47 protein-coding genes and 1 pseudogene (1 of these 48 only partly in view) are annotated in these 56,178 nt (G+C 73.0%); 26 read left to right on the top strand and 22 right to left on the bottom strand.

Translation table 11 applies throughout. The annotated features are described in order from the left end of the window. Positions 1-102 precede the first annotated feature (102 nt). From ACWCP2_RS15580 to rfbA, 4 genes are all read right to left on the bottom strand, one after another. Complete coding sequence (locus tag ACWCP2_RS15580; protein WP_450909102.1) at positions 103-1,386, bottom strand: acyltransferase family protein; 1,284 nt, start codon at positions 1,384-1,386, stop codon at positions 103-105. A 73-nt stretch (positions 1,387-1,459) separates the two neighbouring features. Further along, a complete protein-coding gene (locus ACWCP2_RS15585) occupies positions 1,460-2,416 on the bottom strand; it encodes an NAD-dependent epimerase/dehydratase family protein (RefSeq protein ID WP_450909103.1) in 957 nt (318 codons plus the stop codon). A gap of 58 nt (positions 2,417-2,474) precedes the next feature. Next, positions 2,475-3,371 (bottom strand): glycosyltransferase family 2 protein, encoded by an 897-nt coding sequence (locus ACWCP2_RS15590; RefSeq protein WP_450909104.1) that lies wholly within the window; start codon positions 3,369-3,371, stop codon positions 2,475-2,477. A 100-nt stretch (positions 3,372-3,471) separates the two neighbouring features. After that, positions 3,472-4,347: a glucose-1-phosphate thymidylyltransferase RfbA gene (gene rfbA, locus ACWCP2_RS15595; protein ID WP_450909105.1), complete on the bottom strand. Its 876-nt coding sequence runs from the start codon at positions 4,345-4,347 to the stop codon at positions 3,472-3,474. Between the two features lie 128 nt (positions 4,348-4,475). Between rfbA and rfbB the strand changes: the two genes are divergently transcribed. The 6 genes from rfbB (at position 4,476) to ACWCP2_RS15625 (ending at position 11,968) form a co-directional block, all read left to right on the top strand. Then, entirely contained in the window at positions 4,476-5,453 is a 978-nt protein-coding gene (rfbB, locus tag ACWCP2_RS15600) for a dTDP-glucose 4,6-dehydratase (RefSeq protein WP_450909106.1), read from the top strand. After that, on the top strand, positions 5,450-6,835 hold the full coding sequence (locus ACWCP2_RS15605; protein WP_450909107.1) for a lipopolysaccharide biosynthesis protein: 1,386 nt from the start codon (positions 5,450-5,452) through the stop codon (positions 6,833-6,835). Before rfbB ends, ACWCP2_RS15605 begins: the two co-directional genes overlap by 4 nt. Positions 6,836-6,955: 120 nt before the next feature. Then, the gene (locus ACWCP2_RS15610; RefSeq protein WP_450909108.1) at positions 6,956-8,698 is read left to right on the top strand and encodes an ABC transporter permease; all 1,743 of its coding nucleotides are present in this window, start codon (positions 6,956-6,958) and stop codon (positions 8,696-8,698) included. 72 nt (positions 8,699-8,770) lie between these two features. Further along, positions 8,771-10,090 carry an ABC transporter ATP-binding protein gene (locus ACWCP2_RS15615; RefSeq protein WP_450909109.1) on the top strand — a complete coding sequence of 440 codons (1,320 nt, stop codon included), beginning with the start codon at positions 8,771-8,773 and terminating at the stop codon, positions 10,088-10,090. A gap of 17 nt (positions 10,091-10,107) precedes the next feature. Then, positions 10,108-10,326, top strand: a complete 219-nt coding sequence (locus ACWCP2_RS15620; protein ID WP_266878693.1) for a hypothetical protein — start codon at positions 10,108-10,110, stop codon at positions 10,324-10,326. A gap of 139 nt (positions 10,327-10,465) precedes the next feature. Beyond that, positions 10,466-11,968, top strand: a complete 1,503-nt coding sequence (locus tag ACWCP2_RS15625; protein ID WP_450909218.1) for an SPFH domain-containing protein — start codon at positions 10,466-10,468, stop codon at positions 11,966-11,968. 33 nt (positions 11,969-12,001) lie between these two features. On the opposite strand, the gene ACWCP2_RS15630 is transcribed toward ACWCP2_RS15625, so the two are convergent. Next, a complete protein-coding gene (locus ACWCP2_RS15630; RefSeq protein ID WP_450909110.1) occupies positions 12,002-13,048 on the bottom strand; it encodes a WD40 repeat domain-containing protein in 1,047 nt (348 codons plus the stop codon). Positions 13,049-13,124: 76 nt separating this feature from the next. On the opposite strand from ACWCP2_RS15630, the gene ACWCP2_RS15635 reads away from it, so the two are divergent. Beyond that, positions 13,125-13,817: a GDSL-type esterase/lipase family protein gene (locus ACWCP2_RS15635; protein WP_450909219.1), complete on the top strand. Its 693-nt coding sequence runs from the start codon at positions 13,125-13,127 to the stop codon at positions 13,815-13,817. 115 nt (positions 13,818-13,932) lie between these two features. Next, positions 13,933-14,922, top strand: a complete 990-nt coding sequence (locus tag ACWCP2_RS15640; protein ID WP_450909111.1) for an aldo/keto reductase — start codon at positions 13,933-13,935, stop codon at positions 14,920-14,922. 133 nt (positions 14,923-15,055) lie between these two features. Here the strand turns inward: ACWCP2_RS15640 and thpR are convergent, their stop codons facing one another. The 3 genes from thpR to ACWCP2_RS15655 form a co-directional block, all read right to left on the bottom strand. Then, positions 15,056-15,661 carry an RNA 2',3'-cyclic phosphodiesterase gene (thpR, locus tag ACWCP2_RS15645; protein ID WP_450909112.1) on the bottom strand — a complete coding sequence of 202 codons (606 nt, stop codon included), beginning with the start codon at positions 15,659-15,661 and terminating at the stop codon, positions 15,056-15,058. A 66-nt stretch (positions 15,662-15,727) separates the two neighbouring features. Further along, positions 15,728-17,083 carry an MFS transporter gene (locus ACWCP2_RS15650; protein WP_450909113.1) on the bottom strand — a complete coding sequence of 452 codons (1,356 nt, stop codon included), beginning with the start codon at positions 17,081-17,083 and terminating at the stop codon, positions 15,728-15,730. Positions 17,084-17,107: 24 nt separating this feature from the next. Further along, entirely contained in the window at positions 17,108-17,545 is a 438-nt protein-coding gene (locus tag ACWCP2_RS15655; RefSeq protein WP_328299437.1) for a MarR family winged helix-turn-helix transcriptional regulator, read from the bottom strand. Positions 17,546-17,664: 119 nt separating this feature from the next. Here ACWCP2_RS15655 and ACWCP2_RS15660 point away from each other — a divergent pair, with 119 nt between their 5' ends. Continuing rightward, positions 17,665-17,847 carry a hypothetical protein gene (locus ACWCP2_RS15660; RefSeq protein ID WP_030156886.1) on the top strand — a complete coding sequence of 61 codons (183 nt, stop codon included), beginning with the start codon at positions 17,665-17,667 and terminating at the stop codon, positions 17,845-17,847. Here the strand turns inward: ACWCP2_RS15660 and ACWCP2_RS15665 are convergent. Further along, complete coding sequence (locus tag ACWCP2_RS15665; protein WP_450909114.1) at positions 17,840-19,246, bottom strand: NCS2 family permease; 1,407 nt, start codon at positions 19,244-19,246, stop codon at positions 17,840-17,842. The genes ACWCP2_RS15660 and ACWCP2_RS15665 overlap by 8 nt on opposite strands. Positions 19,247-19,382: 136 nt before the next feature. Here ACWCP2_RS15665 and ACWCP2_RS15670 point away from each other — a divergent pair, with 136 nt between their 5' ends. Continuing rightward, entirely contained in the window at positions 19,383-19,682 is a 300-nt protein-coding gene (locus tag ACWCP2_RS15670) for a DUF2530 domain-containing protein (RefSeq protein ID WP_450909115.1), read from the top strand. 235 nt (positions 19,683-19,917) lie between these two features. Next, the gene (locus tag ACWCP2_RS15675; RefSeq protein ID WP_450909116.1) at positions 19,918-22,395 is read left to right on the top strand and encodes a cation-translocating P-type ATPase; all 2,478 of its coding nucleotides are present in this window, start codon (positions 19,918-19,920) and stop codon (positions 22,393-22,395) included. Between the two features lie 77 nt (positions 22,396-22,472). Here the strand turns inward: ACWCP2_RS15675 and ACWCP2_RS15680 are convergent, their stop codons facing one another. Continuing rightward, positions 22,473-23,663: an MFS transporter gene (locus ACWCP2_RS15680; protein WP_450909117.1), complete on the bottom strand. Its 1,191-nt coding sequence runs from the start codon at positions 23,661-23,663 to the stop codon at positions 22,473-22,475. Positions 23,664-23,751: 88 nt separating this feature from the next. On the opposite strand from ACWCP2_RS15680, the gene ACWCP2_RS15685 reads away from it, so the two are divergent. After that, positions 23,752-24,735: a DUF5937 family protein gene (locus ACWCP2_RS15685; protein ID WP_450909118.1), complete on the top strand. Its 984-nt coding sequence runs from the start codon at positions 23,752-23,754 to the stop codon at positions 24,733-24,735. Between the two features lie 3 nt (positions 24,736-24,738). Here the strand turns inward: ACWCP2_RS15685 and ACWCP2_RS15690 are convergent, their stop codons facing one another. Together ACWCP2_RS15690 and ACWCP2_RS15695 are read right to left on the bottom strand one after the other, a co-directional pair. Continuing rightward, positions 24,739-25,527: a hypothetical protein gene (locus ACWCP2_RS15690; protein WP_450909119.1), complete on the bottom strand. Its 789-nt coding sequence runs from the start codon at positions 25,525-25,527 to the stop codon at positions 24,739-24,741. Between the two features lie 65 nt (positions 25,528-25,592). Further along, entirely contained in the window at positions 25,593-28,856 is a 3,264-nt protein-coding gene (locus tag ACWCP2_RS15695) for a sacsin N-terminal ATP-binding-like domain-containing protein (protein WP_450909120.1), read from the bottom strand. Positions 28,857-28,977: 121 nt separating this feature from the next. Between ACWCP2_RS15695 and ACWCP2_RS15700 the strand changes: the two genes are divergently transcribed. After that, complete coding sequence (locus tag ACWCP2_RS15700) at positions 28,978-29,562, top strand: TerD family protein (protein WP_450909121.1); 585 nt, start codon at positions 28,978-28,980, stop codon at positions 29,560-29,562. A 41-nt stretch (positions 29,563-29,603) separates the two neighbouring features. Here ACWCP2_RS15700 and ACWCP2_RS15705 read toward each other — a convergent pair whose 3' ends face one another. The 3 genes from ACWCP2_RS15705 to serC form a co-directional block, all read right to left on the bottom strand. After that, positions 29,604-30,239: a class F sortase gene (locus ACWCP2_RS15705; RefSeq protein ID WP_450909122.1), complete on the bottom strand. Its 636-nt coding sequence runs from the start codon at positions 30,237-30,239 to the stop codon at positions 29,604-29,606. Beyond that, positions 30,232-31,287 (bottom strand): hypothetical protein, encoded by a 1,056-nt coding sequence (locus ACWCP2_RS15710; RefSeq protein WP_450909123.1) that lies wholly within the window; start codon positions 31,285-31,287, stop codon positions 30,232-30,234. Before ACWCP2_RS15710 ends, ACWCP2_RS15705 begins: the two co-directional genes overlap by 8 nt. A gap of 353 nt (positions 31,288-31,640) precedes the next feature. Further along, positions 31,641-32,759: a phosphoserine transaminase gene (gene serC / locus ACWCP2_RS15715; RefSeq protein ID WP_450909124.1), complete on the bottom strand. Its 1,119-nt coding sequence runs from the start codon at positions 32,757-32,759 to the stop codon at positions 31,641-31,643. Between the two features lie 95 nt (positions 32,760-32,854). Between serC and ACWCP2_RS15720 the strand changes: the two genes are divergently transcribed. Further along, on the top strand, positions 32,855-35,890 hold the full coding sequence (locus ACWCP2_RS15720) for an FAD-linked oxidase C-terminal domain-containing protein (protein WP_450909125.1): 3,036 nt from the start codon (positions 32,855-32,857) through the stop codon (positions 35,888-35,890). 47 nt (positions 35,891-35,937) lie between these two features. Continuing rightward, positions 35,938-36,936: an EamA family transporter gene (locus ACWCP2_RS15725; protein ID WP_450909126.1), complete on the top strand. Its 999-nt coding sequence runs from the start codon at positions 35,938-35,940 to the stop codon at positions 36,934-36,936. Here the strand turns inward: ACWCP2_RS15725 and ACWCP2_RS15730 are convergent. From ACWCP2_RS15730 to ACWCP2_RS15745, 4 genes are all read right to left on the bottom strand, one after another. Continuing rightward, complete coding sequence (locus ACWCP2_RS15730) at positions 36,924-37,667, bottom strand: hypothetical protein (protein WP_450909127.1); 744 nt, start codon at positions 37,665-37,667, stop codon at positions 36,924-36,926. The two genes, ACWCP2_RS15725 and ACWCP2_RS15730, sit on opposite strands and share 13 nt — an antisense overlap. 101 nt (positions 37,668-37,768) lie before the next feature. Beyond that, positions 37,769-38,677, bottom strand: a complete 909-nt coding sequence (locus tag ACWCP2_RS15735; protein WP_450909128.1) for a hypothetical protein — start codon at positions 38,675-38,677, stop codon at positions 37,769-37,771. Positions 38,678-38,816: 139 nt separating this feature from the next. Further along, positions 38,817-39,038, bottom strand: a complete 222-nt coding sequence (locus tag ACWCP2_RS15740; RefSeq protein WP_450909129.1) for a hypothetical protein — start codon at positions 39,036-39,038, stop codon at positions 38,817-38,819. 39 nt (positions 39,039-39,077) lie between these two features. Then, on the bottom strand, positions 39,078-40,223 hold the full coding sequence (locus ACWCP2_RS15745; RefSeq protein ID WP_450909130.1) for a helix-turn-helix transcriptional regulator: 1,146 nt from the start codon (positions 40,221-40,223) through the stop codon (positions 39,078-39,080). 98 nt (positions 40,224-40,321) lie between these two features. Here ACWCP2_RS15745 and ACWCP2_RS15750 point away from each other — a divergent pair, with 98 nt between their 5' ends. Next, positions 40,322-40,786 carry a hypothetical protein gene (locus ACWCP2_RS15750; RefSeq protein WP_450909131.1) on the top strand — a complete coding sequence of 155 codons (465 nt, stop codon included), beginning with the start codon at positions 40,322-40,324 and terminating at the stop codon, positions 40,784-40,786. Between the two features lie 57 nt (positions 40,787-40,843). Here ACWCP2_RS15750 and ACWCP2_RS15755 read toward each other — a convergent pair. Beyond that, positions 40,844-41,602 (bottom strand): annotated as a pseudogene (locus ACWCP2_RS15755) (HAD family hydrolase). Between the two features lie 234 nt (positions 41,603-41,836). On the opposite strand from ACWCP2_RS15755, the gene ACWCP2_RS15760 reads away from it, so the two are divergent. The 7 genes from ACWCP2_RS15760 (at position 41,837) to ACWCP2_RS15790 (ending at position 51,409) form a co-directional block, all read left to right on the top strand. After that, a complete protein-coding gene (locus tag ACWCP2_RS15760) occupies positions 41,837-42,652 on the top strand; it encodes a TIGR03084 family metal-binding protein (RefSeq protein ID WP_450909132.1) in 816 nt (271 codons plus the stop codon). Continuing rightward, a complete protein-coding gene (locus ACWCP2_RS15765) occupies positions 42,649-44,763 on the top strand; it encodes an acyclic terpene utilization AtuA family protein (protein WP_450909133.1) in 2,115 nt (704 codons plus the stop codon). The genes ACWCP2_RS15760 and ACWCP2_RS15765 overlap by 4 nt, the downstream gene beginning before the upstream one ends. After that, positions 44,760-46,358, top strand: coding sequence for an acyl-CoA carboxylase subunit beta (locus tag ACWCP2_RS15770; RefSeq protein ID WP_450909134.1), 1,599 nt, complete (start codon positions 44,760-44,762; stop codon positions 46,356-46,358). The genes ACWCP2_RS15765 and ACWCP2_RS15770 overlap by 4 nt, the downstream gene beginning before the upstream one ends. Before the next feature lie 8 nt (positions 46,359-46,366). Continuing rightward, the gene (locus ACWCP2_RS15775) at positions 46,367-48,346 is read left to right on the top strand and encodes an acetyl/propionyl/methylcrotonyl-CoA carboxylase subunit alpha (RefSeq protein ID WP_450909135.1); all 1,980 of its coding nucleotides are present in this window, start codon (positions 46,367-46,369) and stop codon (positions 48,344-48,346) included. Further along, positions 48,343-49,518, top strand: coding sequence for an acyl-CoA dehydrogenase family protein (locus tag ACWCP2_RS15780; protein WP_450909136.1), 1,176 nt, complete (start codon positions 48,343-48,345; stop codon positions 49,516-49,518). The genes ACWCP2_RS15775 and ACWCP2_RS15780 overlap by 4 nt, the downstream gene beginning before the upstream one ends. Before the next feature lie 545 nt (positions 49,519-50,063). Then, complete coding sequence (locus ACWCP2_RS15785; protein WP_450909137.1) at positions 50,064-50,819, top strand: enoyl-CoA hydratase family protein; 756 nt, start codon at positions 50,064-50,066, stop codon at positions 50,817-50,819. Next, positions 50,807-51,409, top strand: coding sequence for a TetR/AcrR family transcriptional regulator (locus ACWCP2_RS15790; RefSeq protein WP_450909138.1), 603 nt, complete (start codon positions 50,807-50,809; stop codon positions 51,407-51,409). The genes ACWCP2_RS15785 and ACWCP2_RS15790 overlap by 13 nt, the downstream gene beginning before the upstream one ends. 106 nt (positions 51,410-51,515) lie before the next feature. Here ACWCP2_RS15790 and ACWCP2_RS15795 read toward each other — a convergent pair whose 3' ends face one another. After that, positions 51,516-52,631, bottom strand: coding sequence for a citrate synthase 2 (locus ACWCP2_RS15795; protein WP_450909139.1), 1,116 nt, complete (start codon positions 52,629-52,631; stop codon positions 51,516-51,518). Between the two features lie 237 nt (positions 52,632-52,868). On the opposite strand from ACWCP2_RS15795, the gene pdxH reads away from it, so the two are divergent. The 3 genes from pdxH to ACWCP2_RS15810 all read left to right on the top strand — a co-directional run bounded on the left by pdxH (position 52,869) and on the right by ACWCP2_RS15810 (position 55,956). Then, on the top strand, positions 52,869-53,492 hold the full coding sequence (gene pdxH / locus ACWCP2_RS15800) for a pyridoxamine 5'-phosphate oxidase (protein WP_450909140.1): 624 nt from the start codon (positions 52,869-52,871) through the stop codon (positions 53,490-53,492). A gap of 400 nt (positions 53,493-53,892) precedes the next feature. Beyond that, positions 53,893-54,528, top strand: a complete 636-nt coding sequence (locus tag ACWCP2_RS15805; RefSeq protein ID WP_450909141.1) for a PH domain-containing protein — start codon at positions 53,893-53,895, stop codon at positions 54,526-54,528. A 102-nt stretch (positions 54,529-54,630) separates the two neighbouring features. Next, positions 54,631-55,956, top strand: a complete 1,326-nt coding sequence (locus ACWCP2_RS15810) for a PAS domain-containing protein (protein ID WP_450909142.1) — start codon at positions 54,631-54,633, stop codon at positions 55,954-55,956. An 87-nt stretch (positions 55,957-56,043) separates the two neighbouring features. Here the strand turns inward: ACWCP2_RS15810 and ACWCP2_RS15815 are convergent, their stop codons facing one another. Beyond that, on the bottom strand, positions 56,044-56,178 hold the final stretch of the coding sequence (locus tag ACWCP2_RS15815) for an SIS domain-containing protein (protein ID WP_450909143.1). It continues 621 nt past the right edge of the window; 135 of the gene's 756 nt are visible here — the last part of the coding sequence; its start codon lies beyond the right edge, outside the window; it ends in the stop codon at positions 56,044-56,046.

The following is a 56,178-nucleotide window of genomic DNA, read 5'->3' on the forward strand; positions in this document are numbered from 1 at the left end:
GGACATGCCGCAGAGCATCGAGGAGTACTGGCCGTACTACCACCGGATGCTGGCCCTTTCGAGGGGCCCGGCCGCCGCCGTTCGCGTTCCGCTGTCGCCGCCTCAGCCGGCGGTGGTCGCCGGGGACGGCTCCGGTTCCCCGACGGCGGGCTGCGGCTGCTGCGCCTGCTGCGGCCGGCGGTCCTGCGGCTGCGCCGCATCGGTCCCGCGCTGCTGGAGCCTGCGGACGAACCACGGCGTCCAGTTCTTCAGCTTCATGGCCGGCGACTCGATCAGGTGCCAGGAGAGCGCCGCGAGCACCAGCGTGCCGGCCATGGCCAGCAGCAGGAAGACCGGCTTGCCGTACTTGGCGTAGCCCAGCAGGGCCAGCGCCTGCTCCACGGTGAAGCCGTAGATGTAGATGCCGTACGAGTAGTCCCGCTTGCGCCCGATCTTCTGGAACGGCCGCGGCAGCCGGACCGCGAGCCACAGCAGCAGGTACGCGAACGCCGGGTAGCCGAAGACGAAGACCCCGCCGAAGGCCAGCGTGCCGCCGAGCACCGCGGCGCACAGCAGCGCCAGGCCGTCGTGGACCGGCACCCGGTCGCGGTACAGCTGGAACGTGGCGCCGATCAGGAACACGAAGCACAGGTGGATGATGAAGTGCACCGACATGGCGCCCAGCAGCGGCACCTCCACGGCGGCGCTCATGTTGCCGGGGATGCCGCGCAGCGAGGGGGCGGCGATCCAGTCCCGCAGGATCAGGATGCCGAGCAGGACGGCCGACAGCGGGACGAGCTTGCGGGCCCGGGTGAGGACGCCGGAGGCGGCCAGCACGCCGACCATCACGTAGCAGAGGATCTCGTACTTCAGGGACCACAGGGCGCCGTTGACGCCGGGGTCGAAGTTGGTGCCGCGGGCCTTTCCTTCGGCCAGCACGCCGGCTATGTCCCAGTGGGTGCTGATCGAGGTGTTCCAGGTGCCCTTGAGGTAACTGAGCGGGCCCTGGGGGTGGTTCCAGTACCCGTCGACCGAGCCGTGGAGGTAGGAGTACAGGAAGGGGACGATGATCAGCGAGGAGACCAGGAGCGAGCCCCACAGGCCGGGCAGGATGCGCAGGGCGCGGTGCCAGGCGTAGCGGCCGGAGGTGCTCCGGGCGCCACTGCCCGTGATCATGAACCCGGACAGGACGAAGAAGCCGATGACGGCCATCTTGCCGACGTCGGTCTGCGCCCCGCTGTACTTCCACAGCGGGTCCAGGGGGCCCCACCCGAGCGGCCACACGTGGGAGAGCACGACCGACGAGGCGAGCAGCAGGCGCAGGACGCCGAAGCTGTTGGCCCGCGGTGAGTACAGCTCACCGAGGGTTCCGCGCCTGCCGGGCAGGACGGGTGCGCTGCGAGACATAGGGGAGTCAGACTTCCTTGGAGGGGGTCCGCCGGGGGGCTCGGCGGTGGGCCTGGGGGACCGGCGGTCCGGCTCAGACGCCGACCGGCGGGCGCACGGCGGTCCACAGCTCGGCGACGGCGTCGCGCAGGCTCCGGACGGGCTTCCAGCCCAGCGCCCGCTCGGTGGCGGAGATGTCGAGCTGCTGCCACTCGGTCTCCGGGCCGGTGCCGGCCGGGGCGGGCACCTCCACGATCCGCGTCGGTACGCGGCTCTCCTCGATCAGGAGCTCGACCACCTCGCGGGCCGACGTCGCCCGGCCGAGCCCGAGGTTGAGGACCGGCGGGCAGGCGCGCTCCGGGGCCAGGGCGAGGACGACGGCGTCGACCCCGTCCTGGAGGTGGAGGAACTCGCGCTGCGCGGTGAGGGGCATCAGCGACAGCTCCGCGCCGTCGCCGGCCTGGCCCTCGGCCAGCTTGCCCGCCATGACGCCGAGGAGGCTGTGCGCGGGCTGGCCGGCGCCGATGACGTTGCCCAGGCGCAGCACGATGGCGTCCAGGCCGTCCTCGCGGACGGCCTCGGTGATCAGTTCGGTGGCCCGGAGCTTGAGCTGCCCGTAGAGCGTCGAGGGGCGCGCGGGGGAGTCCTCGGCGTAGCTCGTGCCGACCGGGAAGAGGCCGTACTCGTGCACGGATCCGATCTGCACCAGCCGCGGGGGCTTCGCCATGCCGCGCAGGGCCTCCAGCAGGCGTTCGGCCATGCCGAGGTTGGCGGGGACCATCTGTTCGTCCGTCAGGCCCCAGCTGCCGCCCGCCGCGTTGACGACGACGTCGATGCGGTGCGCCGTCAGGAGCTCCGCCAACTCGGCCGGCGGGTCGAGGGTGAGGTCGAAGGCGGCGAACGCTCCCGGCAGCGTGAGCGCCGGCTCCTTGCGGGCGACGGCGAGCAGCCCGTGGCCGCGCTCGTCGAGCGTGGCGCACAGGGCCCGGCCTATGAAGCCGGTGGCGCCGAGGACGGCCACACGGGGGAGGGGCTGGCTGGTGTGGGACATGGGCGTGGGCTCCGGACGGTGGGGAGGGGGGTGGTGGCCGTGGGGGCGGGGTGCGCCGTCAGCGGTGGTCAGAGCCGGCGACGTGCCGCAGCAGGGTGCGGGCGCCGTCGCTCTGCTTGTTCTTCAGCGCGCCGGGGAGCATCGTCAGTGCGTGGATGCGGGAGGACAGGTGGAGCCGGGAGGCCTTGGCGGCCTTCGTCCAGCCGTTCTTGTCGAGGCGGTCGGCGACGTCCATGAAGAAGCGGTTGGCTTCCTCGAAGCGCTTTCCGGTGAAGGCCTGCTGGGAGGAGATGCTGACGGCGTGGCGGCGGTACTGGAAGCACAGGGTGTCCGACAGGAACATCTGCTCGCCGGCCTGCAGCAGGTCGATGACCAGGGCGAGGTCCTGGGTGACCTCCAGGTTGTCGCGGAAGCCGGCGGTGCGGACGGCCTCGGTGCGCCAGCAGATGGAGGGGAAGAACAGCCAGTTGCCGCGCAGCAGGCTCGTGGCGAGCGTCTCGCCGCCCATCAGCGCCTCACCGGTGAACCGGGGCTTGTACAGGCGGCGCTTGGACTGGTCGGCGAGCCCCTCGGTGGGCTTGCCCGCGCCGTCGATGACCTCGACGCCCGGCTGGACCATGCCGATGCCCGGGTGCTGGGCGATCGCGGCCCGGACGGTGGCCACGTATCCGGGCAGCATGATGTCGTCGGTGCCCATCATCACGAAGTGCTCTTCGCGGACCAGCCCCAGGCACTTGCGGTAGTTGCCGGTGACGCCGAGGTTCTGCTCGTTGCGCTGGTAGGAGACGCGCGGGTCGTCGAGCTCCGCGAACCAGCCGGGGACGGACGGCTCCTTGCCGTCGTCGACCACCGTGAGCCGCCAGCCGGGGTCGGTCTGGGCCAGCACGCTGCGCACGGCGGCCTGCATCAGGGCCACGTCGCCGTAGTAGGGCAGCATGATGTCGAGAGTGGTCATGAGGAGTGCACCGGGGCCTTCGGAAGGGACGGAACGGGAGGGGTTCGCCGGTCGATCGCCCGGTCCGGGCCGAGCGGCTGGGTGGAGGGCTCGCGGAACGTCACGCGCAGCTCTTCTCGTCGAGCAGGGCCAGCAGGTAGGCGCCGTAGCCGCTCTTCAGCAGGGGGTGGGCCAGCTCGCGCAGCCCGTCGTCGGAGAGGAAACCGGCCCGCCAGGCGGCCTCCTCGACGCAGCCGATCTTGAAGCCCTGGCGCTCCTCGATGACGCGTACGAACTCCGAGGCCTGGACCATGGAGACGAAGGTCCCGGTGTCCAGCCACGCCGTGCCGCGGTCCAGGACGGTGACCTCCAGGTCGCCCTTCCTGAGGTAGGCCTCGTTGACGGCGGTTATCTCCAGCTCGCCGCGGGCGCTGGGCTCGATGGTGCGGGCGATCTCGACGACCCGGTTGTCGTAGAAGTACAGGCCGGGGACCGCGTACCGGGACTTCGGCTTCTCGGGCTTCTCCTCGATGGAGATGGCCCGGCCGTCCTCGTCGAACTCGACGACGCCGTAGGCCGTCGGGTCGGCGACCGGGTAGGCGAAGACGACGCCGCCCTTGGGGTCGGTGCGCTCGGCCAGGCGCGTGCCGAGGCCGCTGCCGTGGAAGATGTTGTCGCCGAGGATCAGGGCGACCGGCTCGTCGCCGATGAACTCGGCCCCGAGCGTGAACGCCTGGGCGATGCCGTCGGGGCGCTCCTGGACCGCGTAGTGCAGATCGAGGCCGAACTGTGATCCGTCGCCGAGGAGGCGCCGGAACTGGTCCTGGTCCTCGGGTGTCGTGACGATGAGGATCTCGCGGATACCCGCCATGACCAGCGTGGAGAGCGGGTAGTAGACCATCGGCTTGTCGAAGACGGGGAGCAGTTGCTTCGACACGGCTCGGGTCAGGGGCCAGAGCCGGGAGCCGGTGCCGCCTGCAAGGAGGATTCCACGCATGCGTGCCACCATACGTTGCGGCCCTTCGGGGGTGATAGACGACGAGGTCCGGCGGCCCGCCGGGGACCCGGGCGGGGATCCGCGGAGAATGCCGTCCCTCCTCTGTGGGCCAGTAGAGTGAAAGCACTATGCGCATTCTCGTGACCGGTGGCGCCGGTTTCATCGGCTCGCAGTTCGTCCGCTCCGTCCTCTCGGCAGATCCTGCCGCCAGGATCACGGTCTTCGACAAGCTGACGTACTCGGGCGTCGAGGAGAACCTCGCACCCGTGGCGGGGCACGCCGGCTACGCGTTCGTCCGCGGTGACATCTGCGACGTCGAGGCCGTCGACCAGGTCATGGCCGGACACGACGCGGTGGTGCACTTCGCCGCGGAGTCCCACGTGGACCGTTCCATCGCCGGGGCCGGCCCCTTCGTGATGACCAACGTCGTCGGTACGCAGGTGCTGCTGGACGCCGCCCGCAAGCACGGCGTCGGCCGCTTCGTCCACGTCTCCACCGACGAGGTGTACGGCTCGATCAGCGAGGGCTCCTGGACCGAGGAGTGGCCGCTCGCGCCGAACTCCCCGTACTCCGCCTCCAAGGCGGGCTCGGACCTGCTGGCGCTGGCCTACCACCGCACCCACGGCATGGACGTCGTGGTGACGCGCTGCTCCAACAACTACGGGCCGTACCAGTTCCCCGAGAAGGTCATCCCGCTCTTCACCACCAACCTGATCGACGGCAAGAAGGTCCCGCTGTACGGCACGGGCGGCAACATCCGCGACTGGCTGCACGTCGCGGACCACTGCCGCGGCATCGAGCTGGCCCTGCACAAGGGCCGCGCCGGCCAGGTCTACAACATCGGCGGCGGCGTCGAGCTCACCAACAAGGAGCTCACCGGCCTGCTGCTGGACGCCGCGGGCGCCGGCTGGGACATGGTCGAGCCGGTCGAGGACCGCAAGGGCCACGACCTGCGCTACTCCCTCGACATCAGCAAGATCAGCGAGGAGCTCGGCTACGCCCCGCAGGTCGGCTTCGAAGAGGGCCTGGCGTCGACGATCACCTGGTACCGCGAGAACCGCGCCTGGTGGGAGCCGCTCAAGGTGAAGGCCGCCCAGCAGTCGTGAACGCCCCGGACGCGGCGGGCGCGGCGGAGCCGGAGGAGTCCGTGGTGACCGCGAAGCGGTCGCCGCTCGCCAGGATCGCGGGCGCGCTGCCCCCCGGCACCCTGCTGGTGATCACCGGCACGGTCGTGCTGGGCGCCGCCTCGTACATCCACCTGATGGCGGCGGGCCACAGCCTCGACACCGACGGCATGGCCGCGCTCTCGGTGCTGTGGACGATCCTCATGTCGGTGGGCATCGGCCTCTTCTTCCCCGTGGAGCAGGAGCTCACCCGGATCGTCGCCGCGCACCGCGTCGCCGGTACGGGCGTCTCCGGGATCCTGCGCCAGATCGCCGGGCTCACCCTCGGCATGATCGTCCTGCTGGGGGCCGGGCTCGCCTGGGCGGCCCCGCTCCTCGCCGACACCTTCTTCTACGGGCACACCGAGATGGTCGGCGCCCTCGGCCTGGCCTTCGCCGCGATGGCCCTCAGCAACATCTGCCGCGGGGTGCTGGCCGGCCTCGGCCGGTTCGGCCCGTTCGGCTGGCAGCTGGGCATCGACGGCGGCCTGCGCATCGGCCTCGCCGTGGGCTTCGCCCTCGCCGGGGTCCGCTCCCCGCTGGCCTTCGCGCTGATCCTCACGGCCGCCCCGCTCATCGCCGCCCTGGTCACCTCGGTGCCCGTCTTCCGGGGGCTCGCCGCGGGGCCGTCCGACCGCTGGTCGGGGCTGATCGGCGGCCTCGGCCCGCTCGTCCTGTCCACCCTGCTGTCCCAGGTCGTCGTCAACGCCGCCGTGGTCAGCACCAAGCTCCTCGCGCCCGAGGACGGCGCGCTCGTCGCGGGTCTGCTGAACGCGATCGTGCTGGCCCGGGTGCCGCTCTTCGTCTTCGGCTCGCTCCAGGCCTCGCTGCTGTCCGGGCTGTCCACCGCGGCCGCCGCCGGGGACCGCGCCGGCTTCTCCCGGCTGCTCGGGCGGACCTCCCTCGTCGTGATCGTGCTCGGTCTGGCCGGGGGCCTCCCGGCCACCCTGCTCGGACCCTGGCTCATCGAGGTGCTCTTCAAGTCCGAGGCCGGGCTCGGCCACGCCGTGTTCTTCTGGATCTCCGCCGGCACCCTCTGCTACATGCTGGCCATGGTGCTCGGGCAGGCCCTCCTGGTCCTGCACAAGCACCGCCTGCAACTGCTCGGCTGGGCCGTGGCCACCCTGGTCCTGGTCGGTGCGACCCTGCTCCCCGGCGAGGTCTCCACACGGGTGTGCGTCGCCTACACCCTGGCCTCCTTCGCCGCCGTCCTCGGCATGGCGGCGGCCGTGTGGGCGACCTTCCTGCGCCGGCCCCAGGCCGCCGCGCCCGCGGTGGCCGCGCCGGGCGAAGCCGCGGCACCGGCCCTGGCCGACCGGTCCTGACCGGAGCCTGCCCCTTCTCCGCCGGTCCCGGCCCGGTCCCCTCCCGCCGGAGGCGGCCGGGCCGCCCCGGTTGGGTGACCTGGGGTGTGGGCGCCCGCACGGCGTGATCCGCTGGACGGGATGAAGACCTCCGTGCGCCCCGAGACCCACACCGGCCAGGCGGCCCCCACCCGCACCCGCCTGTCCTGGGTGGACTTCGCGGTGGCGGCCGCCTTCCTCGTGCTCGGGTACGCGATCCTCCAGGTCGGCAAGGGCACCACGGTCAACTTCGACCCCGCCGACGTCCCCGATGTGAACACGGACCCCGCGAAGCTCCCGTACTACGCGGCCCGCAGCGTCCTGCGCATGTTCATCGCGCTGATCGCCTCCGTCGTCTTCACCTTCGGCTACGCCTACGCCGCCGCCCGCAGCCGCCGCCTGGAACGGGTGCTGATCCCGGCCCTGGACATCCTGCAGTCCGTTCCCGTGCTCGGCTTCCTCTCGGTCCTCGTCACCTTCTTCGTCGCGCTCTTCCCCGGCTCGCTCCTCGGCCTGGAATGCGCCGTCATCTTCGCGATCTTCACCTCCCAGGCCTGGAACATGACCTTCGGGTTCTACGCCACGCTGACCTCGCTGCCCCGCGAACTCGACGAGGTCTCCCGCTCCTTCGGCTTCACCCGCTGGATGCGCTTCTGGCGCGTGGAGGTCCCCGCCGGGGTCATCGACCTGGTGTGGAACGGCATGATGAGCTTCGCCGGCGGCTGGTTCATGCTCGTGGCCTCCGAGGCCGTCTCCGTCTCCGGCCAGGAGTACGCCGTCCCCGGGCTCGGCTCGTACGCGGGCACCGCGATCGGCGAGGGCGACCTCGGGAAGGTCGGCTGGGTCATCCTCGCGATGACCGTCACCATCGTCACCGTCAACTTCCTCTTCTGGCGGCCCCTGACGGCCTGGGCGGAGAAGTACAAGAACGAGCAGTCGGAGTCCACCGACGTCCAGCGCAGCTACGTACTGGACTTCCTGCGCCGCTCCCACTGGCCGCGCCTGCTCGGCCGGGCCACCGCCCCCGCCCGCGAGGCCACCGGCCGGGCCGCCCGCGTACTGGGCCGCGACGACAGGGCGCTGTCCGTGGACCCGGCCCGCCGCCGCACCGGCGACGTGGTCTTCGCCGTCGTCGCCGGAGCCGTCATCCTGTGGGGCCTGTACGACCTGGTGCGCTACCTCCAGCGCGAGACCGGCCTCGGGGTCTTCGGGGAGCCGCTGCTGCTCGGGCTGATCACCTTCGTCCGGGTCATCGTGCTCGTCGCCGCCGCCACCGTCGTCTGGGTGCCCGTCGGCGTGTGGATCGGCTCCTCGCCCCGGCTCACGAAGATCGCCCAGCCAGTGGTGCAGGTCCTGGCCAGCTTCCCCGCGAACCTGCTCTTCCCGGTGGCCGTCTGGTTCTTCCTGCGGACCGGGCTGAACATCAACATCGGCTGCGTCCTGCTGATGGCCCTCGGCGCGCAGTGGTACATCCTCTTCAACGCCATCGCCGGAGCCATGGCCATCCCCTCCGACCTCAAGGAGGCCATGGACGACCTCGGCGTCCGCGGGCTCCAGCGCTGGAAGCGCCTGATCGTCCCCGCCGTGTTCCCCTCGTACGTCACCGGCGGCATCACCGCCTCGGGCGGCGCCTGGAACGCCTCCATCGTCGGCGAGGTCGTCACCTTCGCCGGGACGACCCTGTCCGCGACGGGCCTGGGCGCGTACATCTTCCACGCCACCGAGGACGGTGACTTCCCCAAGCTGATCGCCGGGATCGCCGTCATGAGCCTGTACGTCGTCGGGCTCAACCGGCTGTTCTGGCGGCCCCTGTACCGGCTCGCGGAACGCCGCTACTCCCTCTGAGACCGCACCGCCCGCCCCCGCCCGAGATCCGAGCCGTCCGAGCCGTCCGAGCCGTCCGAGGAGCCCGCAGCGATGACCGCGCCCACGACCGCGACCACGATCCTCCAGGCCGCCGCCCTCACCAAGTCCTACGCCGGAGCCGACGGGGAACTGCCCGTGCTCGGCGGCATCGACCTGGAGATCCGCGAGGGCGAGATCGTCGCCCTCCTCGGGAAGTCCGGCAGCGGCAAGTCCACCCTGCTGCGCTGCCTCGCCGGACTGATCCCCGCCAGCTCCGGCTCGGTCACCTACCGGGGCGAGGAACTGCGCGGGGCGAACCCGGGCACGGCGATGGTGTTCCAGACCTTCGCGCTGCTGCCCTGGCTGACGGTGCAGCAGAACGTGGAACTGGGCCTGGAAGCCAAGGGCATGGACCGCGAGGCCCGGGCCCGGCAGGCGGTGGAGGCCATCGACCTGATCGGCCTCGACGGCTTCGAATCGGCCTACCCGAAGGAGCTCAGCGGCGGGATGCGCCAGCGCGTCGGCTTCGCCCGGGCCCTGGTCGTGGAACCGGACGTGCTGATGATGGACGAGCCGTTCTCCGCCCTGGACGTGCTCACCGCCGAGAACCTGCGCGGCGAGCTGATGGAGCTGTGGGCCTCCGACCGCTTCCCCGCGAAGGCGGTCGTCCTGGTCACGCACAACATCGAGGAGGCCGTGCTGATGGCCGACCGGGTGGTGGTGCTGGGCTCGCGGCCCTACGGGACCATCAAGGAGACCTTCGCGGTGGACCTGGCCCGCCCCCGGGACCGGGCCGGAGCCGAGTTCGAGCGGATCGTGGACGCCGTGTACGCGGTGATGACCGGCCGCGCCGCCAAGACCCCGGCCGCGGCCCCGCCCGCCAAGCGCACCCCGGCCAACACCCCGCTCCCGGCGGCCAGCGTCGACGGGATGGCGGGCCTCGCCGAGATCGTGCTCCAGCGGGGCACCGGCGACGGCACCGTCGACCTCGCCGACCTCGCCGAGGAACTGGGCCTGGAGGTGGACGACGTACTGCCCCAGGTGGACGGGCTGGAACTGCTGGGCCTGGCCGAGGTACGGGGCCTGCACCTGGTGCTGACCGCGCGCGGCACCGCCTTCGCGGGGGCCGACGTACAGGAGTCCAAGGAACTGTTCGCCGAGGGGGCCATGGAGGTCCCGCTGGTGCACCTGATCCACACCACCCTGCGCAGCTCGCGGGGCGGCACGCAGCGCGCCGGCTTCTTCCGCGACCTGCTCTCGCACCACTACACGAGCGAGCAGGTGGAACAGCAGCTGGAGACGGCCACGGACTGGGGCCGCTACGGGGAGCTGTTCGGCTACCTCGCGGACGGCGAGGAATACCGTCTCGACGAGGAGCCGGGACGGGGATAGCCCCGTACGCTCGCTCCATGGGGGAATCGGACATGGTGGGGCTGGACGGCCGGGTCACCGGAACGGTGGGGCCCGGGCTGGTCGGGGAGGTCATCGTGCGGATCCGGGGCGGAGCCGAGCACTTCCTCGCCCACCCGGCCCCGGGGACGGGCCGGCTGGCGGTCGGGACGGTGGTCACGGTGGTCGAGTACCTGCCGCCGCGGACGGTCTACGTGATGGCCGCGTACGGGGACTGAGCAGGGGCACCCCCTCCCGGGGGCTCTCTCGTATCAAGATGGCGACAAGATTCGGCCGCCGTCTTCACGCCGCCCTGACGCGGGCGCACACTCGCCTTCTTCGGTGGCGAACGCCACCGCGTACGAGGGGGAGTTGCCGATGTCTGTCGGCGTACTGGCAGGGATTGTCGTGGGCGCGATCGCGGCCGCGATCGGCCTGTTCAAGCTCATGTGGCGGGTGGCCGAGCCCAACGAGGCACTGGTCATCTCCGGCTCCGCGCACAAGACCGAGGGCATCGCGGAAGGCATGGGCTTCCGGATCGTCACCGGGCGGGGAACGATGGTGCTGCCCGGCGTACAGGCCGTGCGCAAGCTGTCGCTGGACCTCAACGAGACCCAGCTGAACGTGGACTGCGTGACCCACCAGGGCATTCCGCTGCGGGTCAAGGGCGTGGTCATCTTCAAGATCGGCGACGACTTCGTGTCCATCGCCAACGCGGCCCGCCGCTTCCTGGACCAGCAGAAGATGATGCCGGAGCGGGTGCACATCGTCTTCGCCGGTCATCTGCGGTCCATCGTGGGCGGGCTGACGGTCGAGGACATGATCCGCGACCGGGAGAAGCTGACCGGGCAGACCCGGGCGGCGTGCGGTACGGAGATGGAGAAGCTCGGACTGATCGTCGACTCCCTCCAGATCCACGAGATCGAGGACCCGACGGGCTACATCAAGAACCTGGCGATGCCGCACGCGGCGGCCGTCCAGCGGGACGCGCGGATCGCCCAGGCGGACGCCAACCTGCGGGCCACCGAGGCCGAACAGGCCGCCTTCGCGCGGATGTCGGAGGCCACCCGGGACAGCGAGATCCTCCAGGCGGGCTACCAGGCCGAGCGGGACAAGGCGGCCGCCACGGCCCGCCAGGCGGGCCCGCTGTCGGAGGCGGCGGCCCGGCAGGAGGTCGTGGTCCAGGAGACCCGCGTCGCGGAGCTGGAGGCGCACCGGCGCGAGCAGCAGCTCCAGGCGGACGTGCGCAAGCCCGCGGACGCGGCGGCGTACGAGACCCGGACCCGGGCCGAGGCGGACCGCGACGCGCGCATCTCGGCGGCGCAGGCCAAGGCGAAGGAGACGGAGCTGGCGGCCGCGGCCGAGGCGACCCGGGTGACGACGGCGGCCGCGGCCGACGCGAAGGCCACGGAGGCACGCGGCATGGCGGCGGCGACCGCCACCCGCGCGACCGGCGAGGCGGAAGCGGCGGCGACCCAGGCCAAGGGCCTCGCGCAGGCGGCTTCGGCCAAGGCGAACGGCCTGGCCGAGGCGGAGGCCGCCCAGGCCAAGGGCCTCGCGGAGGCGGCGTCCATCCAGGCGCGGGCCGCCGCGCTGGCGGAGAACCAGGAGGCTGTGGTCGCGCAGCAGCTCGCCGAGAACTGGCCGGCGATCGTGGAGGCGGGCGCGGGCGCCTTCGGCAACGTGGAGCACATGATCCTGCTCAACGGGGCGGAGGGCATGTCGGAGATGTTCGCGAAGGCCCTGACGATGGGCGGCACGGGCCTCGGCCTGGCCCGCCAGCTCCTCTCCACGATGTCCCAGCCGACGCCTCCGGAGCCGACCCCGGTCAACGGCTCCTCCCCGTCGCAGTCCCACCAGATCCCGATCCAGGGGGCGTAGCAACAGGAGCCGCGCGGCGCCGGACCCGGAGGGTCAGGCCTTGGGGCGGCGCCGCAGGAGCCGCTTCGCGGCCAGGGTGACGGCCATGGCCACGAGCAGAACGAGCGCGCCCTTCGTGAAGCTCCCGGACGCGGGGGCGGCGGGCGCCCCCGGGGACGGAGCCGGCGCGGCCGGGCCGGACGCCGAAGGCGAGGGCTTCGCGGCCGGCGCCGCCACCGGGACGGCGACGACCCGGCTGCCCACCCCCTCCGCGCCGAACATCAGCGCCGACCCGTCCACCGTGTAGGTCACGGACTCCGCCTGACCCTGCCACGGCGCGGCCACCGCCTCCCCGTCCCCGACGGCCCGCCCGTCCTTCCACGGGTACGTCTTCGCCCACAAGTACCCCCGCAGCGCGAGTTGCCGGCCGTCGGGGGAGAATGCCCCGTCCGTGACCCACGGGACGTCCCCGATCCGCCGGAAGGTGTTCGTGCCGGAGGCGGACAGGGACGCGGGGCCCTCGTAGAGCCCGCCGGTCTTCTCGTCCTTGCTGGCGATGTACACCCGCCCCGTCACCGGATGCACCATCAGCGCCTCGGCGTTCCGCGGCCCGTCGGCGTACTTCACGGTGAACTGCTCGGCCTTGACCGTGGCGTCCGCGAGCGTCTTCGGCTCCGGGAAGCGGTAGATCCACACGTGGTCCCAGGTGCCGCCCCGGTTGTCCCCGATGTCGCCGACGTACAGCCGCCCGTCCGGGCCGAGCGAGATCGCCTCGACGTCACGGGGGCTGCCGATGCCCGTCAGGGTGATCCGGGCGACCGTCTTCCCGGTCGCGGAGTCCACGGCGTACACGTACGGGCCGTCGTCGCTGTCGTTGTGCGTCCAGTAGACGCCGGGGTGGATCCGGCTGGCCGCGAGCCCGCTCGACTCCTTGATCCGCGGGTCGGTGATCGTGAACCCGGACGCGGGCCCGGACGCGGGCCCGGACGCGGGCCCGGACGCGGGCCCGGACGCGGCGGCGGCCACCGAGGGCATCAGCACGAGGGCAGCAGCAGCAGCAGCGGCGGCGGCAGCGGTCAGGGGCAGCAGGTGCGGGCGCATGCCCCTACCCTGCCAGCCCGCCCCGCGTGTCCGGCATCACAGGAGCCGCGACCCCGTGATCCGCGAAGATGACCGGATGCGTTTCATGTTCGTCGGGGATTCCATGACCGTCGGATGCGCCGGCGACTACACCTGGCGCTACCGGATGTGGCAGCACCTCGACACCACCTTCGGCGGCCCGTTCGAGATCGTCGGGCCCCGCAGCGGGCTCTACGACGCCCTCGCGGACGCGCCGGCCAGCGATGCCTACGCCGACCCGGGGTTCCCCCTGGAGACCCGCCGTCACCTGGCCGGCTGGGGCGAGGGCTGGCAGCACATGGCCCCGCTCATCGGGCCGGCCGCCGGCGCCGCAGGGGCCGACGTGCTGCTGGTCTCCCTCGGCCTGATCGACCTGGGCTTCTACACCGCGGCCGAGGGCACCGCCGCCAACGTCCGCCGGTTCGTCGAAGGGGCCCGCGCCGCCCGGCCCGGCATACGGATGGTCCTGCTGCCCGTCATACCCAACATCAGGGCCCGGGACGACGCGCCCTTCGCGCGGCAGGTCGAGCTGTTCAACGAGCTCCTCGCCAAGGCCGTCGCCGACCTGTCGAGCCCCGCCTCGCCGATCCTGCTGGCCGCGCGCCCGGAGGCGTACGACATCGACCGCGACACCTACGACGGCACGCACCCCAACGCCTCCGGCGAGCACCGCCTGGCCGGGGAGTTCGCGGCGGTCCTCCACCAGGCCTGGGGCCTGGGCGGCCCGTACCGGCCGCGGCGGGACACGTAGCGCGGGAGACGCAGTGCGGGAGACGCAGCGCGGGAGACGCAGCGCGGGACACGTAACACGCGCTTCACGGGCGGGTCTTGCTTCGAGCGCACTCCAGGCAGTTGGCTAGGGGCCCATGGAGTACACGCAGCTCGGACGCACCGGTCTCAAGGTCAGCCGTCTCGTTCTCGGCACCATGAACTTCGGCCCCCAGACGGGCGAGCCGGAGAGCCACGCCCTCATGGACACGGCCCTCGACGCCGGCATCAACTACTTCGACACGGCCAACGTCTACGGGTGGGGCGAGAACAAGGGCCGCACCGAGGAGATCATCGGTACCTGGTTCGGCCAGGGCGGCGGCCGCCGCGAGAAGACGGTCCTCGCCACCAAGGTCTACGGGAGCATGGCCGCCGAGGGCGACCCGTGGCCCAACTACGACCGCCTGTCGGCGCTGAACATCCGGCGGGCCGTCGAGGCCAGTCTCAAGCGCCTGAACACCGACCACATCGACATCTACCAGTTCCACCACGTGGACCGGCGGACGCCCTTCGAGGAGATCTGGCAGGCCGTCGAGGTCCTGATCCAGCAGGGCAAGATCCTGTACGCGGGCTCCTCGAACTTCCCCGGCTGGAAGATCGCCCAGGCCAACGAGGCCGCGGCGCGCCAGGGGCGGCTCGGCCTGGTCAGCGAGCAGTGCCTCTACAACCTCGCCGAGCGGCGGGCGGAGCTGGAGATCATCCCGGCGGCCGAGGCGTACGGGCTCGGCGTCATCCCGTGGTCCCCGCTGCACGGCGGGCTGCTGGGCGGGGCCATCCGCAAGGCCTCGGAGTCGGGGCGCACCGCCACCGGCCGCTCGGCGGACGCGCTCGCGAACAGTTCCGTACGGGCGCAGGTGCAGGCGTACGAGGACCTGCTGGACAAGCACGGACTGGAGCCCGGCGAGGTCGCCCTGGCCTGGCTGCTGACGCGTCCCGGTGTCACGGGCCCCATCGTCGGCCCGCGTACGCCGGAGCAGCTCGCGTCCGCGCTGCGGGCGGTGGAGCTGAAGCTGTCGCAGGAGGTGCTGGACGGGCTGGACGAGGTCTTCCCGGGGCCGGGGCCGGCTCCGGAGGCGTTCGCCTGGTAGGCGCGGGCCTGGGGGCGGGCGTCGCGGCCCGGGCCTACTGGCCCACCGCGGCGGCCACCGCCACCACGACGAACATCAGAACGAGCACACCGGCCATGACGCGGTTTCTGGTCTTGGGATCCACCCGTCGAGCCTAACGCGACCGGGCCCGCCCTTCGTACGGAGGGGCGGGCTCTCCCAGTTCCCAGGAGCCGACGACCTCGTAGCGGGGCCGCTCCCCGGGGACCCCGGAGCCGGGCAGGTCGCTGCGGACCAGGCTGAGCTCGCGGACCTGCCAGCCGGTGCCCTCGAAGGAGGCCAGGGCCGCGGAGTACGGGCGGACGTCGTGCCGCTCGTCGCGGAGCCGGCCGAGGGTGAGGTGGGGGGTGTAGCGGTGGTGCTGCTCCATGGGCACCCCGGAGCGCCGGGCGGCGGCGTCGGCGCGCTCGGCGAGCATCCGCAGGGAGTCGAGGTCCCCGGCGGCGCCCGCCCACAGGGAGCGGTGGCCGAAGTGGCCGGAGCCGTGGATCCGCAGCGGGAAGGGCGCGCTGCGGGCGGCGGCGCGGGCCAGGCGGGCGTGCAGCTCGGGGAGGACCTCGTCGTGGACCTCGCCCATGAAGGCGAGCGTGATGTGCCAGCCCGCTTCCGCGGTCCAGCGCAGGTGGTCGTCGCGCAGGTGCTCGTCGCGCAGGCCGCGCACGGCCCCGGCCAGTTCCGAGAGGGCCGCCTCGGGCGGGATGACGGCTGCGAACAGTCTCATGGTGCCGAGCCTAGCCAGGTGGGCAGCCGTGCGGCGCGGGGGCCGGGGGCCGGCCCCCGCGCGGCACTACGCCGCCGTGGCCAGCTGGCGGCGGCGGTCCGAGGGGACGAAGTTCACGCCGTGCCGGCTCACGCTGAGGCGGAGGTTGCCGACCCGGGAGAGGACGACGGCGATGACCAGCGCCGCGGCCAGCGACACCGCTCCGCCCGCGGCCATGCCGATCCGCGCGCCGTAGGTGTCCGTGACCCAGCCGACCAGCGGGGCCCCGATCGGGGTGCCGCCGGTGAAGACCATCATGAACAGGGCCATCACCCGGCCCCGCATCTCGGGGTCGGTGGCCATCTGCACGCTGGAGTTGGCGGTGACGTTCACCGTCAGGCCGAAGACCCCGATCGGGACGAGCAGCGCCGCGAAGAGCCAGAAGCTCGGTGCGAAGGCCGTCACCAGGAGCAGGACGGAGAAGAGCACCGCCGCCGCGACCAGCAGCCGCAGGCGGGACAGACCCCGCCGGGCCGCCAGCAGCGCGCCCGCGAGGGAGCCCGCCGCGATCAGCGTGTTGAACAGTCCGTACGTGCCCGCGTCGCCGTGGAAGACCTTGCTGACGAAGGCCGACAGCCAGATCGGGAAGTTGAAGCCGAAGGTGCCGATGAAGCCGACGAGCACGATCGGCCAGATCAGCTCGGGCCGCCCGGCGACGTAGCGCAGGCCTTCCCGGAGCTGTCCCTTGGCGCGGGGCTGGACCTCGACCTGGTGCAGTTCGCGGGTCCGCATGAGCATCAGGGCCGCGATGGGAGCCGCGAAGGACAGGCCGTTGAGCAGGAAGGCCCAGCCGGAGCCGACGGCGGTGATGAGGACACCCGCGATGGCGGGGCCGACCAGGCGCGCGGACTGGAAGTTGGCCGAATTCAGGCTGACCGCGTTGGCCACCTGGTCCTTGCCGACCATCTCGGAGACGAAGGTCTGGCGGGCCGGGTTGTCCACGACGGTGACCAGGCCGAGCAGGAAGGCGGCGAGGTAGACGTGCCAGACGTTGACGTGACCGGCGAGGGTGAGGACACCGAGGGCGAGGCCGGTGAGGCCCATCGCCGCCTGGGTGAACAGCAGCAGGGGCCGCTTGGGGAGCCGGTCGGCGAGTACGCCGCCGTAGAGGCCGAACAGCATCATCGGCAGGAACTGCAAGGCGATGGTGATGCCGACCGCGGAGGCGGAGCCGGTCAGGGAGAGGACCAGCCAGTCCTGGGCGATGCGCTGCATCCAGGTGCCGGTGTTCGAGACGACCTGGCCGGTGGCGAAGAGCCGGTAGTTGCGGATCTTCAGCGAGCTGAACATGGAGTTCTTGCCCGACGGCGCGGTCCCGGCGGCGCCGCGCGTAGTGGTGGATGTGTGGCCGGGGGCGGAGTCTGCTCCGGGTCCCGTACTCAAAAGGTTCGCCTCCTGGCGTCGTTCCTATAGGTGCGCGAGCTTGTCCAGGACGGGCGCCGCTTCGCGCAGCTTCGCCCATTCGTCCTCGGTCAGCCCGGCCGCGAGCCCGGCGAGGAAGGCGTTGCGCTTGCGGCGGCTCTCTTCGAGCATCGCTTCGGCCTCCTCCGTCTGGCGGACCACCTTCTGGCGGCGGTCGTCGGGGTGCGGTTCCAGCGTGACCAGTCCCTTGGCTTCCAGCAACGCGACGATGCGCGTCATGGACGGCGGCTGCACGTGCTCGCGCCGCGCCAGCTCACCGGGGGTGGCCTGGCCGCAGCGGGCGAGGGTGCCGAGCACCGACATCTCGGTCGGGCTCAGCGATTCGTCGACGCGCTGGTGCTTGAGGCGCCGGCCCAGCCGCATGACGGCGGAGCGGAGGTCGTTCACGGCGGCTGCGTCGTCACCATGGGAAAGGTCATGCATGTATTTAGAGTAACTCATTACTCTACCTAAGGAACACCACGTGACTGGTGTCACTCGTAAGGGTGAGTCGGCTCCGGAAAGTGACACGCGTCCCTGCCCTGTGCCCCGACTCTTTCGGCATGGGGACACATGTGCTGAGCATGCGCATAGACGGGGAGCTCCTCGACAGGCTCCGGACTCATGCCGCCAAACGAGGAATGAGCGTCCAGGACTATGTGGTCCGGACGCTCATTCGTGACGATTTCGACGAACGCTTCAAGGCGGCCGTCGACGAGACGGAGAAGTTCTACGGCCTTACGTGAGGCCGAGGGCCGGCATCGCGTAGTAGAAGACGAAGACCGCGGACACGACGTACATCGCCACCGGGACCTCGCGGCCCCGGCCGGTCGCCAGCCGCAGCACGGAGAAGGCCACGAAGCCGATGCCGATGCCGTTGGTGATCGAGTACGTGAACGGCATCATCACCATGGCCAGGAAGGCCGGGACGGCGATGGTGAAGTCGTTCCAGTCGATGTCCCTGACCGAGCCGGCCATGATCAGGAAGCCGACCGCGACGAGAGCGGGCGTGGCCGCCTGCGAGGGGACCATCGTGGCGAGCGGCGTGAGGAACAGCGATACGGCGAACAGGCCGCCGGTCACGATGTTCGCGAGGCCGGTCCTGGCGCCCTCGCCGACACCCGCCGTGGACTCCACGAAGCAGGTGGTGGCCGAGGAGGAGGAGGCGCCGCCCGCGGCGACGGCCATGCCGTCGACGAACAGCACCCGGTTGATGCCGGGGAAGGAACCGTCCGGCTTCGTCAGCTTCGCCTCGTCGCCGACGCCGAGGATGGTGCCCATCGCGTCGAAGAAGCAGGACAGCAGCACGGTGAAGACGAACAGGATGCCCGTCAGCATCCCGACCTTGCCGAAGCCGCCGAACAGGCTGACCTGACCGATCAGGCCGAAGTCGGGCGCGGCCACCGGGTTGCCCGGCCACTCCGGGACCGTCAGGCCCCAGGCGGCGTCCGGGAGCTTGGTGATCAGCTGGACCACCAGGCCGGCGACGGTCATGGCCACGATGGAGATCAGGATCGCGCCGGGGGTCTTGCGGATGATCAGCGTCAGCGTCAGCAGCACGCCGACCACGAAGATCAGGACGGGCCAGCCGTGCAGGTGGCCGTTGCTGCCGAGCTGGATCGGGACCGTGGTGTGCGCGAGGTCCGGCATGCGCGTGACGAAGCCGGAGTCGACCAGGCCGATCAGCAGGATGAACAGGCCGATGCCGATCGCGATGCCCTTGCGCAGGCCGAGCGGGACGGCGTTCATGACCCGCTCGCGCAGGCCGGTGGCGACCAGCAGCATCACCACGAAGCCGGCCAGGACCACCATGCCCATGGCGTCGGGCCAGCTCATGCGCGGGGCGAGCTGGAGCGCGACGACGGTGTTGACGCCGAGGCCGGCCGCGAGCGCGATCGGGACGTTGCCGATCACGCCCATCAGGAGGGTGGTGAAGGCCGCGGTCAGCACGGTGGCGGTGACCAGCTGGCCGCCGTCGAGCTGGTGGCCGTACATGTCCTTCGCGCTGCCCAGGATGATCGGGTTCAGCACGATGATGTAGGCCATCGCGAAGAAGGTGGCGAAGCCGCCGCGGACCTCGCGGCCGATGGTCGAGCCGCGCTCGGAGATCTTGAAGTAGCGGTCCACGGGGGCCGTCGTGCTCATGGGGGTCCTGGTCCTCAGTGGTGGTTTCATACGACGAAAACGGGCCAAGCCCAAACCGTTTCAGTATGAACACATGAACGAAGGGCCGTCTATCTCCGCGCGTAGACCCTGCGCCGACCGGCCTAGACTGGTCCCCATGGCGAAATGGACTGCGACGCACGAGGCCCCCGAGCCCCTGGAGGGCCCGATCGTCGGCACCGTGACCGGCGGCACGATCATCTGGTTCGCCCTTTTCCTCTTTCAGCTCCCCTTCTACGGGTGGTTCGCCGACCGGGGCATGCTGTGGTGGGTCTGGACCTGCGCGACCGGCGGGGTCCTCGGCCTGATCGGCCTCTGGTACGTCCGCGGCCGCGACGCCGCCCTGAAGCGGCACGCGCTCGAGCTGGCCGCCCGGAGCGAAGCCGACCCGTCGGGCCCGGCGCCCCGGGCGGGCTAGCGCCCGGCATTGCCTGCACTGCTCGGGCCGGCGCCCCTGCCCGAGCCGGTCCCCGCGGTCGTGCGGGTCCGCTGTGGCCGGGCGCGCAGTTCCCCGCGCCCCTGATCGGCTGCTTCGCAGCCGCCGGGCTCGCCGGTCCGGAGGGGGTACCCGAGGAGGATCCGGCTCATCCGTAAGTCGGATCTTCGTACTTTTCGGCGGGTGGGTGGGGGAATCGCCCCTTAACGTCGGAACCATGACGGAGCGGGCGCAGATCGAATCAGAGGGACCGGAGCCGACCGGTGGCGGCGGCGCGGCGGCCGCCGGGACCGCCATCGACGCGGGATCCGAGCTCGATCCCGTCCACCCGGTCCGGCCACCCGCACCCCGGTTCAAGCCGGCCGGCCTCAGCACCGCCGAAGTCGCCGAGCGCGTCGCCCGCGGAGCCGTCAACGACGTCCCCGTCCGCAGCAGCCGCTCCACGTCCGAGATCGTCCGCGCCAACGTCTTCACCCGCTTCAACGCCATCATCGGCGTCCTCTGGGTGATCATGTTCTTCGTCGCGCCGATCCAGGACAGCCTCTTCGGCTTCGTGATCATCGCGAACACCGGCATCGGCATCATCCAGGAGATGCGCGCCAAGAAGACCCTCGACGGCCTCGCCGTCATCGGCGAGGCCAAACCCAGCGTCCGCCGCGACGGCCGCACCGCCGAGATCTCCACCTCCGAGATCGTCCTCGACGACGTCATCGAGCTGGGCCCCGGCGACAAGGTCGTCGTCGACGGGCTCGTCGGCGAGGCCGACGGCCTGGAGATCGACGAATCCCTCCTCACCGGCGAGGCCGACCCGGTCCTGAAGAAGCCCGGCGACCCGGTCATGTCCGGCTCGTTCGTCGTCGCCGGCGGAGGCGCCTTCACCGCCACCAAGGTCGGCCGCGAGGCCTACGCCGCCCAGCTCGCCGAAGAGGCCTCCCGGTTCACGCTCGTCCACTCCGAGCTGCGCTCCGGCATCTCCACCATCCTCAAGTACGTCACCTGGATGATGGTCCCGACCTCCATCGGCCTGATCATCAGCCAGCTGATCGTCAAGGACAACAACCTCAAGGACGCCATCGCCCGCACCGTCGGCGGCATCGTCCCGATGATCCCCGAGGGCCTGGTCCTCCTCACCTCCGTCGCCTTCGCCATCGGCGTCATCCGGCTCGGCCGCAAACAGTGCCTGGTGCAGGAGCTGCCCGCCATCGAGGGGCTCGCCCGCGTCGACGTGGTCTGCCTCGACAAGACGGGCACCCTCACCGAGGGCGGCATGGACGTCACCGAGTGCCGCCCGCTCGGCGGCGCGGACGCCTCGTACGTCAAGAAGGTGCTCGGCGCGCTCGGCGAGAGCGACCCGCGCCCCAACGCCAGCCTCCAGGCGATCATCGACGCCTACCCCGACAGCGCCGAGTGGCGCTGCACCGAATCGCTGCCCTTCTCCTCCGCCCGCAAGTACAGCGGCGCCAGCTTCAGCGAGGGCGACGGCGAGAACAACACCTGGCTGCTCGGCGCCCCCGACGTGCTGCTCCCGGCCGGGGACCCGGCCCTGGAGGAGATCAACGAGCTCAACGAGCAGGGCCTGCGGGTCCTCCTGCTGGGCCGGGCCGCCCGCGAACTCGACGACCCCGCCGTGGCCACCGGGGTCAGGCCCACCGCCCTGGTCGTCCTGGAGCAGCGGCTGCGCCCCGACGCCGCCGACACCCTGCGCTACTTCGACGACCAGGACGTCAAGGCCAAGGTCATCTCCGGGGACAACGCCGTCTCGGTCGGCGCGGTCGCCGGCAAGCTGGGCCTGCCCGCCGCCGAGAACACCGTCGACGCGCGCACCCTGCCCTCCGACCAGGCGGAGATGGCCGAGGTCCTCGACAAGAACGCCGTCTTCGGGCGGGTCACCCCGCAGCAGAAGCGCGACATGGTCGCCGCCCTCCAGTCCCGGGGCCACACGGTCGCGATGACCGGCGACGGGGTCAACGACGTGCTCGCGCTCAAGGACGCCGACATCGGCGTCTCGATGGGCTCCGGCTCCGAGGCCACCCGGGCCGTCGCGCAGATCGTGCTCCTCAACAACAGCTTCTCCACCCTGCCCTCGGTGGTCGCCGAGGGCCGCCGGGTCATCGGCAACATCACCCGGGTCGCCACCCTCTTCCTCACGAAGACGGTCTACTCGGTGCTGCTGGCCGTCCTGGTGGTCTGCTCCCAGGTGGAGTACCCGTTCCTGCCGCGCCACCTGACGCTGCTGTCCACGCTGACCATCGGCATCCCCGCCTTCTTCCTGGCCCTCGCGCCCAACAAGGAGCGGGCCAAGCCGCACTTCGTGAAACGCGTGATGCGGTACGCGATCCCGGGCGGGGTCATCGCCGCCGTTGCCTGCTTCGTCACGTACGTGATCGCCCGCCACCACTACTCCGGCCCCGACGCCCTCAAGGCCGAGACCAGCGCCGCGACGCTCGCGCTGTTCCTGACCTCGATGTGGGTGCTGGCGATCATCGCCCGCCCGTACACGTGGTGGCGGGTCGGCCTGGTCGGCGCGATGGGGCTGGCGTTCCTGATCGTGCTCGTCGTGCCCTGGCTGCAGGAGTTCTTCCAGCTCAAGCTGGAGGGCGCGGTGATGCCGTGGACCGCCGTCGGCATCGCGGCCGTCGCGTCCGTCCTGATCGAGTTCACCTTCCGGTGGGTGGACCGCAGGTTCCCGGCGTAGGGGCCACCCCCGCGGTTCACTACGGCTTGCGGCGGCTGCTCGGTGATCACCCGGTGTGGGTCGAGCCCCTTTGACCCTCATGCCGCCAGGTCGAGGTCCTGCTCCCGCCGGGCCGCGATGCGCGTGCGCAGGCCCAGGATCGCCGCCGCGGCGAGCAGGCCCGCTGCGAGGGATCCCCACCACAGGGCCGCCGGGCCCACTCCGGTGTACAGGGCGACGCCCAGGGTGAGGGCGGAGAAGCGGGCCACGCCCCAGGTCCAGCTGAAGGCGCCCTGGTAGCGGCCCCGGGCATCGGCCGGAGCCAGGTCGGCCACCACCGAGGCCGCGATGCCGGCCACCGCCACCTCGCCGAGCGACCAGACGACCACCGAGACCACGTACCCGGTGACGGAGTCCGCGATCCCGGTCAGCGCCACCCCGGCGGCGATCAGGGCGCCGCCCGCCGCCTGCACCGGCAGCTGCGGCAGTCCCGCCAGACGGGCCGTCGCGAACGGCTGCAAGGCCACCACCAGCACGGCGTTAACCGCCGCGAGGGCCCCGTACACCGCCGGCGAGAGGCCGCTGTCGCGGACGGCCAGCGGCAGCGCCACCTCGGTCAGCGAGTACACGAACAGCTGGATGCCGAGCAGCGGGAGCAGCAGGAGCATCAGCCGGTCGCGCAGGACGACCCCGTAGCCCAGCCCCGAGGCCTCGGCGGGGGCGGTGCGGGCCGGCTCGCGCAGCCGGGTCGCGACCACGGTCGCGTAGACGAGGGCGGAACCGGCGTCGACGGCGAAGAGCAGCCAGTACCCGTGCGCGGCGAGGAACCCGCCGAGGACGCCGGCGACGGCCGTCCCGATGTTCACGCCCCAGCCGAACAGTGCGTACGCCCGCTGACGCCAGCCGGTGTCCACCGAGTCGGCCAGCAGTGCGTACGCGGCGGGCCCGACGGTGGCTCCGGCGGTGCTGAGGAGCAGCGCGGAGGCGGCCATCGTCCACAGCCCGGGGGCCAGGAACAGGGCGCCCTGGGCGACGGCGGAGCCGATGAGCCCGATCAGCATGGTCGGGCGGCGGCCGATCCGGTCGGCGAGCAGTCCGCCGAGGGCCGGGCCGAGCAGGTGGCCGGCGCCCAGCGCGCCGAGCACGAAGGAGATGTCGGAGCCGGTGATCCCCCGGTCGGCGAGGAGGAAGACCAGGAACGGGGTGACGAGGTAGCCGAGCCGGTTGACGACCGTACCGGCGAACAGGGTCCAGACGAGGGGCGGGAGACCGCGGAAGGAGGAGGGCATGACAGGAGCCTGCGGGGGGACGGCCGCGGTTCCCATTGATTAAGGTGGGGCCGAATCCAACGGGCGGAGCGGCGGGGGTACGCAGGCCATGGAATACGAACTCAACTTCTCGGCGGCCGACTTGGCGCAGACCCGCTTCGCGGTGTCCCCGATGTGGGAGGTCGTCACCAGCTTCCGGCTGCTGAACGCGGAGAGCGATCCGCCGCTGCACCGCCGCTGGGCCGCCCAGGTCCGGCCCCGGCTGGTGAGCGCGGGCCTGGACCGGGGCTGGCTCGCCGCCCTGATCCCGGGCGGCGGCTACCTCGCGGACTTCCTCAACCCGACCCCGGCCGGCCCCTTCCCGGAACTCACCGCCGAGCTGGCGGCCATCCGCGCGAGCAGCCCGGAGAACGTGCGCGCCGACCTGGACACGATCGCGGGCAAGCACCGCCCGGCGACCCGCCTGAGACTGCTCCACGAGGACCCCGAAGCCGTACTGGAGAAGGTCACCGACGAGATCCAGACCTACTGGGAACTCGCCCTCGCGCCCTACTGGCCCCGGATCCGCCAGCTCCTGGAAGCCGACGTGTTCCACCGGGCCCGCCAGGTCGCCGAACACGGCTCGGCGCACGTCCTCAACGAGCTCCACTCCACCGTCAGCTGGGACGCCGGCACCCTGCGCATGGTCCGCCGGGCCTGCGCGCTGACCCGCGCCCAGACCGGCCCCGGCCTGCTGCTGGTGCCCTCCGCCTTCGCCTGGCCCCGGGTCCTGACCCGCTCGGTGGCCCCCGAGCCGCTCCAACTGGCCTACCCGGCCCGGGGGATCGGCACCCTCTGGGAGCCCCGCGCCAGCAAGGCCACCGACGCCGTGGCCGCCGTACTGGGCCGCTCCCGGACCCTGCTGCTCGCCGAGCTCGACACCCCGGCCTCCACCACCCAACTGGCCCGGCACAGCGGCCTGTCCGCCGCCGCGGTCTCCCAGCACCTGACGGCGCTGCGCGACGCCGGCCTGGTCACCGGCCACCGCGCCGGCCGCTCGGTGCTGTACGCCCGGACGGCCATCGCGGACGCGCTGCTCACACCGGTGGGGTGAGCGTCACCAGAAGATCTCGTAGGTCAGGACCGCGCCGAGGGCCAGCACCGCGCCCGCGCAGAGGCAGGCGGCGGTGTACTTCAGCACCACCGGGAGGAGGGGGCCCGGGACGGCCGTGCGGTAGGGGCGCAGGGGGTCGTGGACCACGTGGAGGGTCGGCGTCTTGTGCTTGCGGGTGTGGTGCCTGTACGTCACACCGTCCATCGCGGTGAACTCGTACCAGGGGCCAGGGCGCCCCAGCGGGTCGATGGCGCGGACGGCCTGCACCGTGATGCCCCGCCGGGCCAGGGCCACCCGCGCGGACGTGTGGTGGCCCACGACGGCGAGGGCGGTCAGGCCGAGGAGGATCGGGATCCCGTTGAGGGCGACGGCGATCGCGACGGACGCTCCGTGGGTGGCACCGGCCCAGATCGTGTAGCCGGCGTAGGCGAGCACGACGGCGAGCGGCCGGACCAGGGACCTCCGCATGCTCAGGACCGGCTCCCCGCCGGGTATGGACCCGGTGGTGACCAGCGCGCTGCCGGCCGGGTCCCGGTCCCGCGGAAGGGCCCGGGTGAGGGCGGCGGCGAAGGCCGCGGCGGCGGTCGGGTTGCCGCCGTGCACCCGGTGGGCGGCGCCGTCGGTCAGGACGACCTCGACGACCGACTCGCCCCCCGCGCGGGCCTCTTGTACGGCCGCGAGGGGGATGAGGGTGTACCGCGGCCCCTGCTGGATCCGCAGATGGCCGGCTTCGAGGGTGGCCGTCGTGCCGCGCCCGGCACCGCGACCGATCAGGACATGGGAAGAGGACATGCCCGCATGATCCCCGAGGCGGCCGAATGGTTGTACGGGCGCCTCGGGAAGGGGGAGAAGGCGGCCTAGTCGAACCAGCGGTCCCGGGCCAGTTCCGCCGTTCGCGACGGGTCCTCCAGCAGGGCCGCCACTTCGAAGCGGCGCGGCCACTGGCCCGCCGCCCAGGCCAGGGCCGCCGCGACGCCCTCCAGTGTGGAGGCGTGCAGGGTGCCGTCCGGGGTGCGGCGCCAGTCGAGCTCGGTGCCGCCCGCCAGGAGTTCCTCGTGCTCCACGTAGCTCTTCGGGGTGGCCGGGCCCAGGAGCTGGTGCACCGATTCGGGGACCTCGTGCTCCTCGCCCTCGGTGGTGACCTCCGCCGGGACCGTCTCCGACAGGCGCCGGACCTGGAACAGCTCCGCCAGGTCGGCGGCCCGGGACGGGGCCACGGGGAGGAGCGGGAGGCCGGCCGTCAGGGGGAGCAGGTCCGGGGCGTCCGCGATCAGCGCCTCGGCCGCGTCGACCACGATCACCTCGCCGTCCACGACCGCGCGCAGCTCGTCGGGCAGGGTGACCTGCTCGGGGTCCAGGTCCGCCAGCGCCCCGTACAGGCCGTGCAGTTGGCGTCCGCCGACCTCCCGGTCCGGGTCGGCGAGGCGGCCGAGCAGCTCCGCGGCGCCGCCCGGCTCCTCCAGCAGGGCCGTCACGGTGGTGCGTACGCCCAGGGCCCGCAGGACCTGCTCGTCCTCGAAGCCGGTGGCGTCCGCCGGGGTGTAGAGCCCCGCCAGCAGCGGGTCGCCGCCCGCCGAGCGCAGGCCGGCCGGGCGGCGGCCGTCCAGGACCGGGTGGTCGCGCAGCCACCAGGCGGTGTACGAGCGCACGGACCGGGTGGTGCCGTCCGGGAGCAGGACCCGCACGGGCTGGGTCAGGGCGTCCCGGAAGGGCGGCTGCGCCAGCATGGCCAGGGCCCGGGGCCAGCAGTCGTCGTCGACCAGGTCGAGGTCCCGTACGGCGACCAGCTCGGTGGCGACCGGCGGCACGGGGGTGTCGGGGAGCTGGTCGAGGAGGTCCTCGCACCACACGTCGACGGCGTCGAGCAGACCCGCGTCGTCGGGCTCGGCGAAGTCCCCGTCGCGGGGCTCCAGTTCGTCGGGGTCCAGGACCACGTCGGTGGCGCGGACCAGCTGGAAGGCGGCGAGGACGCCCACGGCGGTGAGGGTCCGCTCGTCCCAGCGCTCCACCAGCTCGGCGTCCACGTACGGGATCTCGTCCTCGCGGACCACGGAGGCCAGCGCGGAGCCGGGCAGCAGGAGTTCGCCGGCCGGGGTCGGCTCGCCGTCCTCGTCGGGCAGGGCGAGCGCTCCGAGCCAGGGCTCGTCGCCGGGGGAGAGCTCGGCGTCGCGGACCAGGCCGAGGACGATGTCGGCGAGTTCCTCGGGGTCGAGGGCGTCCTCGTCCCAGATCTCCCCGGAGTCCAGGGAGGCCGCGACGGCCGCCCGCACCTGCGGGGTCGTCAGGACGGCGCGCGGGCTCGCCGGGAGCGCGCCGAGCTTCTCCAGCAGCGGGTGCACCGCGTCGGGGTGGGCCACCTTGAGCCCGAGCCGGGCCAGGCTCTCGGGGCTGCCCGACCGCGGGGCGTCCGCGCCGGGCAGCAGCAGGTGCCGGGGCCCGATGGCGGTGCGGCCGTCGGCCAGCGGCACGGGGAGACCGGAGAGCCGGTCGGGGTCGACCCCGGCGAGGCTGTCGTAGAGCCGGTACCACCACGCGGGGGTCCGCTCGATGCCCGCGATCCGCTCGATGGCCTCGCCCAGCGGCAGCCGGCCCACGCCCAGGGTGCGCAGTTCGGGGCGGCGCTCCAGCCCGGCCGGGAGCAGGGTCGGCAGCACCTCCGCGAGGACCCGTACGGTATCGGCGCCCGCGCCCTCCACCACCTCGGCCTCGAAGGGGCGCAGGGCGGCCCGCTCCCGCGGCTCGCCCGCCGCGGGCTCGCTCTCCGCCGACTCGCCCTCGGCCGACTCGCCGCCCGCAGGCTGCTCGGGCGGTGCGGCGGGCGCGAGGAAGGCCGTACGGGGCAGGCGCGTCAGGATGGCCCCGCGCAGGGACCCGTCGAGCTCGCCCTTGCCGAGCGGCCCGGGTACGAGGTCCACGAGTGCGGTGCTCACCGGGTCCCAGGAGCCCAGCAGTTCGGCGTACGCGTCGGCCGCGCGCTCCACGAGGAACTCGGTCAGCGGCCCCGGCGCGGGGTGCCGGCGGGTGGTGTCCAGCGGCAGGGTCGCGATGAGCAGCGCGGGGATGCCGAGCGGTTCGTCGGTCGGGGTCGGCGCGTGCACCACGGGGGCCGTCGCGGGGCGGACGGGGGCGCCTTCGGCGTCGACGGGCACGGACCAGGACACCGCCCAGACGGGCCGCAGCCGTTCCTCGACGGGCCGGTCGGCGAGCAGTGCCTTCTCGATGGGGCCGGAGTGACGCACGGTGCGCCAGCGTTTGCTGTCCGAGGCGGAGTCGGCGATGACGGTGTACGGGCCCTCGGCGCGGCGGGTCAGCGTCCGCACGCCCCCGGCCGGTGTGTCGATGACGACCTCGGCGAGTCCGGGCAGGGTCAGCAGCAGGGCGTCGTCCACGGCGGCCAGCAGCCGCCCGGCCAGTTCCTCGGCGGCGGCGTCGCGCAGCGGGAGGACCACCACGGTGTCGTAGCCCTCGGGCGCGGTGCCCTCGGCCGGCAACGGGAGCCGCAGCAGCGGGACGTGGCCGTCGCGGCGGCGCAGTTCCTCGCCGAGTCCGGAGCTGCCGACGGCGGCCCCCCGGGCCAGTTCCCGGGCCTCGGCCAGGGACCAGCGCACGCCGCCGTGCCGGCCGAGGACGGCGGGCTCGTCGGAGACGGCCAGGACGGCGGCGAAGCCGACGCCGAAGCGGCCGACGCTGCCGGAGGAGTCGTCGCGCTTGGCGGAGGCACGCAGGGTGGACAGCGATTCCACGCCGGTGGCGTCCAGCGGGGAGCCGGTGTTGGAGACGGCGAGCAGCGCGTGCCCGTCGGGCTGGTCGGTGCCCGCGTGCAGGGTGAGCCGCAGCCGGCCGGGAACCCCGGCGCGGGCGGCGGCGTCGGCGGCGTTCTGCGCGAGCTCGACGACGAGCCGGTCGCGGTAGCCGCCGAGCGCCAGGTCCTCCTCGGCGTTGGCGTCCTCGCGGAAGCGGGCCGGGCCCGCGCCCCAGGCGTCGAGCACCCCGCGTCGCAGCCGGGCCGTGCCGAAGGGGTCCACGCCGTCCTGGGCCGCCGTCACTCGCACGCTCACGCTGCTGCCTCCAAGCTGTACTGCGGTGTACGGCGCCGTACCGCGTACCGCGCCGTACGGCATCCGCGGAACACCGGATGCCGAGGCCCTGAAGGTATCGCGTACGCCGAGCGGCTCCGCAAACGAACCGGTGTCAGGCAGACTGCATGAGTCGGTATCGCACAGCTATTTGTGAGGATTGCGCATGATCACGCTCACCAAGGAAGACGGCCCCGCGGACCTGGGCGGCGTAACCCACCTGTCCATCGGAGTCTCGTGGGACCCCACCGTGGGCAGCAGCGGCGGCCTGCTGGGCAAGCTCAAGCGGAAGGTCGGCACCGACCTGGACCTCATCGCCATCGCGATGCAGGGTGCGGACCCGGTCCGCCTCGCGGGTCTCGACTCCCTGGACCCCATGGGCAACGGCTCGCTGCTGCACAGCGGCGACAACCAGACCGGCCACGGCGACGGCGACGACGAGACGGTGACCGTGGAGTTCGCCCGGATACCGGGCAACGTCACGTCCATCGTCTTCGTCGCCGCCGCGTACAAGAAGGGCAGTTCCTTCCAGAGCGCCCGCAACATCAGCTTCAAGGTGTACGACGCCACGGGCGGCAGCAGCCAGCAGGTCGCCGACATCTGGCCGAGCCTGCTCGGCACGGACAACGGCTGCGCCGTGGCGAAGGCGATCCGGGACGGGGCCGGCTGGAAGCTCCAGGTCATCAACCAGACCGGGAAGATCAAGCCGGGCGACGAGCAGGCCCTGATGCGCTTCGCCGTCGCCAAGTAGACCCCGGTAGGGGCCGGGCAGGGGCCGGGGCCGGGCCGGGGCTATTCCTTGCCGACGAGGTGGGCGAACACCACGACGTTGGCGTCCCAGTGGCGGTCCTTGGTGAGGTTGCCGCCGCAGGTGATGACGCGGAGTTCGGCCTTGCCGTGGGTGTCCCCGTAGACCTTGTCGGTGGGGAAACGGTCCTTCTTGAAGGTGTCGACCTCGTCCACGGCGAAGACGGCGGTGGTGCCGTCGTCGCGGTGGACCTCGATCTTCTCGTCCTTCTTCAGCTTCTTGAGGTTGTAGAAGACGGCCTCGGGCGCCTGGGGGGTGTCCATGTGCCCGACGATCGCGGCCGCGCCCTTCTCCCCGGGGGTCGGGCCCTGCTTGTACCAGGCCGCGTCCTTGGGCTTGGCGAAGTCGGGCTCCTGCATGACGCCCTGGGCGTCGAGCCCGACGGTGTCCAGCGGGGCGTCGACCTTGATGTCCGGGATCACGATGCGGTCCGGGACGGAGGCGTTCAGCACCGAGGCGGTCTTGGCGTCGGCCGGGTTGTTCTTGGCCGTGCCGTCACCGCCGGAGGCGCAGGAAGTGATCAGGAAGGCCGTGAGGCCGGCGGCGCCCGCCAAGGCGGCCACGCGCAGGGCGCGGCCGCTCCGGCGGGGGGCGTGTTCAGTGGTGGACTGCTCAGCCATTGTCTGCCGCGTCCGAGGGGACCCAGCCGAGCGGGGCCTGGCCGGTGTTCACGGAACCCTTGGGGGTCTTGTGGTGGCTCGGGTCGAGCGGGGCCGGCTTCGGGTTGACCGGGCCGGTGGCGTCGGTGGAGAACTTGACGGTGTCGAACTTCTTGCCGCCCGCGAAGGCGTCGACGCCGTAGTAGCCGGACTTGACGTTCTTGGCGACGACCGCGGTGCCGGTCCAGACGCCCTTGCCGTCGTTCTTCAGGTTGACCTGGCCGCCGAAGGCGTCGGACTTGATGAAGGCGCTCTTCTCGTTCGGCGAGGTCTTGATGGTGACCTGGATCTTCTCGCCCGGCTTGCCGTGGTCCTGGGACAGGCTCAGCGTCGAAGCGCCCGGCGTCGGGGCGGGCTTGCCGTCCTTGACCGTGATCTGGGCGGTGGCCTGGAGCTTCTCGCCCTTGGGGCCGGTGCCGGTGAGGGAGATGCCGTAGGTGCCGTCGGCGACCTTGGCGATCGTGGCGGTGGCGCCGCGCCCGTCGGTCATCTTGACGTTGTTCAGGGCCTCGGAGGAGATCGACAGGTTCGTCGAGCCGTCGGGAACCTCCATCGACATCCGGACGGAGTCGCCCGGCTTGCCGGAGGAGGACGAGACCTTCAGGGCCACCGGGGCGGTCTTGCCGTCCTTGACCGTGATCTGGGCGGTGGCCTGGAGCTTCTCGCCCTTGGGGCCGGTGCCGGTGAGGGAGATGCCGTAGGTGCCGTCGGCGACCTTGGCGATCGTGGCGGTGGCGCCGCGCCCGTCGGTCATCTTGACGTTGTTCAGGGCCTCGGAGGAGATCGACAGGTTCGTCGAGCCGTCGGGAACCTCCATCGACATCCGGACGGAGTCGCCCGGCTTGCCGGAGGAGGACGAGAGCTTCAGGGCCACCGGGGCGGTCTTGGCGTCGGCGCTCGCGCTGCCGTGCGCGGCCGGGGTGGCGTCGGCCGCGAACGCGGCGGTCGGGACGGCCAGGGCCATAGACGAGGCGAGGGCGATCGCCGAGAAGGTAAGTGCCTTGCGCATGGGGTTCCTCCTGAACGGGCCGGGGTTCGTTCCCGGCACACCAGACATGAGGGACATCCTGGGGCGGTTGGTTGCGCCCCTCCGAGGGGCCGGGAGGGCCCCCTGCCGAAGGTCCCGCGGCATAAAGCCGCAGGCGGAGGTGGTGGTGGGGATCTTCCGTTTACGGGCTCTTTGCCCCGATTTTTGGGACCAAGGTCCCGGGATTCCGGGCCGTGCGCGGCACTGCGTCCTTCAGGGCCCGTTCAGGACCGCCTCAGGGTCTGTTCAGTACCTTTCCGTACCTTCCGGCGGCGGCCCGGACAGCGCGAAGCCCCCGGTGACGGGATGTCACCGGGGGCTGCGGAGCGTGTGGGTCAGAGGGCTTCGATCACGAAGTCCACGCACGCGGTGAGCGCCTGCACGTCCGCCGGGTCGATCGACGGGAACATCGCGACACGGAGCTGGTTGCGGCCGAGCTTGCGGTAGGGCTCGGTGTCCACGATGCCGTTGGCGCGCAGCACCTTGGCGACCGCCGCCGCGTCGATGTCGTCCGCGAAGTCGATCGTGCCGATGACGGCCGAGCGCTTGGCGGAGTCCGCGACGAACGGGCTGGCGTACTTCGACGCCTCGGCCCAGCCGTACAGGTGGGCCGCGCTGGCCGACGTACGGCCGGTCGTGAACTCCAGACCGCCCTGGCTGTTCATCCACTCCAGCTGCTGGTCCAGCAGGAAGAGGGTGGAGAGCGCCGGGGTGTTGTACGTCTGGTTCTTCAGCGAGTTGTCGATCGCGGTCGGCAGCGAGAAGAACTCCGGGATGTGCCGGCCGGAGGCGTGCACGCGGGCCGCGCGCTCCAGGGCCGCCGGCGAGAACGCCGCCAGCCACAGGCCGCCGTCGGAGGCGAAGGACTTCTGCGGGGCGAAGTAGTAGACGTCGGTCTCGGTGATGTCCACCGGCAGACCGCCGGCGCCCGAGGTCGCGTCCACCAGCACGAGGGAGCCCTCGTCGGCGCCCGCGACGCGCTTGATCGGCGCCGCGACACCCGTCGAGGTCTCGTTGTGGGTGTACGCGTACACATCCACGCCCGCCTCGGCCACCGGGTCCGGGTGGGTGCCCGGGTCGGAGGAGATCACCGACGGGGCGTCCAGCCACGGCGCGGACTTCGCGGCGCTGGCGAACTTGGAGGAGAACTCACCGAAGGTGAGGTGCTGCGACTTCCGCTCGATGAGACCGGCGGTCGCGATGTCCCAGAAGGCGGTGGAGCCGCCGTTGCCCAGGATCACCTCGTAGCCCTCGGGGAGGGAGAAGAGGTCCCGGAGGCCCTGGCGCACCGATCCGACCAGGTTCTTGACCGGGGCCTGACGGTGGGAGGTTCCGAGCAGGGAGGTACCGGTGGCGGCGAGGGCGTCCAGCGCCTCGGTCCGCACCTTGGAGGGGCCCGCGCCGAAGCGTCCGTCGGCGGGCTTGATGTCAGCGGGAATCTGGATCTCGGCCACGAGCCGAGCGTATCGGGTCCCGGTCCGCGGTCCGGAGCCGCGTCCACCCGATGAGATGACGCGGACGAGCGGAAGGCGGTGGGAGGCTGTCCGCCGTGACCTCACCCGGTGAACTCGAACGGACATTGCGGAAGAACCTGCGCGGGGAGGTCGACTTCGGAGCCGCCGCCCGGGCCCTGACGACGATGGACGCCTCGAACTACCGGCGCGTCCCGGTCGGCGTGGTCAGCCCGCGCGATGCCGACGACGTGGCCGCCGCCCTCGCGGTGTGCGCCGAGGCGGGGGTGCCGGTGGTCCCGCGCGGCGGCGGCACCTCCATCGCGGGCCAGGCGACGGGCATCGGCGTCGTCCTGGACCTCACCCGCCACATGAACGCCCTGGTCTCCCTGGACCCGGCCGCCCGCACCGCCGTGGTCCAGCCCGGCCTGGTCCTGGACCGGCTGCGCGACGCGGCGCGCCCGCACGGGCTGACCTTCGGGCCGGACCCCTCCACGCACTCCCGGTGCACGCTCGGCGGGATGATCGGCAACAACGCCTGCGGGGCCCACTCCGTGGCCTGGGGGACCACCGCCGACAACGTCGCCGAACTGGCGGTGACGGCGTACGGCGGCTCCCCGTACCGGCTCGCCACCGGCTGGGACGGTGCCCCCGCCGGGCTGCGGGAGCTGGTGTCGGGGAACCTGGCCGCCCTGCGCACCGGCATGGCGGGCGGCCCCGCCGACGGCTTCTCGCGGCGGATCTCCGGCTACGGCGGCCTGGACGCGCTGCTCCCCGAACGGGGTGTGGAGGTCGCCCGGGCGTTCTGCGGCAGCGAGGGCACGCTGGGCGTGGTCACCGAGGCGGTCGTACGGCTCGTGGAACGGCCCGCCGCCCCGGCGCTGGCCGTCCTCGGGTACGCCGACGAGAGCGCGGCCGCGGAGGCGGCGGCGGGCCTGCTGCCGTTCGGGCCGCTGACCGTGGAGGGGATGGCCGCCGACCTGGTCGGCCCGGCTGCCGCCGGACTTCCCCGGGGCGGGGCCTGGCTGTTCGCGGAGACGCGCGACGAGGGCGCGGCCCGGGCCCTGCTCCGGGCCTCCGACGCGGTGGACACCCTCCTGCTCACCGACCCGGCGGCGCAGCGGGCCCTGTGGCGGATCCGCGAGGACGCGGCGGGCACCGCGACCCGGATGCCCGACGGGACCATGGCCTGGCCGGGGTGGGAGGACTGCGCGGTACCGCCCGCCCGGCTCGGCGCCTACCTGCGGGAATTCCGCGCCCTGCTGGCGCAGCACGGGCTGCGCGGATCCCCGTACGGCCACTTCGGCGAGGGCTGCGTGCACGTACGGATCGACTTCGACCTGGTCACCGGGCCCGGTGTGGCCCGCTTCCGGGCCTTCTCCTCGGACCTCGCCGACCTGGTGGTCGCGCACGGCGGCTCCCTGTCCGGGGAACACGGGGACGGGCAGGCGCGGGCGGAGCTGCTGCCGCGGATGTACGGGCCCGAGGTGATCGGGCTCTTCGCGTCCTACAAGCGGGTCTGGGACCCGGCGGGCGGCATGAACCCCGGAATCCTGGTCCGCCCGGCCCGCCTCGACGAGAACCTCCGCTTCTCGGTGCTCCCGCCGTCCCTGCCCTTCGCGGGAGAGGTGGCGCGGTGCGTCGGCGTCGCCAAGTGCCGCTCGACGGACGTCGGGGGGCTGGGGGTGATGTGCCCGTCGTACCGGGCCACGGGGGAGGAACGCCACTCCACGCGGGGGCGGGCGCGGCTGCTGCACGAGATGCTCGCGGGGGAGATCGTGACCGGCGGCTGGCGGTCGGCGGAGGTCGCCGAGGCGCTGGATCTGTGCCTCGGCTGCAAGGGCTGTCGCAGCGACTGCCCGGTGGGGGTCGACATGGCCTCCTACAAGGCGGAGTTCCTCCACCACCACTGGGCGGGCCGGCTGCGCCCGCTCTCCCACTACGCCCTGGGCGGGCTGCCGGGGTGGCTCCGCCTGATCGCCGCCCTGCGGCTGGCCGGCCCGGTGAACCTGCTGTCCCGCTTCCTCCGCCTCCCGGGCCTGGAACGGTCCCGGCCCCTGCCCCGGCTGGCCCGGACCCCGTTCACCCGCGGGTGGCGCGCGATGGTCCGCTCCGCGGGGTCAGGTCCCCTACCCGCCCTTCGCCCGTTCCCCGGGCTCCGCCCGGACCCGTCCCCGGGTGCGGCGCCGTTGCCGGGGGCCGGCCCCCGGACCCCCGCTCCTCAAACGCCGGAGGGGCTGGATGGGCCGGCGTGTAAGGCGCGGGATCTGGGGCGGAGCCCCAGGGGGTCCGGGGCGCAGCCCCGGGGAACGGTGGAAGGGCGGGCAGGGGACCCAGCCCCGCAGGGCGTGCCCGGGCCTGGGGCCGGGGCCGTCGTGACCCTGTGGCCCGACACGTTCACGGAGTACCTCGCGCCCGAGGCCGGCCACGCCGCCGTGAGGGTCCTGCGGGCCGCCGGCCTGGAGCCCGTGGTGCCGGCCGGGCGGGTCTGCTGCGCGCTGACCTACCTCTCCACCGGCCGCCTCGACACCGCCCGCCGGGTCCTGCGCCGCACCCTGGACGCCGTGGGCGACCCGCAGGGCCCCGTCACCGTCCTCGAACCGAGCTGCGCGGCAGCGCTCCGCACCGATCTGCCCGCCCTGCTCCCGCAGGACCCCCGCGCACCCCGTCTCGCGGCGGCCGTCCGCACCTTCGCCGAGACCCTGGAGGAGTACGCCCCCCACTGGCAGCCGCCCCGCCTCGACCGGCCGGTCGCCGGCCAGACCCACTGCCACCAGCACGCCGTCCTCGGCGACGGCCCCGACCGCCGGCTGCGCGAGCGCGCCGGGCTGACGGGGGAGCTCAGCGGAGGCTGCTGCGGCCTCGCGGGCAACTTCGGCTTCGAGCCCGGACACCACGAGGTCTCCGTGGCCTGCGCCGAGGAACAGCTCCTGCCGTCGCTGCGGGCGGCGGCGCCGGGTACCGAGGTACTGGCGGACGGGTTCTCCTGCCGGACCCAGATCGCGCAGCTGGCCGGCGGCCGGGCCCGCCACCTGGCGGAACTCCTGGCGGAGGGCCTCCCGGAGGACCGGCAGGAGGACCCGCAGGAGGGGCCGCCGGAGGCCCGGCCGGAACCGGACGTACACGAGATGTAAGGCAAAACACGGAAGCACGCTCCTTACGCACCCCCTAATCTGGATAAATGCCCGCACCCTCCTCACCCACGAGCACCGCTCCCGCGCAAGCGACGGCAACCGTCCCGGCCGCCGCCCCCGCCGACGGCTCCTTCCGGGCCCGCTTCGGCCCGGTCGCCCTGGTGATCACCGCGGGCGTATCGGTGCAGTTCGGTGCCGCCCTCGCCGTGATGCTCATGCCGCGGGCGGGCGCGGCCGGCGTGGTCACGCTGCGCCTCGCCGCCGCCGCCCTGGTGCTGCTGCTCGTCTGCCGGCCCACGGTGCGCGGGTACTCCCGCTCCGACTGGTCGACCGTGGTGTGGTTCGGCGTGACCATGGCCGGCATGAACGGGTTCATCTACCAGGCCATCGACCGGATCCCCCTCGGCCCGGCCGTCACCCTGGAGGTGCTCGGCCCGCTGGTGCTCTCCGTCGTGGTCTCCCGCCGGCTGCTGAACCTGCTGTGGGCCGGGCTGGCGCTCGCCGGGGTGGTCCTGCTGTCCACCCACGGCGGAGGCGGCCTCGGGGGCCTCGACCCGCTGGGCGTGGCCTTCGCCCTCGCGGCGGGCGGCATGTGGGCGGCGTACATCGTGTTCAGCGCGCGGACCGGCCGCCGCTTCCCCCAGGCCGACGGGCTGGCGCTGGCGATGGCCGTGGCGGCCGTACTGTCCCTGCCGCTCGGCGTGATCGAGGCCGGCTCGGCCCTGCTGCGCCCCGGCACCCTGCTCCTGGGCCTCGGCGTGGCGGTGCTGTCCTCGGTGCTGCCCTACACGCTGGAGCTGCTGGCCCTGCGCAGGCTCCCGGCGCCGACCTTCGCGATCCTGATGAGCCTGGAGCCCGCGATCGCGGCGACGGCCGGGTTCCTGATCCTGAACCAGGCACTGTCGGTGCTCGACGCGGCGGCGATCGCGCTGGTCATCGTGGCGAGCATGGGCGCGGTCCGCTCGCAGACGCGCCGGGAGACCCGCCCGAAGACCGGTCCGAAGACCGGTCCGCGGACCCGCTCTCGGAGCCCTCAGCCGAACTGATCGTAGAAGCCGCTCTTGAGCAGGAGCGCCCGCTCCTCGGTCTCCCTGAAGGCGGCGGCTCCGGCCGCCCCCTCCGCCCGGCCGAGGAGCTCGGTCACCCGCGCGGCGAGCCGGTCGGAGTGGGTGTCGGACAGCAGGGACACCGTCGCGAGCGAATGCGTCTTCGCGTCGTGGACCAGGTGCGGATGGTAGAACCGCGAACGGTTCCGGCCGCCGCCCTCCGCCGTGAACCGCGGCCCCATGCGCTCCCACAGCCGCCCGTACTCGACGGAGACCAGCACCTCGCCCCAGAACCGCAGGAAGGCCAGCAGCCGCAGGTCGGCGTCGTCGTGGCCGCCCGCGTCCGCGATCAGTTCGAGGGTGTCGGTGATGGCGCGCCGGGTCGCGGCCGTGGGCCTCGACGCCACCAGGGCCTGCCTGGACACTCCGAGCCGCCGCAGGTCCTCGGTCATGTCCTCGCGGTGCGAGGGCGCGTGCCCCTGTGCACCGGGGTACTCCTCGCGCAGGATGACCCGGGCGATCCGCAGCCCCTCCTCGTCGCGCAGCAGGTCGATGGCCAGGTCGTAGGACGGGGTGAACGCGAGCGATACGAAGCGCCGCTGGAGCAGGAGCGCGGTGAAGTCCTCCTCGGGCAGCCGGGTGATGTCCGCCAGGACCGGATGCCGCTCGAAGCGCTCGATGAGCCCGTTCTCGAACCCGTCCAGCTCGTGCAGCTCGTGCAGGTCGTGCATGGCCGTACCTTTCCGTGGATCTGCAGGTGGGTCTCCGTACGGGACTCCGCGCGGGTCTCCGTACGGGACTCCGCCCGGATCTCCGTACGAAGCCCTCTGGATCACCAGCTGATGTTCCTGAGGGATTCGCGCCAGTCGGCGAGCTCCACGTCGCGGCCGATCTCCCACAAGGTGTCCAGCTCCCGCTGGACCTGCCGTCCCATCGTGCTGTCGCTGCCGTCGATCTCCGTCTGGGCGGAGTCGACCGCGAGCTGGCGGTGCAGGAACGAACTGACCAGAAAGTGCTCGTCGGCCTTGTGCACGGCGATGGACGGCAGGGAGTTGTACACCCGCACCCTGAGCAGCGCCCGACCCGCCGGCCCGACCCCCCGGTGCAGTTCCGCGAGGCCGGCCAGGCACATCTCCACCCGGGCCTTCACGTCCAGCGCGAGGGCGGGGTCCCGTACGGAACGCAGTGCCTCGTCGCGCAGGCCCGCCACGGGGGAGGACGGGTACAGCAGCATGATGCGCACCGGTACGCCGTGGTCCACCAGCGCCTTCTCCAGCGCGGGCTGGAGGTGTTCCAGGTTGGGGATGAAGGTCTGCAGGATGGCCACCTCCTGGGTGGCCCCTTCGACGAATCCGTTGAACTGCATGTCGGGGAACTCCGCGTGCACCCGGATCACGCCGAGGTAGTTCTCCTGCTTGAGCTGCTGTGCGACGGTGTCGATGTCCAGCTTGGCGAGCTGCGTCTGGAAGCTGCTGTCGAGCCGGGCGACCTGCGAACGGAGGGTGTCGTCGAGCCGGACCACATGGGCCTCGACCACGTCGAGCTTGCGCAGGCGGTCGATCTCCAGGAGGAGGAAGACGGTGACCGTGCTCAGGATCAGCAGGGTGACCTTGGGGAGGGCGCCGCCGGGAGCGAGCGCGTCGAGCCATCCGAAGAGGTCCGCGATCAGGACCACGACGCCCGATATGGACATCAGGGCCAGCGCGATGCGCTCCACCCGATAGCGAACGTCGACACTCATGCCGCTCCAGCTCCCGTGCCCCGTACCTCGTGCCCGACGTGGTCGGCGCCGACGGTATACCGACTCCCGTTGTTTCAGGGCGGTTTGGGGTGTGGCGTGGGGAGGGGTGGGGCGAGTTCAGGCCATGACGGGCCGGTGCTCAGCTCCAGATGATGTCGCCGGCCGGGCCGACCGTCGGGGGCGCGACGTCCGCGTGCTGGACGTTCGCCTCGACGCGCGCCGTACCGGTCGTCGTCCCGGGCTTGGTCCCGGTCGGCCGGTCCCCGTCCGGGAAGTCCTGGCCCCAGCCGCCGGCGATGGCCACGCCCAGCGCGAGGGCGCTCAGGGCGGCGGTCGCGAAGTACATCCGACGAGTCGTCATGCGCGGAGCATCCCAGCCGCCCGCGCCGGAGGGAAGGCCTCACCCACAGGTGTGCGAACCGTCACCCACGGTGGTGCCGGTGCCGGTGCCGGTGCCGGTGCCGGTGTCAGTGCCAGTGCCAGTGCCCGTGCCGGTTCCCGTGCCGGTTCCCGTCCCCGCCGTCCCGTAGCGGGCCGCCGTCGCGGCCGCGGCCGCTCCGATGCGGCGGCGCAGGGCCGGCGGGGCGAGCACCTCCGCCTCCGCGCCGAACCCCAGGAACTGTGCCTCCGCGTGGTCCTGCGACTCGATCGGCAGGACCGCCCGGGTCCACCCGGGCCGTTCGGGGTCCGGGGTCCCGGTGGCGGCCAGGGCCCTGGCCTGGGCGCCGCTCAGCCGGGCGGCCGCGCGCGCGGAGACCCGTACCCGCGCCTCCTCCGGATGCAGCCGCTCGTGGAACTCGGCCTGCGCGCGCCGCCAGTGGGCGGCCAGCTCGAAGCCCTCGGGGAGCGCGCACTCCTCGCCGGTCTCGCGCACGGCCAGGATCTGGTCCACCCGGTAGGTGTACGGGGGGCCGGCGGGGGTCGGCGCAAGCGGCTCGGCGGCCGTGCCCGGCTCGGCGGCCGTGCCCGGCTCCGCCGGTGTGCCCGCGACCAGGTACCAGCGTCCCGCCTTCAGGACCAGCCCGTACGGGGCCAGCCGCCGGTCCACCTCGTGGGGCGCCTTCCAGCGCCGGTAGCGGACCTCGACGACCCGCCCCCGCCACACCGCGTCGGCGACCCGCGCCAGGTGCGGGGTCTCCTCGTGCTCCGCGTACCAGCCGGGAGCGTCCAGGTGGAAGCGCAGCCGCATCCGGTCGGCCTGCGCACGTAGCTCCGCGGGCAGGGCGGCGCGCAGCTTGAGCTGGGCGGTGGACAGGGCCCGGCCGAGGCCGAGTTCGGCGGCCGGACCGGGCATCGAGGTGAGGAAGAGGGCCTCCGCCTCGCCCGGGGCGAGCCCGGTGAGGCGGGTGCGGTAGCCGTCGAGGAGCTGGTAGCCGCCGCTGTGCCCGGCATCGCCGTACAGCGGGACGCCGGCGGCGGCCAGCGCCTCCGCGTCGCGGTAGACCGTACGGACCGACACCTCCAGCTCCGCGGCGAGCTCGGCGGCGGTCATCCGGCCCCGGGTCTGGAGCAGGAGCAGGATCGAGAGCAGTCGGCTCGACTTCATGTGCCCTTCACTGACACAGGATGTCAGTGGAGTCCTCCTACGGTTCCCCCGTCAGCACGGAGAACGGCTGTAGAGAACACTCTTCTGGGAGACCGCACATGAACGACTTCGACTTCTTCGTCGGCACCTGGGACGTCACCAACCGCTGGCTCGCGGACTTCCTGGACGCGGACAGCGGATGGGAGGAGTTCCCGGCGGTGTCCCGGTGCACGCGCCACTTCGACGGCGCCGCGAACTTCGACGAGATCGAGTTCCCGACGAAGGGCTTCGCGGGGCTGACCCTGCGCCTCTACGACCCCGAGCGCGAGCAGTGGACCCTGAACTGGGGCAGCCGCCGGACGGGGACGCTCTTCCCGCCCGTCGCGGGAGGGTTCGACGCGGCGACGGGGACGGGAGTCTTCGAGGGCGAGGACACCTACGGGGGCAAGGCGGTCCGGGTGCGGTTCGTGTGGTCGCGGACGGCGACGGACTCCCCGTGGTGGGAGCAGTTCTTCTCGGCGGACGAGGGCGCGAGCTGGGTCCACAACTGGACGATGGACTTCAGCCGCCGGGCGGCCTCCTGAGTCCGGCGCCCGGCAGAGCCGTTGGAGCCGTCGCAGCCCTCGAAGCCGTCGCAGCCGTCAGAGCCGCCCGGGCGGCCCGAGCAGGCCGAGCGGCCCGAGTACCGCGCTCAGCCCGTTCGGCCGCTGCTCGACCGGCAGGTGTTCGACCAGCCGGACCGGGCACCCCAGCGCCGCGGCCCCGGCGTCCGCGACGGCGTCGTCGCCGACCATGAGCACGCGTGCGGGCGCCTCCCCGAGAGCCTCGCAGGCGGCCCTGAACAGGAGGGGATCGGGCTTCTGGACTCCGTGCTCGAAGGACAGTACGTACGCGTCGACGAACCGGTCGAGACCGTGGGCCCGGAAGACGGGGCGCAGGTCCCAGCCGATGTTGCTGACGACGGCGACGGGTACGCCCCGTGCGTGCAGGGCGGCGAGCGTGGCGGCGGTGTCGGGGTAGGGCCGCCAGGCCGCGGGGGTTCAGTGCCGTGCGTAGAGGGCGTCGGCCAGCTCCGGGGAGGGCAGCGGCACCTCCCGGGTGAGGGCGGTGTAGGCGGCCCGGTGCTGCTCGGGGCTCAGGTCCCGCTCCCGCCACAGCGGCTCCAGCCGGGCCGGCAGCCGCCGCGGCGAGGCTCCACCGGGCAGGGCGCCGGCCTCTTCGAGCAGGGCGGCCAGGGCGATGAGTTCGGCCTCGGGCAGATCGGTGCCGCTGTCGGCCACGACCGCGCGCAGCCAGTCCTCGGTGGGCTCGACGCGGAAGAGGGTCCCGGAGAAGTCGAACATCACGGCTTTGACGGCGCCCGGGAGCACGCCTCCGTCCTCGTCCTCGTACACGTCCATGTCCCCGTCCATGTCCCCGTCCCCGTCCCCGTCTCGTCCCCGACTTGAGCTCGGCCGTGACGGGGATCCTCGCCGCGGAGGCGGGCGACGCGCAAGCGGGGCCCCGGACGCCGGCCGCGCCCAAATCCCCTCCAGCCCACCCCCGTTCGCTTTCCAAAAATAAATGCAAGCACGCTTGATTGTTTTCCTGACGGCTGCCACGCTTCCCCTCACGCCGAGAAGGGGAGCGCACCCGTGCCCGATCCGTCCGCTGTCGAGAACGTCCTCACCGTCTTCGCCGATCTCCGCGAGGAGGGCCGGGAACTCGACTCCCTGGTCGGGGAACTGCCCGCCGCCGACTGGGCGAAGCCCACACCCGCACCCGGCTGGAGCCTCGCCCACCAGATCGCCCACCTGCACTGGACCGACCGTGCCGCGCTGCTCGCGCTCACCGATGCCGTCGCCTTCGCGGGGCTGGTCGAGGAGGCCCTGAAGGCCCCCGACTCCTTCGTCGACGCGGGCGCCGAGGAGGGCGCCGCACTCGACCCCGCCGAGCTGCTCGCCCGCTGGCGGAGCGGCCGTACCGCCCTCGACGAGGCCCTCGCCGCGGCCTCGCCCGACACCAGGTTCCCCTGGTACGGACCGCCGATGAAGGCCGCCTCGATGGCGAGCGCCCGCCTGATGGAGACCTGGGCGCACGGCCAGGACGTCGCCGACGCGCTCGGCGTGCGCCGCGTACCGACGGCCCGGCTGCGGCACGTGGCACGGATCGGAGTGCGGGCGCGCGACTACGCGTACGCCGTACGGGGCCTGCCGGCGCCGGAGGGGGAGTTCCGGGTGGAGCTGGCGGCTCCGGGAGCTCCGGGCGAGGTGTGGACGTACGGGCCGCAGGACGCGCCGCAGCGGGTCACCGGGCCGGCGCTCGACTTCTGCCTGCTGGTGACCCAGCGCGCGCACCGCGCGGACCTGGCCCTGACGGCGACCGGCCCCGATGCCGACGGCTGGCTCGACATCGCCCAGGCCTTCGCGGGCCCGGCGGGCCCGGGCCGTACGCCGGGGGCCTCGCGGTGACCCGGCGCCCCCTGCTGATCGGGAACGCGTCGGGCTTCTACGGGGACCGCTTCTCCGCCCTGCGCGAGATGCTGACGGACGGCCCCCTCGACGTGCTGACCGGGGACTACCTGGCCGAGCTGACCATGCTGATCCTCGGCCGCGACCGGCTGAAGAACCCGGAACTCGGCTACGCCAAAACCTTCCTGCGCCAGTTGGAGGAGTGCCTGGGCCTGGCCCACGAGCGGGGCGTACGGATCGTGGTGAACGCGGGCGGCCTGAACCCGGCGGGACTCGCCGGAGCGGTACGCGCGCTGGCCGCGAAGCTGTCCGTGCCGGTCGCGGTCGCGCACGTGGAGGGCGACGACCTGATGGCGCACCCGCTGCCGTCCCCTCTCCCGTCCGGGGAGGGCGCGCTCACCGCGAACGCCTACCTGGGCGGCGCCGGGATCACGGCCTGCCTGCGGGCGGGCGCCGACGTGGTGGTGACCGGCCGGGTCACGGACGCGGCGCTGGTGAGCGGGCCCGCGGCCTGGTGGTTCGACTGGGCGCCGGACGACCACGACCGGCTGGCCGGGGCGGTCGTGGCGGGCCACGTACTGGAGTGCGGCACCCAGGCCACGGGCGGCAACTACGCCTTCTTCACCCGGCACGACGTGTCCCGCCCCGGGTTCCCGCTGGCGGAGATCGCGGAGGACGGCTCCTCGGTCATCACGAAGCACCCGGGCACGGGCGGAGTCGTCTCCGTCGGTACGGTCACGGCGCAACTCCTCTACGAAACCCAGGGAGCCCGCTACCTCGGCCCCGACGTGACGGCCCGCCTGGACACGGTCCGGCTGTCGGACGCGGGCACGGACCGGGTCCGGATCTCCGGGGTCCTGGGGGAGGCCCCGCCCGGCACCCTGAAGGTGGGCGTGACCCGCATCGGGGGCTGGCGCAACGAGGTCGTCTTCGTCCTGACGGGCCTGGACGTGGACGCGAAGGCGGCGCTGGTGCGCGCGCAGCTGGCCCCGCTGCTGTCCTCGGTGGCCTCCGCCGCCTGGACGCTGTCCCGCACCGACCACGAGGACGCCCCGACCGAGGAGACCGCGAGCGCGCTGCTGCGCCTGGTGGTCCGGGACCCGTCCCCCGACCGGGTGGGCCGCGCGCTGACCTCGGCGGCCATCGAGCTGGCCCTGGCCAGCTATCCGGGCTTCCACGTCACGGCCCCGCCGTCACCGGCCCAGCCGTACGGGGTCTTCAGCGCGACCGAGATCCCCGCCGCGGAGGTCCCCCACAGGGCGGTCATGCCGGACGGCACGATGCTCCCGCTGGACGCGGCCGCCCGCATCCCCGCGGGGCCCACCCCGCAGGACGGGCATGCTCCGGCTGCGCGGGACGCGTACGCGCCGGCTGCGCCGGATCCGCATGCTCCGGCTGCGCGGGGCGCGTACGCGCCGGCTGCGCGGGATCCGCATGCTCCGGCTGCACGGGACGCCTACGCGCCGGGTGCGCCGGATCCGCATGCTCCGGCTGCGCGGGACGCCTACGCGCCGGGTGCGCCGGATCCGCATGCTCCGGCTGCGCGGGACGCCTACGCGCCGGCTGCGCCGGATCCGCACGCCCCGGCCACGCCGGACCCGCACGCCCCGGCCACCCCCGACCCGGTGCCGCCCACCCGCCGGGTGCCGCTCGGTGCGCTCATCGGGGCGCGCAGCGGGGACAAGGGCGGGGACGCCAACGTCGGGCTGTGGGCCGAGACGGCCCCCGCCTGGGAGTGGCTGCGCACCGCCCTCACCGTCGAAGCCTTCAAGGCGCTGCTCCCCGAGACGGCCCCACTGGAGGTGAGCCGCGCCGAACTCCCGAACATCCGCTCCCTCAACTTCACCGTCACCCGGATCCTCGGCGACGGCGTGGCCTCCGGCCACCGCTTCGACCCCCAGGCCAAGGCCCTCGGCGAATGGCTCCGCTCCCGCCACGTGGACATCCCCGCAGCCCTGCTGCAGCTGTCCACGGAGGCCCCGGCAGCCCTGCCCCACCCGCCCGCGGCGGCCCCCGCAGCCCTGCTGCGGCCCCCAACGGAGCCCCCGGCAGCAGCGCAACCGCCCGCGGAGCCCCCCGTACCCACCACCGCCCCGGAGGGGACCCCGTGACCCGCCTCAAGAGTGCCGTCGACCCGCTCGCCCCCGAGCACGCGCAGGCCCGTACCGCCGCGCTGGAGCGGCTCGCCGAGCTCGATGCCGCGCACGCCGCCGCCCTCGCCGGGGGCGGGGAGAAGTACACCGCCCGGCACAAGACCCGCGGCAAGCTCCTCGCGCGTGAGCGCGTCGAGCTGCTCCTCGACCCGGACACCCCGTTCCTGGAGCTGTCCCCGCTCGCCGCCTGGGGCAGTGACTACCCGGTCGGCGCCTCCATGGTCACCGGCATCGGGACCGTCGAGGGCGTCGAATGCCTGGTCACCGCCAACGACCCCACCGTCCGCGGCGGCGCCTCCAACCCCTGGACGCTGAAGAAGGCGCTGCGCGCCAACGAGATCGCCCGCCAGAACAGGCTCCCCTGCATCAGCCTCGTCGAGTCCGGCGGCGCCGACCTCCCCTCCCAGAAGGAGATCTTCATCCCGGGCGGCGCCATCTTCCGCGACCTCACCCGGCTCTCGGCCGACGGCGTCCCCACCATCGCCGTCGTCTTCGGCAACTCCACCGCCGGAGGCGCGTACATCCCCGGCATGTCCGACCACACGATCATGATCAAGGACCGCTCCAAGGTGTTCCTGGGCGGCCCGCCGCTGGTCAAGATGGCCACCGGCGAGGAGAGCGACGACGAGTCCCTCGGCGGAGCCGACATGCACGCCCGGACCTCCGGCCTCGCCGACTACTACGCCCTCGACGAGCAGGACGCCATCCGCCAGGCCCGTCGCGTCGTGGCCCGCCTCAACCACCGCAAGGCACAGCCCGATCCGGCGCGCGCCGAGGAACCCCTCCACGACCCGGAGGAACTCCTCGGGATCGTCCCCGCCGACCTGAAGACCCCCTTCGACCCCCGCGAGGTCATCGCCCGGATCGTCGACGCCTCCGACTTCGACGAGTTCAAGCCCCTGTACGGCACCAGCCTGGTCACCGGCTGGGCGAGCCTGCACGGCTACCCGGTCGGCATCCTCGCCAACGCCCAGGGGGTGCTCTTCAGCGCGGAATCGCAGAAGGCGGCCCAGTTCATCCAGCTCGCCAACCAGCGGGACATCCCGCTCCTCTTCCTCCACAACACCACCGGCTACATGGTCGGCAAGGAGTACGAGCAGGGCGGCATCATCAAACACGGCTCGATGATGATCAACGCGGTGTCGAACTCGAAGGTCCCGCACCTCTCCGTCCTCATCGGCGCCAGCTACGGCGCCGGCCACTACGGCATGTGCGGCCGCGCCTACGAGCCCCGCTTCCTCTTCGCCTGGCCCAGCGCCAAGTCCGCCGTCATGGGCCCCGCCCAGCTCGCGGGCGTGCTGTCCATCGTCTCCCGGCAGTCCGCCGCCGCGAAGGGACAGCCCTACGACGAGGAGGCCGACGCCGGCATGCGCGCCTTCGTCGAGGCGCAGATCGAGTCCGAATCCCTGCCGATGTTCCTGTCCGGACGGCTGTACGACGACGGGGTCATCGACCCCCGCGACACCCGCACCGTCCTCGGCCTGTGCCTCTCGGCCGTCCACAACGCCCCCGTCGAGGGCGCCCGTGGCGGCTTCGGCGTCTTCCGGATGTGAGCCCGCACATGACGAATCCCACCCAGAGCCAGACCCCTTTTGCCTCACAGACCCCCCTGACCTCCCTCCTCGTCGCGAACCGCGGCGAGATCGCGGTCCGCGTCTTCCGTACGGCCCGCGCGCTGGGCCTGGCCACCGTCGCCGTCCACTCCGACCCCGACGCCGACGCCCTGCACGTCCGCGAGGCCGACGCGGCCGTACGGCTGCCCGGCGCGGCCCCCGCCGAGACCTACCTGCGCGGCGACCTGGTCATCGCGGCCGCCCTCGCCGCGGGCGCCGACGCCGTCCACCCCGGCTACGGGTTCCTCTCCGAGAACGCCGACTTCGCCCGCGCCGTCCGCGCCGCCGGGCTCGCCTGGGTCGGCCCGCCGCCCGAGGCGATGGAGGCCATGGCCTCCAAGACCCGGGCCAAGGAACTGATGCGAGCCGCCGGGGTCCCGCTGCTGGACCCCGTGGACCCGCACGCGGCCACCACCGCCGACCTCCCGCTGCTCCTCAAGGCCGCGGCGGGCGGCGGCGGCCGCGGGATGCGGGTGGTCCGCGACCTCGACTCCCTCAAGGAATCCCTCGAAGCGGCCTCCGCCGAGGCCCTGTCGGCCTTCGGCGACGGAGAGGTCTTCGCCGAGCCCTATGTGGAGCGCGGCCGCCACGTCGAGGTGCAGGTCCTCGCCGACTCCCACGGCACCGTCTGGGCACTCGGCACCCGCGACTGCTCCCTCCAGCGGCGCCACCAGAAGGTCATCGAGGAAGCCCCCGCGCCCGGTCTCCCCGAAGGCCTGCGCACCACGCTCCACGAGGCGGCCGTGGCCGCCGCCCGAGCGGTCTCGTACGAGGGCGCGGGCACGGTGGAGTTCCTCGTCACGGCCGACGGCCGCCCGTACTTCCTGGAGATGAACACCCGCCTCCAGGTGGAACACCCCGTCACCGAAGCCGTCTTCGGGATCGACCTCGTCGCGCTGCAACTGCGGATCGCCGAGGGCGCCGCCCTGCCCCTGGACCCTCCCGCGCCCGCCGGACACGCCGTCGAGGCCCGCCTCTACGCCGAGGACCCGGCCGCCGACTGGCGTCCGCAGACCGGAGTCCTGCACACCCTCGACGTCCCCTCCACGGTCCGCGTGGACACCGGTTTCACCGACGGGGACACCGTCTCCGTGCACTACGACGCCATGCTGGCCAAGGTCGTCGCCCATGCCCCGACCCGCGCCGAGGCGGTCCGTGCCCTGGCCCACGCCCTGGCCGGAGCCCGGATCCACGGGCTGACCACCAACCGCGAGCTCCTCGTACGCTCCCTGCGGCACCCGGAGTTCGCGGCGGCCCGGCTCGACACCGGGTTCTACGAGCGCCACCTGCCCGCCCTCACCGCGGCCGGCCCGGACGACCGGGCCCCCGTGCTCAGCGCCCTCGCCGCCGCCCTCGCCGACTCGGCCCCCGCCCCGGACGCCCCGCTCGCCACCCGCCTCGGCGGCTGGCGCAACCTCCGCTCCCAGCCGCAGAGCCGCCGGTACACGGCGGGCGGGGCGGACGGGGCGGAGTACGAGGTCCGGTACCACCCGTCGCGCACCGGCACCCCGGAGCTCCTGGACCACCCCGGCGTACGGGTCCTGTCCGCCGCGCGGCACCTGGTGACCCTCGAAGTGGACGGCGTCCGACGGCTGTTCCACGTGAAACATAAATCGAACACGGCCTACGTGGACTCCGTGCTCGGAGCCCACGCCCTGACCCCCGTCCCCCGGTTCGAGGACCCCCAGGACCGCACCGAACCGGGCTCCCTGCTCGCGCCCATGCCCGGCACGGTGGTCCGGGTCGCCGAGGGCCTCGCCCCCGGCAGCCCCGTCACCGCCGGGCAGCCCCTGCTCTGGCTGGAGGCCATGAAGATGGAGCACCGCATCCTCGCGCCCGCCTCCGGCACGCTCACCGCGCTCCACGCCGTCACCGGCCAACAGGTCGAATTCGGCGCCCTGCTCGCCGTAGTCCAGGAGGAAGCATGAGCTCCACCCCAGGCACCACGACCGTCGAATCCGAAGAACACCGGGCTCTGCGCGCGGCGGTGGCCGCCCTCGGCCGCAAATACGGCCGCGAGTACCTCGCCCGCGTCGCCCGCGAGGGCGGCCACCCCGACGAACTGTGGGCGGACGCGGCCGCACTGGGCTACCTCGGGGTCAGCCTCCCCGAGGAGTACGGCGGCGGAGGCGGCGGCATCGCCGAACTGTCCATCGTCCTCGAAGAACTCGGCGCCGCCGGCTGCCCGCTCCTCATGATGGTCGTCTCGCCCGCCATCTGCGGCACGGTCATCGCCCGCTTCGGCACCGAGGAACAGAAGCGGGCCTGGCTCCCCGGCCTCGCCGACGGCACCCGCACCATGGCCTTCGGCATCACCGAACCCGACGCCGGCTCCAACTCCCACCGCATCACCACCACCGCCCGCCGCGACGGCGACGACTGGATCCTCACCGGCCGCAAGGTCTTCATCTCCGGCGTGGACATCGCCGACGCCACCCTCATCGTGGGCCGCACCGAAGACGCCCGCACGGGCAGCCTCAAGCCCTGCCTGTTCATCGTCCCCCGCGAGGCATCCGGATTCGCGTACACCCCCATCGACATGGAACTCCAGGCGGCGGAGAAGCAGTTCGAGCTGGTCCTGGACGAGGTGCGGCTCCCCTCCTCCGCGCTGGTCGGCGACGAGGACGCGGGACTGCTCCAGCTCTTCGCGGGCCTCAACCCCGAGCGCGTCATGACCGCCGCCTTCGCCATCGGCATGGGCCGCTACGCCCTCGCCCGGGCGGTCGACTACGCGAAGTCCCGCCAAGTCTGGAAGACCCCCATCGGAGCCCACCAGGCCATCGCGCACCCCCTGGCGGCCGCCCACATCGACCTCGAACTGGCCCGCCTGATGATGCAGAAGGCGGCCCACCTGTACGACGCGGGGGAGGACATGGCCGCGGGGGAGGCGGCGAACATGGCGAAGTACGCGGCGGGGGAGGCGTGCGTCCGGGCGGTGGACCAGTCCGTCCACACCCTGGGCGGCAACGGCCTCACCCGCGAGTACGGCCTCGCCGCCCTGATCGTCGCCTCCCGGGTGGCCCGGATAGCCCCGGTCAGCCGGGAGATGATCCTCAACTTCATCTCCCACCAGACCCTGGGCCTCCCCAAGTCCTACTGAGCCGCCTCCCTTCTTGACGCGGAGCTCGCACCGCTGCGCGGGCCCCCCTTCTTGACGCGCCCCTCGCACCGCTGCGCGGGCTTCGTGTCGCTGCGCCGGACTCCGTCCGGCGGTGGTGGGTCGGCGTGGCCCACCACGGCCGCCTGATCCTGGTGCGGGTGGGCGGGTGCGGGTGGGTGGTCCCTGCGGGGCGAGGTCCCCTACCCGCCCTTCGCCCGTTCCCCGGGGCTGCGCCCCGGACCCCGTTGCGGCGTGCGGCGCCGTTGCCGGGGGCCGGCCCCCGGACCCCCGCTCCTCAAACGCCGGAGGGGCTGGATCTTGCCCCAGGGGGTCCGGGCAGCGCCCGGGGAACGGTGGAAGGGCGGGTAGGGGAACTCCGCCCCGCGCAGCGGCACACCCGCAGCCCGGGCTGCGGGTGGGGGCGGGCCCCGCGCAGCGGCAAGGGGCGCAGTGGGGGGTTCGCCCCGCTCGGGCTTGCCGCAGGCGGCCCGCATACCCTCCCCGGAGGGGTACAGACCGAGCCGACCACCCCCTCCGGAGGAGACATGCCCCCACTGGTCCACGCCGCGCGAACGCCCGGCCTCACCACCCTCACCCTCGACTCCCCGGCCAACCGCAACGCGCTCTCCGCCCCCCTGGTCCAGGAACTCCGCACGGCCCTGGCCACCGCCGCGGCCGACGCCGCCACCCGGGCCGTGGTCCTCACCCACACCGGCACCACCTTCTGCGCCGGCGCCGACCTCAAGTCCCCCTGCGACCCCGCCGACTTCCTGGCCCTGCTCCGCGAGATCGCCGAACTCCCCCGGCCCGTCGTCGCCCGGGTCACCGGCCACGTCCGCGCGGGCGGCCTCGGGCTGCTCGGGGTCTGCGACATCGCCGCCGCCGGGCCGGGGTCCACGTACGCCTTCACCGAGACGCACCTCGGCGTCGTCCCGGCCGTGATCTCCGCGCCCCTGCTCCCGCGTCTGGACCCCCGCGCCGCCGCCCGCTACTTCCTGACCGCCGAGGTCTTCGACGCCGCCGAAGCCACCCGCATCGGACTGCTCACCCTCCACGGCACGGACGCGCAGGACGCCGAGGGGCTCGACACGCTCCTCGCCCCCGTCCTGGACGGCCTGCGCAAGGCCGGCCCCGAGGCCCTGGCCGCGACGAAACGGCTGGTCAACGCCCCCGTACGGGCCGCCCTGGAGCGGGACGGGGCCGCACTCGCCGAGCTGTCCGCCCGGCACTTCGCCTCCCCGGAGGCCCGCGAGGGCATCAGCGCCCGCTTCGAGCGACGGGACCCGTCATGGCTGCGGTGACCACCGAGAGCGGGCCCAAGCAGGCCCGCAGCCGCGTGACCCGCCGCCACCTCCTGGAGGCGGCCGTCTCCTGCCTCGCCGAGCAGGGCTGGGCGGGATCCACCGTCGCCGTGGTCGCGGAGCGCGCCGGTGTCTCGCGCGGCGCGGCCCAGCACCATTTCCGTACGCGCGAGGAACTGTTCACGGCGGCCGTCGAGTACATGGCCGAGGTGCGCTCCACCGCCCTCCTGGACCTGTTCCCGCGCGGCGGCACCGCCGCGGCCCGCGCCGATGTGGTCGGGGCGCTCATCGACCTGTACACCGGCCCGATGTTCCGCGCCGCCCTCCAGCTGTGGGTCGCGGCCTCCCACGAGGAGCAGCTGCGCCCCCGCGTGGCCGAGCTGGAGGCCCGCGTCGGCCGCGAGACGCACCGCATGGCCGTGGAACTGCTGGGCGCGGACGAGTCCGTACCGGGCGTACGGGAGACCGTGCAGGGCCTGCTCGACATGGCCCGCGGCCTGGGCCTGGCCAACGTCCTCACCGACGACACCGCCCGCCGGGCCCGGGTGGTCGCGCAATGGGCCCGGATCCTGGACTCCGAGCTCGGCTGAATCGGCGGCCACCGCAACGCCGAGGGCGCCGCACCCCCGAGGGGATGCGGCGCCCTGCGGCACGGTGGCGGCGGCCCTGTGCGGGGGCAGCCGGCGTCGGGTGCGGTCAGCCGGTGGCGGAGATGTCCGTGATGTCGCCGTATCCCTCGATCTCGCGCGGGTTGCGCACGCCCGGCCCGGTGTAGCGGGCCGAGGGACGCACCAGGCGGCCCGTGCGCTTCTGCTCCAGGATGTGCGCGGACCAGCCGGCGGTACGGGCACACGTGAACATGGAGGTGAACATGTGCGCCGGGACCTCCGCGAAGTCCAGCATGATCGCGGCCCAGAACTCCACGTTCGTCGCGAGCACCCGGTCGGGACGGCGCGCGTGCAGCTCCTCCAGGGCGGCCTTCTCCAGCGCGGCGGCGACCTCGTAGCGCGGGGCGTCCAGTTCCTTGGCCGTACGCCGCAGCACGCGGGCGCGGGGGTCCTCGGCGCGGTAGACGCGGTGGCCGAAGCCCATCAGCCGCTCGCCCTTGTCGAGGGCCTTCTTCACGTACGCCACGGCGTCGCCGGTGCGCTCGATCTCCTCGATCATGCCGAGGACGCGCGAGGGCGCCCCGCCGTGCAGCGGCCCGGACATGGCGCCCACCGCCCCGGACAGGGCGGCCGCGACATCGGCCCCCGTCGAGGCGATGACGCGCGCGGTGAAGGTCGAGGCGTTCATCCCGTGCTCGGCGGCCGAGGTCCAGTAGGCGTCGACGGCCTTGACGTGGCGCGGGTCGGGCTCGCCCCGCCAGCGGATCATGAACCGCTCGACCACGGACTCGGCCTTGTCGATCTCGCTCTGCGGGACCATCGGCCGGCCCTGGCCGCGCGCCGACTGGGCGACGTACGACAGCGCCATCACGGCCGCCCGCGCCAGATCGTCCCGCGCGGTCCGCTCGTCGATGTCGAGAAGCGGTTTCAGGCCCCACACGGGGGCGAGCATGGCGAGCGCGGACTGCACGTCGACCCGGATGTCACCGGAGTGCACCGGGATCGGGAAGGGCTCGGCGGCCGGCAGACCGGGGTTGAAGGCACCGTCGACCAGCAGGCCCCAGACGTTCCCGAAGGAGACGTGGCCCACGAGGTCTTCGATGTCGACGCCCCGGTACCGCAGCGATCCACCCTCCTTGTCGGGTTCGGCGATCTCCGTTTCGAACGCGACGACTCCCTCGAGACCGGGTACGAAGTCGGACATCAGGCGGCTCCTCAAATAGTGCGAACACGCGCGGCTCCCGGCGTGATTCGCGGTCCGGCGCGGTCATCCCCGTTGATGCCCGGCACGGCCGATGGTCATCCGTTCGGGACCGTCGGACCGGCCCCAAGATTTTGTCCGTTCCGCTTGGCGCGGGGAAGCGTGACATACGGCACAGTCGCGGACGCCCCACTGCGGCAGGATGGCCGGGTGACCGATCAGCACCTTGACCCTGCCGACATGCGCAAGCAGTACCGTTCCCAGCTCGTCGCCGAGGAGAGCCTCGCCGGGGAGCCGATGGGCCAGTTCGCGCGCTGGTTCCGGGACGCGGCGGAGGCGAACGTCTTCGAACCCAACGCGATGGTCGTCGCGACCGCGACCCCCGACGGCCGGCCCAGTACGCGCACGGTCCTGCTGAAGCAGTTCGACGAGCGCGGCTTCGTCTTCTTCACGAACTACGAGTCCCGCAAGGGCCGCGAACTGGCCGCCAACCCCTTCGCCTCCCTGCTCTTCCCCTGGCACCCCATCGCCCGCCAGGTCGTCGTCACCGGCACGGCCTCCCGGATCGGCCGGGACGAGACGGCGGCGTACTTCCGCTCCCGCCCGCACGGCTCCCAGCTGGGCGCCTGGGCCAGCGAACAGTCCACGGTGATCGCCTCCCGCGCGGAGCTGGACCGCCGCTACGCGGAACTGGAGGCCCGCTACCCGGAGGGCGAACAGGTTCCGGTTCCCCCGCAGTGGGGCGGCATCCGCGTGGTTCCCGACGCGGTGGAATTCTGGCAGGGCCACGAGAACCGCCTCCACGATCGCCTCCGCTACGTCCTGGAGGCCGGCGTCTGGCGCGTGGAACGCCTCTGCCCCTGACCCCGTAGGGGGCCGTGCACGAGAGGGGCCGTGCACGAGAGGGTCCGTGCACGAGAGGGTCCGTGCACGAGAGGGTCCCCGTACACGCAGACGACCCGCGAGCTCGGGTTTCCCCCCTGCAGTGGGGGAAGCCGGCCGGACGTACCGGCGAGCTCGCGGGTCGGGTGACTGCTTGGGATTGGCGCCGGCGACTCCGCCGGGCACCGCACTGGGTGCGTGCGACAACGGGCGCTTTAGCCCGCAGCCACCTCACGCGTCCGGTTTCCGTACATTGCGGCAACCACCTCCCTTCTCGTGTGACACAGAGCCTAGGCAGCCCCGTCCGGGCCCACAACTGTTTATTTCTCCCCGGTGTGCGGGCGAGGATGGGCCCGTTGGGAAGCAAGATCCAGGGGGAGCCATGCCGGACATCGCACTGCCACGCCACTACCGGACGAAGCCGGGGAACCGGGCGCTGATCGTCGCCCTGGTCGGAGGTCTCGCGCTCCTCCTCGTGCAGAGCTGGGAGCTGCCCGTGCCGGCCTGGCTGAGGGTGCTGTTCATCGCCCTCATGACGGTCTTCGTCGCGTGGGTCCTGTACGCCCGGACGCGCCGCTTCACCACCGTGGACCTCGAGGGCATCTCCCTGCGGAACGCGCTCGGTGTGCGCCGTCTCGCCTGGGACGACATCCACGACATCCGTTCCGTGGTCATCCCCCACACGCAAGGGGGCGCCGGGCCCGGCCTCGTCGTGTACGCCTACCGCACCGACGGCCGGCGGGTGGGCCTGCCGTGCATCGACGACAACGAGCTGACGGACGCCGAGCAGGTCGAGCAGGAGGCCGAGGCGCTGCGCTCCCTCCTGGCGGAGCACCGCCGGGCCGACTGGACGCCCGACCCGCAGGCCGAGCCGCGCATCGCCGGGCGGACGGCGCAGTGGGAGAACGCCTACCGGTGGGTCACCGGGTGGCGGGTGGCCGTGGTCGTCGTCGCCCTCACCGTTGCCGTGGGCCTCGGGGTGATCGCCGTGGGTGTCATGACCTCCGGCTCGTCCTGACCGGATTTATCGTCCCAATCCGCAGAAACCCGTGTGGGCTGCGTCACGTTCGCGTTCAATGACGTGACGTGCCGCACACGCGAACACCTGCAGGGGGCCCAGGTGACTGCATCCGGACGTAGTGAGACCGCCGACGATCTGCTCGCAGCGCTGCTGGACGGGATGGACGCGGCCCTGTGCGCGTTCGATGCCGACGGCGTGATCACCCACTGGAACCGTGAGGCCGAGCGGATCCTGGGGTGGTCGGCGATCGAAGCCGTGGGGCGCAAGGGGTTCGCGGGGTGGGCCGTGCGGGCCGCCGACGCGCAGGACGTGCAGGACCGGCTCATGGCCGCGCAGGACGTGCCGGGGCGGCAGGTGCACGAGTTCGCCCTGCTGACCAAGGACGGCGGGCGGGTCCTCGTGCGCACCCAGTCCGCCGGGGTGCCGGGCGCCGACGGGAAACCGGCCGGGGTCTACTGCGCCTTCAGCGAGGTGCACGCGCAGATCGACCTGGAACGTTCCATCGCCCTGAGCGAGGCGCTCATGGAGGACGCCTCCTGGGGGGTCGTGCTCGTCGACGTGGACCTGCGCCCGGCCGTGGTCAACGTCCACGCCGCCCGCGCCTTCGGCTCCGGCCGCACCGTGCTGCTCGGGCGGCCGCTGGGCGATCTGCTCGCGCAGGGCGTGGAGGAGCTGGAGGGGGCCCTGCAGCACGTACTGGCCGAGGGCGCGCCCCCGGCGCCGCTGGAGCTGTGGGTGTCCGTACGGGGCCCCGAGGGCGTGCGGCGGCGGTGCTGGCGGTGCGGGTTCCTGCGGCTGGCGTCGCCGCTCGCGGAGGAACCCGTACCGCTCGGGGTCGCGCTGCTGTTCCAGGACGTCACCGAGGCCCGGCAGGCGCAGCTGGACACGGCGCAGCTGCGGTTCCGGTCCCATCAGCTGTACCGGGCCGGGCGGGCCGCCGCCGAGTGCGAGGACCCGGCGGAGGCCGCTGCGGTCCGGCTGGAGTTCGCCCTGGCGGGCTTCGCCGAGCACGCGCTGGTGGACGTACTGGATCCGCTACGGGACCTGGCGCCCGCGCGGCTGCTGCGCTGGGGCGCCTCCCCGCCCGGACTGCCGGAGCTCCCCGAGCCCGGGGCGATCCCCGTGCGCTACGAGGCCGGCCACCCGGCGCTGCAGGCGCTGGACCGGGCCGGGTCGGTGCGGGCCAGCTCGCCGCGCGGGCAGGCCGACGGGGCGTGGGCGCTCGCCCGGCGCTGGCCCGAGGACGCGGCGCACGCCCTGTGCACGGTGCTGCGCAGCCGGGGCCGGAGCCTGGGGACGCTGACGTTCCTGCGGGGACCGTCCAGGGCCGCCTTCGAGCGCGCGGACGCGGCGTACGCGGAGGAGGTGGCGGCCCGCGTCGCGGCGGACCTGGACCTGGCGGGGGGCCACCCGGCGGGGACCTGAGGGGACCTGCGTCGTCTCTTTCGGATCTTGTCGGCCGAGCCCGCGGTGCCAGGCGTCGCGGGTCCGGCAAGATCCGAAAGAGACAGCCTAGTGGCGGAAGAAGATGCGGTCGCCGTACTCCTGCATGACGCGGCCGTTCCACTCGTGGCCGCCGTCCACGTTGCCCGAGCGCAGCAGCGGCGGCTCGACCCCGCGGGCGACGAGCTCGCCGGCCGCGGCTGC

It is taken from the genome of Streptomyces sp. NPDC002104 (genome assembly GCF_053593795.1).

What these genes read in the sequence shown, in the direction of transcription:
- ACWCP2_RS15640 (WP_450909111.1), top strand. Translation starts at nt 13,933, where the DNA reads ATGGAGTACACGCAGCTCGGACGCACCGGTCTCAAGGTCAGCCGTCTC.
- ACWCP2_RS15740 (WP_450909129.1), bottom strand. Translation starts at nt 39,038, where the DNA reads ATGACGACTCGTCGGATGTACTTCGCGACCGCCGCCCTGAGCGCCCTC.
- ACWCP2_RS15675 (WP_450909116.1), top strand. Translation starts at nt 19,918, where the DNA reads ATGACGGAGCGGGCGCAGATCGAATCAGAGGGACCGGAGCCGACCGGT.
- ACWCP2_RS15670 (WP_450909115.1), top strand. Translation starts at nt 19,383, where the DNA reads ATGGCGAAATGGACTGCGACGCACGAGGCCCCCGAGCCCCTGGAGGGC.
- rfbA (WP_450909105.1), bottom strand. Translation starts at nt 4,347, where the DNA reads ATGCGTGGAATCCTCCTTGCAGGCGGCACCGGCTCCCGGCTCTGGCCC.
- ACWCP2_RS15615 (WP_450909109.1), top strand. Translation starts at nt 8,771, where the DNA reads ATGACCGCGCCCACGACCGCGACCACGATCCTCCAGGCCGCCGCCCTC.
- ACWCP2_RS15780 (WP_450909136.1), top strand. Translation starts at nt 48,343, where the DNA reads ATGAGCTCCACCCCAGGCACCACGACCGTCGAATCCGAAGAACACCGG.
- ACWCP2_RS15735 (WP_450909128.1), bottom strand. Translation starts at nt 38,677, where the DNA reads ATGAGTGTCGACGTTCGCTATCGGGTGGAGCGCATCGCGCTGGCCCTG.
- thpR (WP_450909112.1), bottom strand. Translation starts at nt 15,661, where the DNA reads ATGAGACTGTTCGCAGCCGTCATCCCGCCCGAGGCGGCCCTCTCGGAA.
- ACWCP2_RS15660 (WP_030156886.1), top strand. Translation starts at nt 17,665, where the DNA reads ATGGGGACACATGTGCTGAGCATGCGCATAGACGGGGAGCTCCTCGAC.
- ACWCP2_RS15635 (WP_450909219.1), top strand. Translation starts at nt 13,125, where the DNA reads ATGCGTTTCATGTTCGTCGGGGATTCCATGACCGTCGGATGCGCCGGC.
- ACWCP2_RS15805 (WP_450909141.1), top strand. Translation starts at nt 53,893, where the DNA reads ATGCCGGACATCGCACTGCCACGCCACTACCGGACGAAGCCGGGGAAC.
- ACWCP2_RS15620 (WP_266878693.1), top strand. Translation starts at nt 10,108, where the DNA reads ATGGGGGAATCGGACATGGTGGGGCTGGACGGCCGGGTCACCGGAACG.
- ACWCP2_RS15775 (WP_450909135.1), top strand. Translation starts at nt 46,367, where the DNA reads ATGACGAATCCCACCCAGAGCCAGACCCCTTTTGCCTCACAGACCCCC.
- ACWCP2_RS15725 (WP_450909126.1), top strand. Translation starts at nt 35,938, where the DNA reads ATGCCCGCACCCTCCTCACCCACGAGCACCGCTCCCGCGCAAGCGACG.
- ACWCP2_RS15630 (WP_450909110.1), bottom strand. Translation starts at nt 13,048, where the DNA reads ATGCGCCCGCACCTGCTGCCCCTGACCGCTGCCGCCGCCGCTGCTGCT.
- ACWCP2_RS15710 (WP_450909123.1), bottom strand. Translation starts at nt 31,287, where the DNA reads ATGCGCAAGGCACTTACCTTCTCGGCGATCGCCCTCGCCTCGTCTATG.
- ACWCP2_RS15730 (WP_450909127.1), bottom strand. Translation starts at nt 37,667, where the DNA reads ATGCACGACCTGCACGAGCTGCACGAGCTGGACGGGTTCGAGAACGGG.
- ACWCP2_RS15790 (WP_450909138.1), top strand. Translation starts at nt 50,807, where the DNA reads ATGGCTGCGGTGACCACCGAGAGCGGGCCCAAGCAGGCCCGCAGCCGC.
- ACWCP2_RS15610 (WP_450909108.1), top strand. Translation starts at nt 6,956, where the DNA reads ATGAAGACCTCCGTGCGCCCCGAGACCCACACCGGCCAGGCGGCCCCC.
- ACWCP2_RS15680 (WP_450909117.1), bottom strand. Translation starts at nt 23,663, where the DNA reads ATGCCCTCCTCCTTCCGCGGTCTCCCGCCCCTCGTCTGGACCCTGTTC.
- ACWCP2_RS15745 (WP_450909130.1), bottom strand. Translation starts at nt 40,223, where the DNA reads ATGAAGTCGAGCCGACTGCTCTCGATCCTGCTCCTGCTCCAGACCCGG.
- ACWCP2_RS15625 (WP_450909218.1), top strand. Translation starts at nt 10,466, where the DNA reads ATGTCTGTCGGCGTACTGGCAGGGATTGTCGTGGGCGCGATCGCGGCC.
- ACWCP2_RS15585 (WP_450909103.1), bottom strand. Translation starts at nt 2,416, where the DNA reads ATGTCCCACACCAGCCAGCCCCTCCCCCGTGTGGCCGTCCTCGGCGCC.
- ACWCP2_RS15750 (WP_450909131.1), top strand. Translation starts at nt 40,322, where the DNA reads ATGAACGACTTCGACTTCTTCGTCGGCACCTGGGACGTCACCAACCGC.
- ACWCP2_RS15685 (WP_450909118.1), top strand. Translation starts at nt 23,752, where the DNA reads ATGGAATACGAACTCAACTTCTCGGCGGCCGACTTGGCGCAGACCCGC.
- ACWCP2_RS15795 (WP_450909139.1), bottom strand. Translation starts at nt 52,631, where the DNA reads ATGTCCGACTTCGTACCCGGTCTCGAGGGAGTCGTCGCGTTCGAAACG.
- rfbB (WP_450909106.1), top strand. Translation starts at nt 4,476, where the DNA reads ATGCGCATTCTCGTGACCGGTGGCGCCGGTTTCATCGGCTCGCAGTTC.
- ACWCP2_RS15665 (WP_450909114.1), bottom strand. Translation starts at nt 19,246, where the DNA reads ATGAGCACGACGGCCCCCGTGGACCGCTACTTCAAGATCTCCGAGCGC.
- ACWCP2_RS15705 (WP_450909122.1), bottom strand. Translation starts at nt 30,239, where the DNA reads ATGGCTGAGCAGTCCACCACTGAACACGCCCCCCGCCGGAGCGGCCGC.
- ACWCP2_RS15590 (WP_450909104.1), bottom strand. Translation starts at nt 3,371, where the DNA reads ATGACCACTCTCGACATCATGCTGCCCTACTACGGCGACGTGGCCCTG.
- pdxH (WP_450909140.1), top strand. Translation starts at nt 52,869, where the DNA reads ATGCGCAAGCAGTACCGTTCCCAGCTCGTCGCCGAGGAGAGCCTCGCC.
- ACWCP2_RS15700 (WP_450909121.1), top strand. Translation starts at nt 28,978, where the DNA reads ATGATCACGCTCACCAAGGAAGACGGCCCCGCGGACCTGGGCGGCGTA.
- ACWCP2_RS15690 (WP_450909119.1), bottom strand. Translation starts at nt 25,527, where the DNA reads ATGTCCTCTTCCCATGTCCTGATCGGTCGCGGTGCCGGGCGCGGCACG.
- ACWCP2_RS15785 (WP_450909137.1), top strand. Translation starts at nt 50,064, where the DNA reads ATGCCCCCACTGGTCCACGCCGCGCGAACGCCCGGCCTCACCACCCTC.
- ACWCP2_RS15580 (WP_450909102.1), bottom strand. Translation starts at nt 1,386, where the DNA reads ATGTCTCGCAGCGCACCCGTCCTGCCCGGCAGGCGCGGAACCCTCGGT.
- ACWCP2_RS15655 (WP_328299437.1), bottom strand. Translation starts at nt 17,545, where the DNA reads ATGCATGACCTTTCCCATGGTGACGACGCAGCCGCCGTGAACGACCTC.
- ACWCP2_RS15695 (WP_450909120.1), bottom strand. Translation starts at nt 28,856, where the DNA reads ATGCCGTACGGCGCGGTACGCGGTACGGCGCCGTACACCGCAGTACAG.